We start from the raw sequence: 56,506 nt of genomic DNA, 5'->3' as shown, positions 1-56,506 counted from the left end.
CGTCGCGGCCGGGCTCGCGGTGCTGCTCGCGCTCGCGGCGTGCTCCGGGCCGACGGGGGCGGACGACCTGCAGCTCACCCCGGCCGAGGCCGAGACGACGGACGAGGGCTCCTCGGGAGCACCGGCGGCGCCGGTCGAGTGCACCGACCCGCTCGCGTCGTACGCGCCCGAGGGTGCGCTGCCGGGACCGGGCGCGCTGCCCGGCGGCAGCACGATGGCCGCGATCCGCGACCGCGGCACCCTCGTCGTCGGCGTCTCGGCCGACACCCTGCTCATGGGCGCGCGCAACCCGCTGTCGGGCGAGATCGAGGGCTTCGACATCGGCGTGCTCCACGAGATCTCGCGCGCGATCTTCGGCGACCCGGACCGTCTGCAGTTCCGCGTCATCACGTCGGGCCAGCGTCTCGAGGTGCTGGAGAACGGCGACGTCGACCTCGTCGCGCGCGCGTTCACGATCAACTGCGAGCGCTGGGAGTCCATCGCGTTCTCCGCGGAGTACTACCACGCGGGCCAGAAGGTGCTCGTGTCGCGCGACTCGACCGCGGGCGGCATCGCCGACCTGGAGGGCCAGCGCGTGTGCGCGCCCGAGGGCACGACGACGCTCACGCGCCTCGAGGAGTTCTCCGGCATCGAGCCGGTGCCGGCGACGACGCACACCCAGTGCCTCGTGCTCTTCCAGCAGGGCAAGGTCGACGCCATCACCGGCGACGACACGATCCTCGCGGGCTTCGCGGCGCAGGACCCCTACGCCAAGGTCGTCGGGGAGGCGATCAGCGACGAGCCGTACGGCATCGGCGTCCCCGCGGCGAACGTCGACATGGTGCGGTTCGTCAACGGCGTGCTCGAGCAGATGAAGTCGGACGGGCGCTGGACCGCGCTCTACGACGAGTGGCTCGGCGTGCTCGGCCCCGCCCCGACCCCGCCGGCCGCGGTGTACGGTCGCACTTCGTGAGCCGCACCGCAGCACCCGAGGCGCCCGGGAGGCTCGGCGAGGCGATCCCCGCCGCGGACCTCCTGGCGTACCTCGCCGCGCTCGAGACGTGGCTCGACGAGCGTCGCACCGAGCTCGACCGCCTCGACGCGGCCGCGCAGGCGGCGGCCACGCCCGACGCGTACACCGCCGACCTCGTGCTCGCGCTGTCGATGTGGCAGGCGATCCGTTCGCGCGCGGACGAGATCCGCCCGGTGTGGGACTCGGGCCGCGCGGACGACATCGCGCGCGAGAAGATCTCGCGGCTCGTCTGGGGCCGGCTCGACTCGGGCTCGGGGGCCGCGCTGGTCTCGCTCGTCGAGGCCGTCAAGCTGTGCGACGCGCTCGTCGTCCAGCTGCGCACGCGCCTGTCGTTCGACCCGCACACCGCCGACCATGTCGCGCGCCTGCGCGGCGTGCGCGCCGAGCTCGTGCGCTGCGAGGACCTCGCGGGCTCCGACGCCGACGCGCGTGGCCGCGTGCAGACCCTGCGCGGGCGGCTCGACCACCTCGTCGCCCAGGCGGCCCGCGGCGCCGACGTGTCGGGGCCGCTCGCCGAGCTCGAGGCCCAGGTGGCGCGAGCCGAGCGCGACCTCATCGTCGCGTCCTCCCAGCGCCGCGAGCTGCGTCGTGACCGGACCCGCGCCGACGAGCAGCGCGCCGCGCTCGAGGCCCGCGAGCCTGCGCTGCGCGAGCTCGTGGCGCGCTGCCGACGCGAGATCGCCCACCCGCCGCGGCTCGCCGTGCCCGACGTCTCCCGCCTCGGCCCCGTGCCCGACTCACGCTTCGAGCTGGACGCCTACACGGCGCGGCTCGCGACGGTGGCCCGCGCGGTCGAGACCGTCGCGGACGCCTACACCAAGCCGCTGCGCGAACGGGCCGAGCTCCGCTACAGCCTCGAGAAGCTCGCGGCGAAGGCCCGGGCGAACGGCCGCTCGGCCTCCCCCACCGTGCGCTCCGGCCTCGTCGAGGCCCGCGACGCCGTCGAGGCCGCGCCGTGCGACGTGACGCTCGCCCGCTTCCTCGTCGAGCAGTACCAGTTCCTCACCCGCGACCTGCCCACCTCGGAAGGAGCGTCGTCGTGACGACCACCGCGACCGTCCCGTGCTCGGAGCCCGGCTGCCCGGGCACGATCGAGGACGGCTACTGCAACGTGTGCGGCGCGCCCGCAGGCGGCTCTGCAGGCGCCTCGCCCGCCCCGGCGTCCACCGCGGCCCCGGCTCCCGGCTCCGCGGCGGCCGCCTCCCCGTCGGCGATGCTCGGCACGGGCTTCGTCGAGGGCCGGCCGGGAACCGCCTCGCGCGCCGGAGCCGACCCCGACGCCGAGCGCTCGACCCGTACGGGCCGCACGAGCTCGAGCCGCCTCGCCACGGCGGCGCTCGGCTCCGCGCGCACCGCGGCGACGGGGACGAAGGCGACGCGGCGCGTCGGGACGTCGTCGACGCGTCTGCGCGGCCACCGGCTCGGCGCCGGGCTGACCACGGTGCCCTCGGCACCGGTCACCGACCCGCTGCAGGCCGTCATGGCCGTGCCCGAGGTCGCGGAGCGCAAGCGGTACTGCCCCGCGTGCGGGGAGAAGGTCGGCCGCGGGCGCGACGGCCAGCCCGGCCGGACGTCGGGGTTCTGCCCGCACTGCGGCAACCGGTTCGACTTCACGCCGCAGCTCCGCCCGGGCGACCTCGTCGGCGGGCAGTACGAGGTCGTCGGCTGCCTCGCGCACGGCGGTCTCGGCTGGATCTACCTCGCGCGCGACCAGAACGTGTCCGGCCGGTGGGTGGTGCTCAAGGGCCTGCTCAACTCGGGCGACCCCGACGCCTACGCCGCGGCCATCTCCGAGCGCCAGTTCCTCGCCGAGGTCGAGCACCCGCTCATCGTGGAGATCTACAACTTCGCGATGCACGAGGGCGCGGGCTACACCGTCATGGAGTACGTCGGCGGCAAGTCGCTCAAGGAGATCCTCCAGGACCGGCGCGATGCGAAGGGCGGGGCGATCGACCCGCTCCCCGTCGACCAGGCCCTCGCCTACGTGCTCGAGGTCCTGCCGGCGTTCGCCTACCTGCACGACCACGACCTGCTGTTCTGCGACTTCAAGCCCGAGAACGTCATCCAGCAGGGCGACGGGGTCAAGCTCATCGACCTCGGCGGCGTGCGCCGCGCGGACGACCTGCAGTCGGCCATCTTCGGCACCGTCGGCTACCAGGCGCCCGAGGTCGCGGAGGTCGGCCCCTCGATCGCCTCCGACATCTACACCATCGGGCGCACGCTGGCCACGCTCGTCCTCGACTTCCGCGGGAACACGACGACGTACGTCGCGTCCTTGCCGCCCGTCGCCGAGACGCCGGTCTTCCAGCAGTACGACTCCTTCTACCGCCTGCTCGCCAAGGCGTGCGCGCTCGACCCGTCGGACCGGTTCGGCACCGTCGACGAGATGCGCGCCCAGCTCGTGGGCGTGCTGCGCGAGGTCGTCGCGACCGACCGCGGGCCGGGCAACGCGGCGCTCCACTCGGCAGCGTCCGTGCTGTTCGAGGCACCCGTGTCGGACGTCGCCGAGCGCCCGCTCGCGTGGGACGAGCTGCCGACGCTGCGCATCGACGAGCACGACCCGATGGCGAGCTGGCTCGCCGGCGTGAACGTCGCGGACCCCGACGCGCTCCTCGCCGCGCTCGCCGACGCGCCCGAGGACACGGTCGAGGTGCGCCTCGCCCGGGCGCGCGCCGCGATCGAGGCCGAGCGGTCCGACGTCGTGCAGGCCACGATCGCGCAGATCCTCACCGACGACCCCTGGGAGTGGCGCGCGGCGTGGCTCGGCGGCCTGGCCGAGCTCGCGCGCGGCGACGCCGTCTCGGCCCGCGCGTCGTTCAACGCCGTCTACGGGCAGGTCCCCGGCGAGCTCGCGCCCAAGCTCGCGCTCGCGACGGCGTGCGAGGTGAGCGGCGAGCCGGACATCGCCGAGTCGCTCTACGTCATCTGCGCGCGCTCCGACGCGAACTACACCGCGCCGTCGGCGTTCGGCCTCATGCGCGTGCGCGAGGGGCGCGGAGACCTCGACGGGGCGCTGCACGCGCTCGACCTCGTGACGTCCACGCGCTCGTCCTACGTGGAGTCGCGCATCCTGCGCGCCCACCTGCTGGCCGAGTCCGGTCGCGGCCTGCCCGCCCTCGCGGACGCGATGGCCAGCGTCCAGACGGTGACCATCGCCCCGCGCGAGCGCGCCGAGCTCGCCGTCGGGGTGCTGCGCTCGGCGCTCGAGACCGTGTCGGCCTCGGGGCCCCAGCCGACGACCCGCATCGCGAACGTCCCCGCGGACGAGCCCGCGCTGCGCGACGCGCTCGAGGGCGCGTACCGCGAGCTCGCGTCGCTCACGGAGTCACGCGACGAGCGGATCACGCTCGTCGACCGAGCGAACGAGGTGCGACGGTGGACGGTCCGATGAGCGACGCCCCGACGACGGCAGGCACGCCCGGCGTGCTCGCGTGCCCGGCGTGCGGCGAGCCGTCGCCCGACGGCGCGCGCTTCTGCGAGGCGTGCGGCACTCCGCTCGCGGTGCTCACCGACCCCGACCCGGAACCTCCGGCGGCCGGCCTCGCACCCGGGCTCCCCGAGGACTCCGCGGGCGTCCCGGCTGCGTCGGACCCGTCGGACGCGGAGGGCGCGGCCCCGGCGGTCCGCCCGTGCGTCAGGTGCGGTGGGCGCGTGGCCGAGGACGGGTACTGCACCGAGTGCGGCGAGCCCGCGGCGTCCGAGCGTGACCACTGGGCCGAGCGGCCCGCGCCCTGGGTCGGGGGCGTGTGCGACCGCGGGGTGCGCCACGTGCGCAACGAGGACGCGATGGCGCTCGCCGCCGGGCCCTCCGCGTCCGACGCGCGCGCCTTCGCGGCGCTCGTCGTGTGCGACGGCGTCTCGTCGGCCCCGGACTCCGACGTCGCGAGCCTCGCGGCAGCCAAGGCGGCGCGCGACGTGCTCGTCGCGGGTGCCCCTGCCGGCACGACCCCCGTCGAGGGCGAGCCGACGGCCCGCATGGGCGTCTGGTCGGCGCGGATCGCCGACGCGTCGCGCGCGGCGCAGGACGCGATCCTCGCGACCGTCGGGGCGATGGCCGACCGCGAGAACCCGCCGTCGTGCACGTTCGTCGCGGCCGTCGTGGACGGCCCGCTCGTCGTGGTGGGCTGGGTCGGCGACTCGCGCGCGTACTGGATCCCCGACGACGGCGAGGCGCACCAGCTCAGCGTCGACGACTCGTGGGCGCAGGAGATGATGGCGCAGGGCATCCCGCGCGCGCAGGCCGAGACCTCGCCCCAGGCGCACGCCATCACGCGCTGGCTCGGCCCGGACGCCCCGGACCCCGTCGCCCGGACGGCCGCCACGCTCCCTGACCGCGCGGGCTGGGTGCTCGTCTGCTCGGACGGGCTCTGGAACTACTGCTCGCCCGCGGCCGACCTCGCCGCCCTGCTCCACGCGACGCAGGGCGACGTCGGGGACGACCCCCAGGAGATCTCCGGGGCGCTCGTCGACTGGGCGAACGCCCAGGGCGGCCGGGACAACATCACCGCGACGCTCGCCCGCTTCCTCCCCTGACCCGACCCCACCCTCGCAGACCCGATAACCTCTCCGGATCACCGCATCACCGAAGGAGCCCCCATGGCCGAGTTCGCCGCCGAGGTCTACCAGAACGAGTTCCTGTCCGAGGGCGCGACGGACGTCCACGCGATCGTCACGGTGACGTGCACCGGGGCGGGCAGCGCGGGCGGCGGCGGTTCGGCGGGCGGGGTCGCCGAGATCATCATGGTCGACACGTCCGGCTCGATGTCGGGCCGCAACATGGAGGCGGCGAAGCACGCGGCGCAGGTCGCGGTCGACCAGATCAACGACGGCACCTGGTTCGCGATCGTCGGCGGCTCGCACGTCGCGAACCGCGCCTTCCCGTACCCGAACGCCCGCATGGCGATGGTGCAGATGGAGCCGGGCGCGCGCGCCGAGGCGAAACGCGCGATCTCGATGATGGCGCCGGGCGGCGGCACGGCGATGAGCACGTGGCTGCGCCTCGCGGACCAGCTCTTCGAGACCGTGCCGCAGGCGACGCAGCGCCACGCGATCCTCCTCACGGACGGCAAGAACGAGTCGGAGCCGCGCGGGAACCTCTCCGCGGCGGTGCGCGACGTGACGGGCCACTTCCAGTGCGACGCCCGCGGCGTGGGGACGCGCTGGCAGGTCGACGAGCTGCGCGAGATCTCGACCGCGCTCCTCGGCACCGTCGACCTCATCGCCGACCCCGGCGAGATCGCCGCCGACTTCGAGAAGCTCATGCAGGCATCGATGGCGCGCGGGGTCGCGTCGGCCGACCTCCGGGTGTGGACCCCGCAGGGCTCCCAGGTGCTGTTCGTCCGGCAGGTCGCGCCGACCGTCGAGGACCTCACGAACCGTCGTGCCGAGGTCAACCCGCTGACCGGCGCCTACCCGACCGGTTCGTGGGGCGACGAGTCGCGCGACTACCACGTGTCCGTGCGCGTCGCGTCGAAGCCGGTCGGCTCGGAGCAGCTCGCGGCACGCGTCCAGCTCGCGGTGAACGGAGAGGTCGTCTCGTCGGGCCTCGTCAAGGCCAAGTGGTCCGACGACGAGTCGCTCACGACGCGCATCAACCCCGAGGTCGCGCACTACACGGGCCAGACCGAGCTCGCTGCCGCGATCCAGGAAGGGCTCGCCGCCAAGGCGTCGGGCGACGAGGCGACGGCCACCGTCAAGCTCGGCCGCGCGGTCCAGCTCGCGCAGCAGACGGGCAACGACGAGGCGACGTCCCGCCTGCGCAAGGTCGTCGAGATCGACGACGAGGAGCACGGGACCGTGCGGCTCAAGCGCAACGCGTCGACCCTCGACGAGATGGCGCTCGACACCGCGTCGACGAAGACCACGCGGGTCCGCCGGTGAGCGCCGTCGTCTGCCCCAACGGGCACCCCTCGCAGTCCACCGACTACTGCGACGTGTGCGGCGAGCCGATGGGGGCCGCTTCGTCGGCCGCCGCGGTCGCGTCGCCGGCGAGCGGCTCGACGCCGTCCCCCGGGGCGGCGACCGCAGCCGCCCCCACGACCTGCCCGAACTGCGACTTCCCGGCGCCGGACGGCGCGCTGTTCTGCGAGAACTGCGGGTACGACTTCACGACGGGGGCGCTGCCCGACCCGGTCGAGCCGCCGTCCGCGCTCTCGCTCGACCCGCCGTCGCGCCCCGCCCCCGCACCCGCGGGTGGTCCCGGCCCGGACCCGGCACCCGGCTCGACGGCCACCCCGCCGTCCGAGCCCGGGGCGTCGGCCGGTTCCGCCGCCACGCCGCCTCCCCTGCCCGCGGCGGGCACGGACCCGGGCGCGACGACCGAACCGGCCGTGGCCGCGCCGTCGGGCAGCGGGCTGCCGACACCGCCCGTCCCGGGGCCGGACCAGTGGGTCGTGGAGATCTGGATCGACCCCGACTGGTACACAGCGCAGCAGCCCGAGGACCCGATGCCCTCTGCGGGGCTGCCCGGCCTGGTGGTCCTGCGCGAGCGCAGCGTGCTCGTCGGGCGCCCCTCGGTGTCGCGCGGCATCCACCCGCAGGTCGACTGCGGCGCCGACACCGGCGTGTCACGACGGCACTGCCAGCTCAGCACGGACGGCCAGCGCTGGTGGGTCGAGGACCTGCAGTCGTCGAACGGGACGTACGTGAGCCCGGCCGGCGAGGCCGTCCCGACGGACCCGATCCCCGCCGGCCAGCGGCGTGAGCTGGCCGACGGGGACCGGATCTACCTCGGGGCGTGGACGCGCCTCGTCGTGCGCAAGGCGCTCCCGGGCGAGGTCTGAGCGGGCTCAGCCCTCGACCGTGCGGCGCTCGGCGTCGGACGCGCTCTGCTCCTGGCCGTGCGCAGCCTCCGCCGTGATCTGCGTCGCGCCGCCGCCCGCGCGGTGCGCGACCTCGATCCGGCGGGGCCGGGCCTCCTCGGCCACGGGGATCGTCAGGGACAGGACCCCGTCCTCGTAGGACGCCGAGATGCTGTCGAGCGCCAGGCCCCGGCCGACCGTGAGCTGCCGCGCGTACGTGCCGGACGAACGCTCGCGCGCCAGCCACTGGACGTCCGGGTCGGTGCGCGCGCTGCGCTCGGCGCGGATCGTCAGGGTGCGGTCCTCGACGGAGACGTCGATGGTGCCCGGGTCCACGCCGGGGAGGTCCATCGTCAGGACGTAGTGGTCCCCCGCGCGGAACAGGTCGATGGGCATCCAGCTCGACGACGCCGACGCGCGCGCGCCGGACGCGAGCTGCCCGACCAGGCGGTCCATCGCGTCGAAGGTGCTCGTGAACGGGTCGATCATCGCAGCCACACCTCTCACCTCCTCGTCGGTCGACCCCGGACCGTCCGGGGCCGGTCGGTGCTCCCACGAAGCAGGCGCCTCGCGGGGCGGCTACACCACCTGTTCTAGCACTCTCCGCCGTCGAGTGCCAAGACCCCGCGGGGACGTGGGACGAGGCTGCGGCAACCCCGTTGTGGGGATCCACCGACGACGTCCCGTCCCGGACGCACCCGTGTGGAGGAACCCTCCAACGGCTTGTGCGATCCGTGCACGGACGGGCGTTCCCCTGGTCCCTGCCGCCGTCGGCGTCCGCCTCCCTGCCCCGGGAGAGTGGACGTGCCACCGCGCACGCCGGAGGCACGTCCCGAGCACAGGAGCCGCCATGACCGACTCAGCGCCCGCCCGCCCCGCGCCCACCGCCAGCCCCGCGACGACCGCCACCGACGGCGCGCCCGCCGTGCCCCCGCGGACCCGCTTCGTGCTCGACGCCGCGGACGCCGCACGGATCGCGACGTTCGCCGCGCTCCTCGCCGTTCTCGGGATGCCCGGGTCGGTCCCGCTCTTCGGCAACGCGGTTCCGATCACGCTCCAGACCCTCGGCGTGATGCTCGCCGGGGCGATCCTCGGCGCGTGGCGCGGCACGCTCGCCGTCGCGACCTTCCTCGCGCTCGCGGCGGCCGGGCTCCCGGTCCTCGCGGGCGGACGCGGCGGCCTCGGGACGTTCGTGGGCCCGTCCGCCGGGTACCTGTTCGGGTTCCTCGCGGGCGCGGCGGTCGTCGGTTGGCTCGTCGACCGGCTGCGGCGGGTGACGTTCCTGGGCGTGCTGGTCGCGTGCCTCGTGGGCGGCGTCGCGGTCGTCTACGCGTTCGGCGTCCCGGTGCAGTCCGTCGTCACGGGCGTGCCGCTCGCGACGACGGCGCAGCTCTCGCTCGCGTTCCTGCCGGGGGACGTCCTCAAGGCCGTCGCCGCGGCGGCGATCACCGTCGGGGTGGTGCGCGCGTACCCCGCCGCTCGCACCTCGGGCCGCTCCGCGGCCGACCGGCGCGCCCGCTCCTGACACCTGGGAGAGTGTCCGCGTGCCCGTCGCCCACCAGGTCCTGACGCACGCCGCCGACCCGGCGACGCGCGACCGCCTCGCCCTGCGCACGCCCGAGAGGTCGCGCACGTACGCGGCGCTCGCCGCCGACGTGCGCGCGGGCGCGACGCACCTCGCCGCGACGGGCACGCGGCCCGGCGACCTGGTCGCCGTGTCGCTGCCGGACCCGCTGGACCTGCTCACGGCCGTGCTTGCGGCCGACCACCTCGGGGCGACGCCGCTCGTGTGCGACCCGGCCTGGCCCCGCGCGCACCGCGCCGAGGTGCTGCGCACGCTCGCGCCGCGCACGTTCGTCGAGGTCCCGCTGCCGCGCGGGACCGGCGGAGCGGCTCCGACCAGCGGGAGGGGCGCCTCGGTGGACATCGCGACGGGCACCGCGACGGGACCCGCCCCGCAGGGGGGCGCGGGTCGCGAGGCTGCGCGTGAGGTTGCCCACGGGGCAGCGCACGAGGCAGCGCCCGACGATCTCGCGTGGGCCGGCTTCTCGTCGGGCAGCACCGGCCGGCCGCGCGCGGTCGTGCGCACGCGCGCGTCCTGGGCCGGGTCGTTCGACGACGTCACGCGGCTCGTCGGACTGCGCGCGAGCGACACGGTGCTCGTCCCGGGGCCGCTCGCGTCGTCGCTGTACTGCTTCGCCGCGGTGCACACCCTCGCGGCCGGCGCGTGCGCCTACCTCACGCGCACGCCGGCCGCGACGACGACGGCGCTCGCGAGCTGCGACGTCGTGCACCTCGTGCCCCAGGTCCTCGACGACGTGCTCGACGCCGTCACGGCGGGGGCGCCGTCCCGGCTGCGGCGCGCGGTCGTCGGCGGTGCGTCGCTCTCCCCGACGGCACGGGCCCGCGCTGCCCGGCACGGGATCGCGGTGCTCGCGTACTACGGCGCGGTCGAGCTGTCGTTCGTCGCGTACGACCCGGACGGCACCGGTCTGCGCGCGTTCCCCGGCGTCGACCTCGACGTGCGGCCCGTCCCGGCCGCGAGCGTCGGGGAGGTCTGGGTGCGCTCGCCGTGGGTCTCAGGCGGCTACCTCGCCCGTGCCACCGGCCCGCTGCGGCGCGACGGCGCGTGGTGCACCGTCGGCGACCTCGCCGACCCGCTCGACGTCCCGGCGGCGCGGCTCGTGCTGCGCGGTCGCGGCGACGGCGCGATCCTCACCGGTGGTGCGACGGTCGTGCCCGAGGACGTCGAGGTCGTGCTGCGCGCCGTGCCGGGGGTGCGGGACGTCGTCGTGCTCGGGACCGCGCACCGCCGGTTCGGGGCCGTCGTGACGGCCGTCGTGGAGGGCGACGACCGGCCAGGGCTGCGCGCGCACCTCGAGCGCGTCGCCCGCTCGGCGCTCGCGCCCGCCCAACGACCGCGCCGCTGGTACGGCACGCGCGCGCTGCCCCGCACGCCGTCGGGCAAGCCGGCGCGCGGCGCGCTGAGCGAGGCCCTGGGCGGGACCGACCCCGCGGGCGCCGGGCTGGAGCCGCTGCGATGAGCCCGGGGCTCCCGGGGGCGACGGCGCCCGTCGTCGTGGCCGCGCGCCGCACGTGGATCGGCACGGCGGGGCACGGGCACCGGGCGCTGACCGAGGTCGACCTCGCTGCCGCGGTGCTCGGCGCGACGCTGGGCGACGCACGGTCCCTCGGCACCGAGGCTCCCGTCGCGGACGTCGTGCTCGGCTCCTGCACCGGACCCGGCGGCAACGTCGCGCGCGTCGCCGCGCTCGCCGCCGGTGCCGGGGTCGCCGTCCCGGGGCTCACCGTCGACCGGCAGTGCGCGTCCGGGCTCGCCGCCGTGCTCCTGGCCACGCAGCAGGTGCGCGCGGGCGAGGCGGGCCTCGTCCTCGCGGGCGGGACCGAGAGCGCGTCGCGGGCCCCCGCGCGCGCCCACCGCACGCCGTGGGGCGACGTCGGCTACGCGCGCGCGGCGTTCGCGCCGACGCCGTGGGCGGACCCGGGCATGGGAGCCGCCGCCGACGAGCTCGCACGTCAGCGCGGCGTGACGCGCGAGCGCCAGGAGGCGTACGCGTCGCGCAGCCACGCGCGCGCGCTCTCGGCGCACGCGGCCGGGCGGTTCCACGCGGAGTCCGTCCGAGTCGGGGCCGCGGGGTCCGCGCTCGGCCGGGACGAGCGCGCGCGCCGCCTCGACCCGACGGTCCTCGCGCGCCTCTCCCCCGCGTTCTCACCCGCCGGCACCGTCACGGCGGCGACGGCGAGCCCGGTGAGCGACGGCGCGGCGGTCGTCGCGGTCGTGCCCGAGTCGGTGCGGCTGAGGCTCGGCGCGCCGGGGCTGCGGGTCGTCGCGTCGGCGACCGTCGGCTGCGACCCGGCGCTGCCGGGCTGGGGGCCTGTCCCCGCGGTCCGGGCCGTGCTCGACCGTGCCGGTGCGCGCCTCGACGACGTCGCGGCGGTCGAGGTCGTCGAGGCGTTCGCCGCGCAGGTCCTCGCGGTCACCGACGCGCTCGGCCTGGACCCCCTCGCGGCCGGTTCGCGCGACGACGCCCGGGTGTGCGCGGACGGCGGGGCGCTCGCGCTCGGGCACCCGTGGGGCGCGAGCGGCGCGGTCAGCGTCGTGCGGCTGTTCTCCCGGCTCGTCCGAGCCGGCGCGCCGGCGGGGACGCTCGGGCTGGCGACCGCGGCCGTCGGGGGCGGACAGGGCGTCGCGGTGCTGGTCGAGGTCGTGCGATGAGCCGCGATGCGGGCGGAGGGAGATGGTGGCGGCGCTCGCCGGTGACCGACGACGTCGACCACGGTTGCGTGGTGCGCCTCGAGGACGTGCACGTGCGCCTGGGAGAGCGCGACGTGCTGCGCGGCGTCGACCTCGAGCTGCGCGAGCACCGGGTCGGGATCGTCGGGGCGAACGGCTCGGGCAAGAGCACGCTCGCACGGCTCCTCAACGGCCTCGTGCTGCCGACCGCGGGCCGGGTCCTCGTCGACGGCCTCGACACGCGCCGCGACGGCCCCGCGGTCCGGCGGCGGGTCGGGTTCGTGTTCACCGACCCCGACGCCCAGATCGTCATGCCGACGGTCGCCGAGGATGTCGCGTACTCCCTGCGGCACGTGCCCGCGGGCGAGCGCGCCGCCGTCGTGCACGACGCGCTCGCCGCGCGCGGGCTGGCCGACCACGCCGACCACCCGGCGCACCTCCTCTCGGGCGGGCAGAAGCAGCTCCTCGCGCTCACGTCGGTGCTAGCCGCCGGCCCGCGCCTCGTCGTCGCCGACGAGCCGACGACCCTCCTCGACCTGCGCAACACGCGCCGCTTCGCCGCGGAGCTGGCGTCGCTCCCCCAGCAGGTCGTCCTCGTCTCGCACGACCTGTCGCTCATGGACGCGACGGACCGCGTCCTCGTGGTCGACGGCGGTCGGGTCGTCGCGGACGACGAGCCGGCGGCCGCCGTCGCGCACTACCGCCGGCTGGTCGAGGACGGCGTCCGGTGACGCCGGGCGCGTTCCGGCCCGGCGACTCGGTGCTGCACCGCACGCCGGCCGGGGCCAAGCTCGTCGGCCTCGCGATCATCTCCGCCGTGGTGCTCCTGCTCTCGACCCCGGTCGCGGTCGGCGTCGTCGTGCTCGTGGTCGCGGCGCTCTACCTGCTCGCGGGCGTGGGGTGGCGAGCCGCATGGCAGCAGGTGCGGCCGCTGCGACTCGTCGTGCCGGTGCTGCTCGCGGTGCAGTGGCTCACGGTCGGGCCGGGGCCGGCGCTGGCGGTGACGACGCGGCTCGTCGCGCTCGTCGCGCTCGCCGGCCTCGTGCTGCTCACGACCCGCACCACCGCCGTCCTGGCGGCGATCGAGCGAGGCCTGCAGCCGCTGCGCCACGTGGGGGTCGACGTCGAACGCGTCGCCCTGGTCCTGTCGCTCGCCGTGCGCTGCGTGCCCGTGGTCGCGGCGCTCGCGCAGCGCGTGCGCGACGCGTGCCGCGCGCGGGGCCGCGATCACGACGTGCGCGCGTACGCCGTCCCGCTCGTCGTCGGCGCGCTGCGCCAGGCCGACGCCCTCGGCGACGCGCTGCGCGCCCGCGGCCTCGACGACTGACACCAATCGTGCCGAGGTAGAGGCGCGGTCTGCCGAGGTAGAGCCCTGGTCATGACCAGGGCTCTACCTCGGCAGACCATGGCTCTACCTCGGCGGGGTGGCGGCGCGATGGCCGCGGAGCGAGACGGCGGCGGCGGCGAGGATGCCGACGACCGTCGCGGCGAGGAGCACGCGGTAGTCGACGACGCCCAGGAGCGCCGCACCGACCACGGTGAGGACCAGCTGCGGGACGTTGACGAGCAGGAGGCTCGCCGCGGACACGCGGCCCTGGAGGGTGGAGGGCGTGCGCAGCTGACGCTCGGTGACGAACCCGACGATCGACCACGTGGCGCCGAGCCCGACGGCGCCCAGCCCGAGGACGATCGCGACGACGCTGTGCCCCGTCGTCGGCACGACCCCGACGGCGAGGACGAGCAGGCCCAGGGCGACCACGCGCTGCGCGCCCCACCGCGCGATGAGCCTGCTCGCCGTGAGCCCCGCGACGATCGCGGTGAACGCCTGCACCGACGAGATGGGCCCCAGGAGGGCGGGCGGCAGCCCGAGCCCGTTCTCGATGATCGCCAGGCTGACAGCGTTGAGCAGCCCGACGCCGGCGAACGCGACGAGCATGGCCACGGTGAGCACGCCGAGCGGCGCGGTGCGCCCCAGGTGGCGGAAGCCCGCCAGCATCTCGGCCAGGTAGGGCTCGCGCTCGGCAGCCGGTGTCGGCGGCGTCTCGACGAGCCGGACGCGACCCATCACCGCCGCGGCGACGGCGAACGCGACCGAGGCCGCGACCACCAGCGGCCACGCGCCGGCAAGAGCGTAGGCACCTGCGCCGACGACCGGCATGAGGAGACGGAAGACCTGGTCGATCGTCGTGAGCCGACCGTTCGCGGGGGCGATCGCCTCGTCCGGGAGCATGTCCCGGACCAGGCCCGCCTGCGCCGCGGCGGTCGCGAACCCGACGCCCGAGTAGACCACGGTCACGACGAACACGAGCCAGACCTGCTCGGGGCCGCGGACCGCGAGGAGGGCCAGGAGGCTGAGCGCGCCGACGAGGTACGTCACGACGAGCATCCGACGCCGGGACACCCGGTCCGCGAGCTGACCGAGGAACGGTGACGTGAGCGCGGGCAGGCCGAGCGCCGCGAACACCAGCCCGGCGGCGCCGCCCGAGCCCGTGAGGTCCTTGACCCACACGGCGAGGATGATCGCCAGGACCGAGTCGGCGAAGTTCGTGAACGCCCAGGCGACCGACAGGAGCCGGAACGGGCGCGCGCGCAAGGCCGTGCGGGGGTCCGTCGCGGGCAGCGTGCCACCCGACGTGACGCCGACGTCACCGGGAGCTGCCGGGACGACGGCGGTCGGCTCGGGGGGCGCGCTCATCGGGGGTCCTCCGGGCGGTCGGCGTTGACGACGGAGAAAAGGCGTGCGCGACGTGCGCCCGGGGGGCGGAGCGACGGGTCGTCCCAACGCCCTCTGAAGCGGTCGGTGAGCGCCTCGACCTCGCGGGCGAGCGCGTCGAGCTCCGCACGTGTCGCGTAGAACGACGCCCCGGTCATCGTCGAGGCGAGGAGCCACTGCGGGTCGTCGGCGGGGGCACCGGCGATCCACGCGCGCAGGCGCGCGGCTTCCTGGTCGAGCATGAGGCTCGCGACCGCGCCCGCGGCGTGCAGCGACTCCGGGACGTCGGGGTCGAACCTCGTCTGCCGCCCTCGCCCGACGGAGCGCCACGGCCGCTCCTTGCCGCGCCGCTCCGCGGGCTCGACGTACCCGTACTTGGCGAGCATGCGCAGGTGGAAGGAGCAGCTCGCGACGGATTCGCCCGTGGCCTCGGCGCAGCGCGTCGCGGTGACCTCACCCTCGTCGTCGAGCAGCGCGAGGATCCGCAGCCGCAGCGGGTGGGCCAGGGCCCGGATGCTCGCAGGGTCGGTCGCGACGACCTGTCCGGGCTCGGCCCGCGGACCACGCGGGACGGGGTGCGACGACGCAGCGGGGCCGGGCGCAGCGGGGCCGCCCGGGTCGGCGGCGCGAGGGTCGGTCGGCGTGCTCATGCCGGACAGGCTAGTTCACGAAAGATATCTTGCGCAATACTTCTTTAGCGTTGATCGACGGCGGTCCCCCGGGCCGCCGGGTCGGGCGCCGCGCGGTCGTGGAGCCGGTTCACCACGACCACGACGCCCAGCACCGCGACCGCGAGGGAGAGCCCCGCGAGGACGTCGGTGAGGAAGTGGTAACCGAGGTACAGCCGGCTCAGCGCGACGGTCCCGACGACCAGCACGGACGCCGCCAGCCACACCACGACCACGCGCGCGTCGTGGTGCCGGTGCCACACGAGGTACCCGCCGACGAGCACGAGCGTGGCGGCGCCGATCGTGTGGCCGGACGGGAACGAGAACGACCGCTCGACGCCCGCCACGACCATCGACGCGTCCGGCGGGCGCGGCCGCGCGATCACCGCCTTGAGCACGGTCGAGACGAGCGTCGAGAGGACCATCGCGCCAGCGAGCAGGCCCGGTTCCCACCACGTGCCGGTGCGCCGCGCCCACACCACGCATCCGACCGCGACGAGCACGGGCAGGACGTAGGGGCCGAACAGCGTCGTGACAACCGTGAGGACCGCCGTCGCGAACGGCGTGCGGTGCGCGACCAACCAGTCGAGCAACGGCTCGTCGAGCAGCCACAGCTCGTCCTGGTCACGGACGGCGTCGAGCAGCAGCAGGAACCCCAGGGCGCCGGCGACGACGAGGACGACTCCGGGCCACACGCTCGCGAGGACCGAGCGAGGCGTCGCCACCTCTTGCCCGCCCTCCCCCGCGCCCCTCGGTGGCCCGCCCGTCGTCCGCCGGCGCGCGCCCGGCCCCTCGCCCTCCATCCCCGGAGGCTATGCACGGTGGGCCGACGGCGCAGGGTGACCGCCCGACGTCGGCGACCCCCGGGCGCAGCCCGCGGACGCTCGTGGCGAAATAACGGTGCGCCCCACGGGGCTCACGTGGTTGTGTGAGCACACACCGCGGTGACGTCCGTCCGGTCCGTACCGGGCGGTGGAGGGTCCGGCCAGACCCAGCGTTCCAGCGTCACGAGAGCAGAACCATGCATCCCTTGATCACGTACGACGTGGCGGCCCTCAGCCGTCGCGAGCAGCTGCAGGAGCAGACCCTGCGCCGAGAGCAGCTGCGCCGCACCACGACCCGCGTCCCGGTGCACACCCGGCAGGCCCGCCTGCCGCGTCGCACCGCATGACGCGCACCGACCGCTCGCCCCGAGGACCCTCCTCGTCAGGCGGCGGCTCACCTCGCCGAAGGCCTCGGACGTCCGGACCCACGTGGACCGGACGACCGGGGCCTTCGTCGTGCGGGTGCCCACCGGTCCCGCTGGTCGCCACGACTAGGCTGTGCGCGTGAGCCCTGTGAACGCCAACGAACGCATCGTGTGGATCGACTGCGAGATGACCGGTCTCGACCTCGGCGCCGACGCCCTGGTCGAGGTCGCCGCCGTCGTGACCGACTCCGAGCTCAACGTGCTCGGCGAGGGGGTCGACGTCCTCGTCCGGCCGCCCGCTGCCGCGCTGGAGCAGATGGGCGACTTCGTCCGCGAGATGCACACGACCTCCGGGCTCCTCGACGAGCTCGACGGCGGCCTCACGCTCGCCGAGGCCGAGCAGCGCGTCCTCGAGTACGTGCGCGCCTGGGTCCCCGAGGCCGGGCGGGCGCCGCTCGCAGGCAACTCGGTCGGCACCGACAAGGGCTTCCTCGACCGTGACATGCCCGCCCTCATGGGCCACCTGCACTACCGCATCATCGACGTGTCGTCGGTCAAGGAGCTCTCACGCCGGTGGTACCCGCGTGCGTACTTCTCCTCCCCCGAGAAGCACGGCGGCCACCGCGCGCTCGCCGACATCCTCGAGAGCATCGACGAGCTGCGCTACTACCGCGAGGCGGTGTTCGTGCCGCAGCCGGGACCGGACTCGAAGACCGCGAAGGCCATCGCGGAGAACGTCGTCGCGACGAGCGTCACGCGCGGCCGGACCCGCCCCGCGGATGTGGCGGTCGACGCCGCCCGCACGGCCGACGACGCGTCGGTGGCCACCGTCACAGGCACGACGGAGCCCTGAGCCGAGAAAGCCGTGCGGGAGCACCCCGCGGACCGGGTACACTTTTCGACGGCCGGTGATCCGCCTTCCGGCCGATGGTGGGTATAGCTCAGCTGGTAGAGCACCTGGTTGTGGTCCAGGGGGTCGCGGGTTCAAGTCCCGTTACTCACCCCGAACGAACGAGGCCCGGGCCTCGGCCGAGGAGACTCCTCGGTCGAGAGTCGGGCCTCGTTCGCATCTGCGGCGTCCGGAGTCCTCGTCGAACCGGTCCGCCGTCCGGCGCACCGTCACGCGCGCTCGCGCGCCGCCGCGACCCACCCCTGCGGCGCGACCTCCGGGAGGCCGGACAGGGCGAAGAGGCGGACGTCGAAGAAGGCGACGACGTGGGAGATCCCCGTCGGGGCGACCGTGAGCACCTGCAGGCTGAAGGCGCGGTGCGTGCCGTGCTCGTCGGGCAGGTAGAGCCCGAAGGCCGGCTGCCCGTTGGCCGCAGCGGGGACGAGCAGGTGGTCGCCAGGCCGCCGTGCGGGGCTCTGCGCGGCGACCATCCGCCCGATCGTGTCGGCACCCTCGAACCAGGCCGGATAGGGAGGCATCTCCCAGACCGCGTCGGAGGTCAGCGCCGCGACGAGGCCGTCGACGTCGAGGGCGTGCATCGACGTGACGTAGCGGTCGAGGATCCCGCGCTCCTCGGGCGAGCCCGGTTCTGCGAGCTCGCGCTCATCGGGCCGCACCCGGGCGATCCTGGCGCGCGCACGCTGCAGCAGGCTGTTCACCGCGGCGGGGGTGACGCCGAGCATCCCGGCGACCTCGGCGGCGCTGAACGCCAGCACCTCGCGCAGCACGAGGACGGCGCGTTCGCGGGGAGGCAGGAGCTGGAGCGCGGCGACGAAGGCCAGCCGCACGCTCTGGCGCCGCGCGACGGTGGCGAGCGGGTCGTCGGCACCGCCGGAGCCTTCCCCGAGGACGGCGTCGGGGAGAGGCTCCAGCCAGGGCAGCTCGGGCCGTTCGTCCAGCCGGGCGGCGGGGTCGTGAGCGGGGCCGCCGAGCCCGGTGGGGAGCGCTCGGCGCCCGCGGTTCTCGAGGGAGCGCAGGCAGGCGTTGGTCGCGATCCGGTACAGCCACGTCCGGATCGACGACCGTTCCTCGAAGCGCGCGTAGCCACGCCAGGCGTTCAGGTAGGTCTCCTGGACGGCGTCCTCGGCGTCGTGGATCGAGCCGAGCATCCGATAGCCGTGGGCGAGCAGCTCGGGCCGGTACGGCCGCGTCCGGCGTTCGAAGTCGTCGTCTGCCTCCCTCACGTCAGCGCGCTCCTGCCCGCGCGTCGCGGAGCAGGACCCCCGCCAGCACCGCACCCAGTGCCGCCACGCCGGCCAGGGCCAGCAGGGCGAGCTCGAACCCCTCGGTCAGCGCGGAGACCGACGGCGGACCGGCGGAGCGCCGTGTGGCGTAGCCCACGGCGATCGCCGAGGCGAGCGCGGCACCCGTCGTCGTCCCGATAGCGAACGACGTCTCCTCCAGGCCCGCCGCCAGCCCGGCGTCGCGCTCGCCGGCCCCGGCCAGCGCGGCGATCTGGCCCGCGACGAAGGCCGCACCCAGGCCGGCCCCGAAGACCGTGAGCCCCGGCAGCAGGTCCACCGGCACACCCGCCGGCGAGAGCCGGCTCAGCAGCACGCAGGCGACCGCGAGCAGGCTCAGCCCGGCGGTGGCCACGAGCCGGAACCCCGAGCGGGTGACCAGGTGCTGCCCGACCATCACCGCGAGCACGGAGGCGACGGTCATGGTCGCCGTCGTCAGCCCGAACTGGATCGCGGAGAACCCCAGGACCTGCTGCGCGAAGAGGGTCACGACGATCAGGAGCCCGTCGACCGCGATGCCCGCGACCACGACCACGAGGTTGCCACCGGTCCGGGTGCGCGAGGCGAGGATCCGCAGGGGCACCAGGGGCGCCGGGCTGCGGCGCTCGACGACGACGAACGCCACTGCCGACACCACGGCACCCGCACCGAGCGCCAGCACGGCGAGGTCCGGCCCTTCCTCGGCGACCCGGAACAGCGCCAGGAGCACGAGCGTCAGCGCGGCGGTGATCGTGACCGCACCCGCGACGTCCGGCCGCCGTCTCCCGTGCGCAGCGCCCTCGGGCAGCAGCACCGGGCAGAGCGACAGCACCGCCAGGCAGACGGGGACGTTCGTGAGGAAGATCCACGCCCATCCCGGCCCGTCGGTCAGCACACCACCCAGCAGGAGCCCGGCCGACGCGCCGACCCCGCCGAGCCCTCCCCAGATCCCCAGAGCCCTGTGGCGATCGGGGCCGTCGGGGAAGACGTTCATGAGGATGGACAGCCCCGCCGGCGTCATCACCGCCGCGCCGATCCCCTGGAGCACGCGGGCGGCGATCAGCACCTCGCTCGACCAGGCCAGGCCGCACACCACCGACGACACGGCGAACACCCCCACCGCGGCCATGAACACCATCCGCCGACCCAGGAGGTCGGCCAGCCGCCCGCCCAGCAGCAGCAGGCCACCGATCGCCACCCCGTAGGCCGTGACCACCCACTGCACCTCGGCAGGCGCGAAGCCGAGGTCGACGGCGATCTCCGGGAGCGCCGCGTACACGCTCGTCGAGTCGAGCACCCCCATGAACATCGCCATGCACACCACGGCCAGCGCCCACCACCGCCGCGTCACCGTCCTCGGGTGCTCCACATCCAGCATCTCTCCTCCTCCGCAGCCCGTCGGCACGCCGGGACCCTCGTGGTGCGTCGGCGCTCAGGGGGTAGATACCTGCCGGCACGCCGACTCATCGGTACGTGGCGGATGGACGCGAATCGACCTCTTCGCGCGAAACGCACGCACCGGTGCGAGTGCGACGTGTCGGTGGTTCGTCGTACGGTCTGGGGGACGCACGGCATTGCGCTTGCCAGGCCGGACGCGGTCGTGGTCGGGTAGGAGGCCGGTTCACCGACTGTCGGGAGGCAGCGCCGCATGATCGAGTTCCGATCGGTCACCAAGACGTACCCGGACGGCACGGTCGCGGTCGCGGACTTCGACCTCGTGATCCCGCCCCACCGCACGACCGTCCTCGTCGGGTCGTCGGGCAGCGGCAAGACGACGCTCCTTCGCATGATCAACCGCATGGTCGAGCCCACCTCGGGAACGATCGAGATCGACGGCAGCTCCATCCTCGACCGCGACCCGGTGCAGCTCCGCCGGAGCATCGGGTACGTCCTGCAGAACGGTGGGCTCCTGCCGCACCACAAGGTCGTCGACAACGTCGCGACGGTGCTCCGGCTCGAAGGCACGCCGAGGCGTCAGGCGCGGGACCGTGTTCTCGAGCTGCTCGACACGGTCGGCCTCGACCGGGCGCTCGCCGACCGCTACCCGAGCCAGCTCTCCGGTGGCCAGCAGCAACGCGTCGGCGTGGCGCGCGCGCTCGCCGCCGACCCGAACATCCTGCTCATGGACGAGCCGTTCGGCGCCGTCGACCCGATCGTGCGCGCCGAGCTCCAGACGGAGACGATCCGGCTGCAGCAGGAGCTCGAGAAGACGGTCGTGTTCGTCACGCACGACGTCGACGAGGCGTTCCTCCTCGGCGACCAGGTCGTGATCCTCGAGCAAGGCGCGCAGGTCGCCCAGATCGGGTCGCCGGGCGAGATCATCGAGAACCCGGCGAACGAGTTCGTCGCGAGCTTCATCGGTGCCGAGCGCGGCGCCCGCGCGCTGCACACCAAGCGCACGGACCACGGGACCGTGCTGGTCGACGCCGCGGGCCGCACCCAGGGGGTCCTGGTCGACGACCCCGTCGAGGGCGGCGCATGACCTGGGTACTCGACAACCTCGACCTCATCGGCCGGCTCACGGTCGAGCACCTGCGCCAGTGCGTGCTGCCGATCGTGCTCGGGCTCGTCGTGTCGATCCCGGCGGGCTGGCTCGCCTTCCGGTTCCGGCTCACGCGCGGGCTCGTGCTCACGCTCGTGGGCCTGCTCTACACGATCCCGTCGCTCGCGCTCTTCGCCCTGCTCCCCCCGCTCCTGGGCATCAGCTTCCTGTCCGAGGTGAACCTGGTCGTCGCCCTGACGATCTACGCCGTCGCGATCATGACGCGGTTCGTCGCCGATGCGCTCGCGTCGGTCGACCCGACGGTCCGCCAGGCCGCCCTCGCCGTCGGCTACGGCCCGTGGCGCCGCTTCTGGCAGGTCGACCTCCCCCTCGCGGGGCCGGTGGTCCTCGCCGGCCTGCGGGTCACGGCCGTGTCGACCATCTCGCTCGCCACCGTCGGCATCCTCATCGGCATCGACAACCTCGGCTACCTCTTCACGAACGGCTACCAGCGCCAGATCGTCGCGGAGATCCTCGCGGGCGTCGTCGCCGTGGTCGTCATCGCGCTGGTCGTCGACTGGCTGCTCGTGCTCGCCGGCCGGGTGCTGCTGCCCTGGACCCGGAAGGTGCGCGCATGAACCTCTTCTCCGACGCGATCGCGTGGATCTTCTCGCCGGACCGGCAGACCGGCGCTCTTCCCCTGTCCGAGGCGATCTGGACCCACCTGGCGTTCACGTTCGTCTCCGTGCTGATCGCCGCCGCGATCGCCGTCCCCGCCGGATGGCTCATCGGCCACACCGGCCGGGGCCGGGAGGTCGCGGTCGCCCTGTCCGGCGCCGCACGCGCCGTCCCGTCGTTCGGGCTGGTCCTCCTCCTCGTCCTGGTCTTCGGCGTCACCCACAAGGTCGCCGCGTCGACGACGGCGTTCGTCCTCCTCGCGATCCCGCCCATCCTCGCGGGTGCGTACGCCGGCATCGAGGCCGTGGAGCGGCGCGTGGTCGACGGCGCGAGGTCGGTGGGCATGACCTCCCGCCAGGTGCTCTTCCAGGCAGAGGTCCCGCTCGGCCTCCCGCTCCTCATCGGCGGCCTGCGCTCCGCGACGCTCCAGGTCGTCGCGACCGTCACGCTCGCGGGCTACGTCGGGAACTGGGGGCTCGGCTTCTACATCGTCCAGGGCATCCAGGTCCGCGACTTCTCGCAGATCCTCGGCGCCGCGCTCGTGATCGTCGTGCTGGCCGTCGTCCTCGACGCGCTGTTCGCGATCCTCCAGCGGATCGTCGTCCCGCGCGGGGTGACGGCCGGTCGCCCGCAGGAGGACGCACCGTCCCGACGGCGACGCCGTCGGGCACCCGAACCGACCACCGCCTGACCACGCGGCGACCACGGAACCGTACCGCCGCAGCACACCTCCGCCCCACCCCGAACCTCCCGGACCACGGGACGGCCCTCAGAAAGGCAGACACATGCGCACCACACGACGCACCGCCGCCCTCGTCGCCGCGGCGGCGACCGCCGTCCTGACGCTCAGCGCCTGCGGCGGCGGGTCCGACCCGCTCGACGAGGACACCACCACGTCCGACGGCGGCGCCTCCTCCGACACGATCGTCATCGGGTCGCAGGCCTACTACTCGAACGAGATCATCGCCGAGATCTACGCGCAGGCGCTCGAGGCCGAGGGCTTCACCGTCGAGCGGAACTTCTCGATCGGCCAGCGCGACGCCTACATGCCCGCGCTCGAGAGCGGCGAGGTCCACCTCTTCCCCGAGTACACGGGCAACCTCCTGCAGTTCTTCGACCCGGAGACCACGGCGACGTCCCCCGAGGACGTGTACGCCGCGCTCCAGGAAGCCCTGCCCGAGGGCCTCACGGTCCTGGAGCAGTCGACCGCGACGGACCAGGACTCCTACAACGTGACCGAGGCCTTCGCCACGGACAACGACCTCACGAGCCTCGCCGACCTCGCCGGCATGGACGTGCCGCTCACGGTCGGCGGCCCGGCCGAGCTCGAGCAGCGCCCGTACGGCCCGCAGGGGCTCAAGGACGTCTACGGCGTCGACGTGTCGTTCGTCGCCACCGGCGACACGACCGTCCAAGACCTCGTGGCCGGCACGGTGAACGTCGCGAACGTCTTCAGCGCCGACCCGCGCATCCAGACGGAGAACCTCGTCACCCTCGAGGACCCCGAGGGCATGTTCCTCGCCTCGAACGTCGTGCCGCTCGTGAACGCGGACATCGCCGACGAGATCGCGGACGTCATCAACCCGGTCAGCGCGGCCCTCACGCCCGAGGGTCTGGTCGCCCTCAACGTCGAGTCGACGGTCGACCAGCGCTCGCCCGAGGACATCGCCGCCGACTGGCTCGCGGAGAACGACCTCGCCTGACGCCGGAGCTCCGGCTCCGGTCGCGCGGGTCGTCCCGAGCGACCGGAGCCAGGAGAGCCGCGGCGCTCAGCCCTCCGTGGCGCGCTGTGCGCCGACCACTGCGGACGTGCCGAGGTCGCTCTTGGGCAGGGGGTTGCCCGTGGCGACGGCGTCCGACCAGGTGGCGGTGTCGGCGACCGCGGCGAAGTTCGAGGCGAGCAGCGTCAGCAGCGTGGTGTGCACCGTCTTCGCGTCCGCGAACCCGGCGTCGTTCGCGATGTTGATCGCCCCGGTCGCGTCCGAGAGCACCTCGGCGGCCAGGCCGTGCGTCTCGGCCTCGGCGGCAGAGGCGAGGATGCAGTTGTTGGTCATGTAGCCGACGAGGGTCACGGTGTCGACCTCGCGCTCGCGGAGCCAGTCGAGCAGGTCCGTCCCGGCGAAGACCGTGCCGTACTGCTTCACGACCGACTTCCACGCGTCCGTCCGGCGGCTCTCGACCTCGAGGTGCAGCCGGAAGCCGGGAGCGCCGGGGTCGAACACCGGAGCGCCCTCGCCCGCCGTGTGCTGGACCGCGGCGACCGGGATGCCTGCCGCAGCGGCGGCGTCGATCGCCGCAGCGATCCGGGGCAACGACTCGGTGTGCGGCGGGAACTGGATCTCGAGGGGCCCGCCGAAGTAGTCCTGCTGGACGTCGACGAGGACGAGGGCGCGGCGCGGTGCGGTCATGTCTGCGTGCTCCTGGGTTCGGGGGACGTCGCCTCCGGGGCGACTCGTCGATCCTTCCCCGACAGGGCCGCCCGCCGCCATTGGCACATGTGCATCGTTACGATGGATTCGTGCCAGATCCTGGATCGCCCCTGCGGATCGCCGTCTACGCCTTCGACGGCGTCACGATGTTCCACCTCTCCGTCCCGCAGATGGTCTTCGACGAGGTGTCGCGGCAAGGGCTCGCGTCCTGGGAGACGGTGCTCTTCTCCGACCGCGCCGGGTCGGTCCGCACGGCCGAGGGCTACCGGGTCGGCGGGGTACGGGGCCCCGCCGCCGCCACGGACGCCGACGTCGTCGTCATCCCGTCCTGGTTCGAGGACGGGCGGCCCGCCGGGACGGCGCTGCGGCGCACGCTCACCAGGGCGCACGCCCGGGGCGCGACCGTCGCGGGGCTGTGCCTCGGCGCGGTCGCCGTCGCCGACGCGGGCCTGCTGTCCGGCCGCGAGGCCGTGACGCACTGGCAGGCCGTCGACATGCTCGCGAGTCGCCACCCCGACGTCGCCCTCGACGCGTCCGTCCTCTACATCGACCACGGCGACGTGCTCACCTCCGCCGGGACCGCCTCGGCGATCGACGCGTGCCTGCACCTCGTCCGCCGCCGGCTCGGCGCGGCCGCGGCCAACCAGGTGGCGCGCCAGCTCGTGGTGGCGCCGCACCGCGAGGGCGGGCAGGCCCAGTTCATCGAGCGCCCGCTGCCCGCGCAGGGGTCCGACGACCCGGTCTCCCGCGTCGTCGCCTGGACGCTCCAGCACCTGGACGAGGACCTGACCGTCGACCGGCTCGCCGCGAGGGCGCACCTGAGCACGCGCACGTTCGTCCGCGCGTTCCGTGCCGCCACCGGCACGACTCCCGCGGCCTGGGTCCGCTCCCGCCGGCTCGACGAGGCGCGCCGGCTGCTCGAGTCGACGGACCTGCCGGTCGACAAGGTCGCCGCGACGTGCGGCTTCGGCAGCGCCGTGACGCTGCGGCAGGGCTTCGCCGCGGCGTTCGGCACGTCGCCCTCGGAGTACCGCCGCCGCTTCGACGCACGGGCGGCGTCGACCTGACACCGCGGGAGTCCCGCCGGCTCACCACGCCGCGGACCGCGTACGCAAGGTGGCCCTGCGACGCTCGGCCGCCCCGCCGTCGTCGGCCCTGGGCCGTCGGCCGTCAGCCGGCGACGCGTGCGGCGATCGCGTCGGCGAAGCGGTCGAGCGAGCCCGGGGCGAGCGCCAGGAAGAGCGAGGGCTCGGTGAGCTCGAGCTCGATGACGACGACGCCGCCGGCGTTGCCGGTGACGACGTCGACGCGTGCGTAGAGGAAGCTCGACACGTCCCCGCCGACCGAGCCGGCGGCGACGGCGAGCGCCCGACGCGCGACCTCGAGCTGCTCCTCGGTCGCCGTGAACGGGCTCATCTCCTCCTGCTGGTACAGCCCGCGCGTGGGCCGGTGCGGGCCGGTGAGCAGCGCGTTCTTGCGCACGGCGTGCGAGAGCTCGCCGTCGACGAACACGAGGCCGGTCTCCCCCGCGGTGTCGACGCTCGTGACGTAGGGCTGGACCATGACCTCGCGTCCGGACGCCAGGAGGTTCTTCGCGTGCTGGATCGCGAGCCCGCGCGAGTGCGCCTCACCCGCCTGGTAGCGCCCCGTGTCCTTCGCGCCCGCGCTCACGACGGGCTTGATGACGAAGTCGCCCTGGGCGGGCAGACGCGTGTGGATAGCGCGTGACGAGAGGTTGCGCTCCGGGTCGAGCCACAGCGTCGGGATGACGGGGATCCCGGCGGTCTCGAGCTCGCGCAGGTAGCCCTTGTCCGTGTTCCAGCGCAGGATCGGCTCGGCGTTGAGGATGCGCGGGACGCGTGCCGCCCACGCGACGAACTCGTCCCGGCGCGCCGAGTAGTCCCACGTGGAGCGCACCACGACGGCGTCGAACGCGGCCCAGTCCACGTCCGGGTCGTCCCAGACGGCGGGCTCGGCGGCGACGCCGCGGGCCGCGAGCGCACCCACGAGCGGCGCGTCGTCGGGGTCGAGGTTCGGCAGCACGGAGCAGGTCGCGAGGGCGACGCGCGGGGCGGTGTTCTCGGTCGTCACGCGACGAAGCCTAGGCGATGCCGGGCCTCAGAGCCCGTACTCCTCGAGGAACCGCAGCCAGACCTCGCTCACCGTCGGGTACGAGGGCACCGCGTGCCACAGGCGCCGCAGCGGGACCTCGCCGACGACCGCGATCGTCGCGGCGTGCAGCATCTCCGCGGCGTCCGGCCCGACGAACGTCGCACCCACGACGACCTCGCGCGCCGCGTCGACGACGAGCTGCGCAGTCCCGGCGTAGTCCTCGGCGCGCACGGAGGCGCCTGCGACGCCTCCCAGGTCGTACCGCACGACGCGCACGTCGATCCCCGCGTCTCGGGCGGAGGCCTCGGTGTGCCCGACCGCCGCGACCTCGGGCCGCGTGAAGACGACCTGCGGTGACGCGACGGCGTCGGCGCTCGCCGCGAAACGGGTCCACGGCTCGGGGGCGGCACCGACGGCGGGCGGCCGCGCGCCCGCGGTCGGGGCGTCCGGGGTGTCCGCGTCGCCGAAGCGCGCCGCGACGACGTCGCCCGCGACGCGGCCCTGGTACTTGCCCTGGTGGGTCGTCGCCACGCGCCCGGTCACGTCACCGCAGGCGTAGAGCCAGCCGGCTCCCCCGTCCTCGGCCGGCGTGTGCCCCTGGACCAGCATCGTGTCGTCGACGTCGAGCGAGCGGCCCGGCGCGAGCCCGACCGCGTCGACGCCCAGGTCCTGCGTGCGCGGCGCGCGCCCGGTCGCGACGAGCACGCGGGCCGCGGTCACGGGCGCCAGGTCCGGTCCGTCCGACGCGTCGTCGCCCGACGACGCACCACCCGACCCGTGCGAGCCCGCCGCTCCGAGCACGAGGCGTGCCCCGCCGTCGGGCAGGGCCTCGACGGACTCGGCAGCGACGCCGATCCGCACGTCCACGCCGAGCTCGCGCAGCGACGCGGCGACCGCCTCGCCGGCCCACGGCTCGGTCCGCCCGAGCAGGCCACCGCGCGAGAGCACGGTGACGCGCGACCCCAGGTCCGCGAAGGCGACCGCCATCTCCGTCGCGACGACGCCCCCGCCGACGATCGCGAGCGACTCGGGGACCTCCTCGACCGCGGTCGCCTCGCGGCTCGTCCACGGGTTCACGTCCGCAAGGCCGGGGACGTCGGGGAGGACCGGGACGCTGCCGCTCGCGACGATCACCGCGTGGCGTGCCTCGAGCCGGCGAGCACGCGGGAGGCCGTCAGGGTCGGCGTCGGACTCCTCGGCGACGACCTCGACGAGCCGCGGCCCGACGATCCGGCCGAGCCCGCGCACGAGCGTGATGCCCGCGCCCTCGAGCCACGAGACCTGGCCCGCGTCGTCCCAGTCGGAGACCATGGCGTCGCGACGCGCGAGGACCGCCGCCACGTCGAGGTCCTGGTCCACGGTGACCCCCGGGACGCCCTGCGCCTCCGCGCGGACGGCGCCGGGCCGCAGCAGCGTCTTGGAGGGCATGCACGCCCAGTACGAGCACTCGCCGCCCACGAGCTCGGCCTCCACGAGCGCGACGCTCAGACCGGTGCGTCCGGCGCGGTCGGCGGCGTTCTCGCCGACGGCACCACCGCCGATCACGATCACGTCGTAGGTCTCGGTCTCGGTCGTGGTGTCGCCCTGGGTGCTGGTCGTCATGGGCCCATCCTTGCCTCGACTCCCCTCGTCCGCGCGCCCGTGTCGCACCCGGGCCCGACACGTGCCGGTCCCCGGACCGGCGTCAGGCCACGCGCGCCTCGTCGAGGCGGGCGAGGACGTGGTCCACCGTCTCGGCGACCGTCCACCCGGAAGTGTCCAGGTGGAGGCCGCCGGGCGTCTCGCGTGCGGCGGCGGCGAACTCCTCCGGGGTCCAGTCCCCGTACCCCTGCTTGTGCCGGGCGGCGTCGCGCGCCGCGAGCGCCGCGGCGTCGGGCGTGAGCACGATGGCGTAGCACGGGCGGGTGCGCACGCGCGCCGTGAAGCGCTCGAGGTCGGGCCCGAGCAGGATGTCCTGGACGACCGCGGTGATCCCGGCGGCGGCGTAGGTGTCCGCCACCTGCGCCGCGAGCGCGTGCCGCAGGTCGATCTGGGCGCGCGCCTCGCGCGAGAGCGGCGGGTCCATCGACGCCTGCCCGCTCACGACGAACCGCCGGAACATGTCGCCACGCACGTGCGCGGCGAGCGGGAAGGAGCGCGCCAGGGCGTCCGCGACGGTCGACTTGCCCGCCGCCATGGCCCCGGTGACGACGATCACGGCGGCCGGCGGGACGGCGGCCGTGGGGGAACCGGTCGGGGACGTCTGCGAGCCTGAGGGCATGGCGCGACGGTACGTCGTGGGTCGCGCTGCGAGCGACGGATTTCGCGCTGCTCCGGACGTTGCGGCGCCCCTGGTCCGGAAGGGAGGACCAGGGGCGCCACGGGTGCGAGCCGGGACCGCCGGTCTAGTGGACGACGGCTTTCTCCGACCCGGCGCCCGTGAGGGAGCGCACCTCCATCTCGGCGAACTTCTCCGGGTGCGGCTTCTCTTTGCTGAGCAGCGTCCCGACGATGCCCAGCAGGAACGCGAGTGGGATGGAGACGATGCCCGGGTTGCTCAGCGGGAAGATCGCGAAGTCGACGTCGGTGTTCTTGATCATCGAAAGGCTCAAGCCCGTCACCGGGTCGACCTTGCCGGACACGACCGGCGAGAACGCGATGAGCACGACGCACGAGATGAGCCCGCCGTACATGCTCCACAGCGCCCCGGACGTGTTGAACCGCTTCCAGAACAGCGAGTAGAGGATGGTCGGCAGGTTGGCGCTCGCGGCGACGGCGAACGCGAGCGCGACGAGGAACGCGACGTTCTGCCCCTGGGCGAAGATGCCGCCGAGGATCGCGAGGATGCCGATGACGACGACGGTGATGCGCGCGACCTTGACCTCGCCGTCGGGCTTGACCTCGCCCTTCTTGATGACGTTGGCGTAGATGTCGTGCGCGAAGCTCGCCGCCGCGGTGATCGTCAGCCCCGCGACCACGGCGAGGATCGTCGCGAACGCGACGGCGGAGATGAAGCCGAGCAGGATCTCGCCGCCGAGGGCGAACGCGAGCAGCGGCGCGGCCGAGTTCACGCCGCCCGGTGCGGCGCTGATGACCTCCGGTCCGACCAGCGCTCCGGCGCCGTAGCCGAGGACGAGCGTGAACAGGTAGAAGATGCCGATGAGCCAGATCGCCCACACGACCGAGCGGCGGGCCTCCTTGGCCGAGGGCACCGTGTAGAAGCGCATGAGGACGTGCGGCAGGCCCGCTGTCCCGAGCACGAGCGCGAGCGCGAGCGAGAGGAAGTCGAGCTTCGTCGTCTCCGTGGCGCCGTACTGCTTGCCGGGCTCGATGAGCGCCTCGCCGCCCGGGCCGGCCTTGTCGATCGCGCCCTGGAGCAGGTCGGACAGGTTGAACCCGAACTTCGCGAGCACCCAGACCGTCATGACGGCCGCGCCCGCGATGAGCAGCACCGCCTTGATGATCTGCACCCACGTGGTGCCCTTCATGCCGCCGACGAGGACGTAGAGGATCATCAGCGCGCCCACGACCGCGACGACGAGACTCTGCCCGGCCGTCGTGTCGATACCGAGCAGGAGCGCCACGAGGCCGCCGGCGCCGGCCATCTGGGCGAGCAGGTAGAAGAACACGACGGCGAGCGTCGCGATCGCCGCCGCCATGCGCACGGGGCGTTGCTTGAGGCGGAACGACAGCACGTCGGCCATCGTGAACTTGCCGGTGTTGCGCAGGAGCTCGGCGACGAGCAGGAGCGCGACGAGCCACGCGACGAGGAAGCCGATCGAGTAGAGGAAGCCGTCGTAGCCGTTGATCGCGATGGCGCCGCAGATCCCCAGGAAGCTCGCGGCCGACAGGTAGTCGCCCGCGATCGCGGTGCCGTTCTGCGGACCGGTGAAGGACCGTCCGCCGGCGTAGTAGTCCGCCGCGGACTTGTTCTGCCGCGAGGCCCGCAGCACGATGACGAGCGTCACGGCGACGAACACGCCGAAGATCGCGATGTTGACGACCGGGTTGCCGATGTCGGTGGCCTCCGCGGCCAGGATGTGCGCGCTCACAGCTCGTCCTCCTCGATCTCCCGGCGCAGCGCGTCGGCCGCGGCGTCGAAGCGCCTGTTCGCCCAGCGGGCGTAGATCATGGTGATGGCGAACGTGGACACGAACTGCCCGAGGCCGAGCAGCAGCGCGACGGTGATGTTGCCCCAGACCCTGGTGCTCATGAAGTCGTGCGCGTAGTTCGCCAGCAGGACGTACAGGAAGTACCAGACGAGGAACAGCGCGGTCATCGGGAAGACGAAGTTGCGGAACCGTCTGCGCAGGTCCTGGAACTCCGGTGAGCGCTGGACTCGCTGGTAGTCGGTCTCCTCGGCAGGTCCCGTTCCGGGTACGGCCGATACGTCGGTCATGACGCCTCCGTTGGCTCATGGAGGGCTCTCGCGTGCGTGCGGCGCGACCGCACGCCACGCTGCGTGCCCGGGGCGACGTTTCACCCCCGGCACAATGTGCCGTAGATCACTTGTGTCCGCAAGGGCCGTCGACGGCGTGGCCGAGAGTCAGGCGCGGACGTACTCCAGGTCGGTGATGACGCGCCCGGCCACCTCGCCCTTGCGCTCGAACCCGGTCATCACCCTGCCCTCGAACCGCGGGGCGACACCTCCCGGCCCGTGGACGTTGCGCAGCCCCGGCGCCGCGTCGAGCACCTCGAGCATCTGGGCCGCGTACTCGGACCAGTCGGTGGCGAGGCGCAGGATCCCGCCGGGGCGGTCGCCGTCGTCCCCTTCGCCGGGGGCACGCAGCACGCGCTCGACGAGCGCCGCGAACGACGGCGTCACGAGCCTCCGCTTGTGGTGGCGCGACTTGTGCCACGGGTCGGGGAAGAACACCCAGAGCTCGTCGACGCTGCTCGCGGGCAGCGTCGTGGCGAGGAGCTCGGCGGCGTTCGCCTGGACGAGACGCAGGTTCGTCAGGTCGCGCTGGGACGCGCGCAGCACCGTCTGCGCGAGGCCGGGTGTGTACACCTCGACGGCGAGGAAGTCCGTCCGGCGTTCGCGCTCCGCCGCCGCCACGACGGCCTCGCCCTGCCCGGAGCCGATCTCGACGACGACGCGGGCGTCGCGCCCGAAGGTCGCCGCGACGTCGAGCACGTACGCCGGGTCGACCGACGTGCGCGCGACGTCGCGCGGCACGTCGACGACGTAGCGGTCGCGGTACGCGTCCCACGCCCGCTGCTGCCGGGTGCCGAGGCGCCCGCTGCGCCGCACGAACGACACGGGCTGCGTGCGGTACCGCGGAGGGTCGGCCGGCGTGGGAACGGCGTCGTCGAGGGTCGAAGGGGTGGGCTCGGGCACCGCACCAGGCTACGCGGCGCCTCGACGCAGTAGTGCCCAGGCACTGCTCCGGCGAGAGGTGAGAAGTGGCCCCCGGATCCGCCCCAGGATCCACGGGCCACTTCTCACTTCTCGTGCCGAGGCGGCGTCACATGCCGCACCGGGCGGTCACCGGCGGCCGCCGGTGGTTCAGCCGCACGAGACCGCGTCGTACGCGGCGTCGGCCTCGAAGGTCCGCCCGTCGCCGCTCGCGGTCACGTGCGCGGACCCGGCCGCGGCGTCCGCGGCACGCACCGCGAATGCCTGGTACGCCGAGGCACCCGGCTGCACGCCGGTGACGGTGCGCTCGCCGAACGGCGTGCTCAGCGTGACGTCGGCGGGAACCGTGTCGTCGTTCGTCGCCCGGACGGCCACGAACGCCTTGCCCGCCAGGCACTGCGCGCGGGCCGTCGTCGTCACGACGAGGCCGTCGGGCGCGGGCGCCGTCGTGAACGACCGCACCGGGGAGACCGCCCGGCCGCCGTCGCCGCTCGTCGCCGTGACCGACCAGGCGTAGCGCGTGCCCGGCTCGAGCCCGTCCCACGTCACGGTCGCGACCTCGCCCGACGGCACGGTCGCGGACCCGATCTCCTCGGCCTGCGCGAACAGCGACACGGCATCGGTCGCGAGCGTCGTGGTGCGGCTCGTGAGGTCGACGGGGACCGTGAAGTCGTCCTCACGGCCGTCGTAGCGCAGCTCGTCGTCGTACTCGGTGGCGCCGAAGTTCTCGAGCCACGGCGAGTAGGTGTCGACGATCATCTCGGACCGGTCGACGTCGAACTGGAGCAGGCGGAAGAAGCTCGCCCCGAGGCGCAGCCCCTGCTCCGGCGTGTAGCCGCCGATCTCGGTGAGCCCGGCCTCCTCGGCCGTGACCTCGTAGAACTGGTAGTCCGCGAGGAGCTCCACGACGCCGCTGCCCTCGGTGCCGACGTCCTGCCGGACGTTGATGCCCACGCCGTGCCGGTGGCCGGCCAGGACGAGGAACACGTTGGGGTTGGGCTCGACGACCTTGGCGTGCACGAGGCGGCCGTCGGGCGTCGAGATCGGCGAGCTGCGCCCGTCGGGCTGCGTGCTCGGCACGAGGTAGTCGTGCGTGAGGACGATCGCGTTGCGGTCGGCGAACTGCTCCACCACGCCGTCCGCCCACGCGGCCTCCTCGTCCGTCACCCCGTACGAGAGGTAGACGGCGACGAAGTCGAGCCCGCCGGCGGTGAACAGGTCGTAGTGGTTCTGGTTGTCGCCCTCGCGCCACGGTCCGCCGTAGGACGCGTCCTGCCAGTCGGCGGAGAGCGCCTCGTAGCGGCCTGGGCCGTAGAACTCGTTGAAGAGCGCCCCCGGGCCGTTGTCCTGACCCGTGAGGTTGTCGTGGTTGCCCGCGAGCACGCCGTTGGGGATGCCCGCGTCGTCGATGATCTTCTGCGCCGCCGAGGAGAACTCGTACTCCCCGCGGATCTGCGCGGCCATCGCGTCGTCCGCGGGGACGCGCGTGTAGTTCTCGTTGACGTCGCCCGTGTGGGCCATGTAGGCGATGCGCCGCTCCTCGGCGTTGTCCACGACCCACTGCGCGACGTCCGTGTAGGCCTTGCCCCACACGGCGCGCTCCTCGGGCGTCTCCTGCTCGACGGCGCCCTCCGACAGGTACTGCGTGTCGGTGAGGTGCACGAGCGAGAAGTCGTACGCGCCGGTCGGCGCGAAGTCGGTCTCCTCGCGCGAGCCGCCCGCACCGATGTCGTCGGTGAAGGGGTCGGTTCCCGTGACCAGGACGTGCACGGCGCCCTCGACCGCGTGCTCCTCGCCGAGCACCGCGCTGAGCTGCGTGGCGCCCTCGGCCGCGCCTCGCGCGGACGCGAGCGGCTCCCACGCGGAGCCGTCCCACACGTGGAGCGTCGCGAGGCGCTGCGGGTCGACGACGCCGTCCCAGCGCACGACCTGTCCCTCGACGTCGGCCTCGGCCGCGATCTCGAACCGCTGGAACGCGACGTCGCGCGTCGCCGGCGAGTCGAGCGTCGCGTCGTCGCCGGGCACGAGCGCGTCGACGGGTGCCGCCTGCTCGCCCTCGACGTGCAGCGTCGTCGGGACGCCCGTGGTCTCGCCCTGGGCCGCGACGACCGGCGAGGCGGTCTCCGCGCGCGAGAACGTCGCGGTCACGTCGCCCCCGCCCGGCACCGCGACGCGTGCGCCGAGCTCGACGGAGCCCTCGACGCCGGTCGTCCCGGCGGCAGGCGTGAGGTCGGTCGGGACGTCGGGGATACCGAGGCTCGTGAACGCCACCTCGTGCGTGCTCTCGTTGCCGAGCACGTCGGTCGCCGTGACGACGAGCGCGTGCTCGCCCGGCGCTAGCCCCGGGCCGACCGGGGAACCCGCCTCGAGAGCCTGCCCGGCGAGCATGACGTGCGGGCCGTCGAGGACGCCCGACGCGTCGTCGAGCTCGACCGCGAGGGTCGTCGCGACGTCGAGCACGTCGCCCGCGGCCGGGGTGCTCGAGGCGATCGCAGGACCGGTGTTGTCGGTCGTCACGGTGCGCAGGGCGGACGCGCCGGACGCCGTCGCGGAGGTGATGACGTGCTCGCCGTCGGCGAGCGTCGCGGTGTCGACGTCGGCGCGCAGGCCCGGCGCGGGCGCGTCGGCGGCCGGTGCGACGTCGAACGCGAGGTCGACCTCGCGCGGCTTCGTCGTGCTCGAGCCGCAGTTCCCGTCGCCCAGCGCGTACGACGGCGCGAGGCCGACCGGGGTCGCCGTGGCGTGGCTCGGCTCCAGGCCGATGCCCGAGATCTCGAAGTCGTCCCGGTTGTCGCCGCACGAGCCGGGGTACGTCCCGGTGACGAACCGCACGGTGTTGCGGCCGGGCACGAGGTAGGCGTTCGGCAGGTCGAGCCGCACGGTCTCGCTCACGTAGTCGCGGTCGACGAGGTCGATGCGCTGGTCGTTGACGAGCAGGTGGTTGACGTAGCGCGCCTCGATCGAGTTCGAGCCCACGGTGAAGACGAAGGTCGAGGACCCGGCACCGAGTGTCGTGGTGGTGGCCAGCGGCGCGCCGTCGATCTCGATGCCCGACGGCGCCTCGCCGCCCTCGGGCGGCGTCGCGAGGACGGTCTGCGGGCCGTTGAGCAGCGCACCGTCGGCGGGGGCGATCGCGGGCGCGCCCGGCGCCGAGTTGTTCACCGTGACGGCGTTCGACGCGGTCAGGCCGGCCGCGGTCGTCGCGCTGAGGGTGTGCGCGCCGTTCTCGAGGGTCGTGGTGTCGAGCTCGGCGGTCAGGCCCGTCGTGGCGGCGGGGTCCTGCGCGAGGTCGAACGACAGGCTGGCGCTCTGGATGCGCCCCGTGTTCGTGCCGCACGAGCCGTCGCCGAACGAGTACGAGAAGCTGTTCGCCGCGCCGTCGGCCACCTCGCCCAGCAGCTCCAGCGAGACCTCGGTGAGGTCGAAGTCGTCGTAGTTCGTGCCGCACGACGTCGCGATCGTCCCGACGACGAACCGCACGTCGTTCGTGCCCTGCACGAGCCAGTCCGCGGGGACGTCGAGCGCCACGCGCTCGGAGACCATGTCGCGGTCGAGGTCGATCCGCTCGCCGTTGACGAGCACGTGGCTGCCGTAGCGCGCCTCGATCGAGTTGCTGCCGACGTCGAAGAGGAGCCGCGCGGTCGCGGGCGTCGGGCTCGCGGCGAGCGGGCTGCCGTCGACCGCGAGCTCGGCGATCGCGTCGCCGGACAGGACCGGCTGCGCCGTGACCGTGACCGTGCCGTCGACGTACGTCCCGTTCGTCGGGTGGAGCATCGGCGTGCCGCTCGGCTCCTCGAGGCCCTGGCTCGTCGTCGCGGTGCCGGCCGCGAGGCCGGGCAGGGGGCCCTCGACCGCCGCTGACGCAGCCGGGACGACCACCCCCGCGACCAGTCCGGCAGCGAGCGCGGCGGCGAGCGTGCGCCGTCTTCTTCGGTTCCGGGGCGTGTGCACGATGGCGTCCATCGGCGTGTCCTTTCGTCGTCGACAGGGCGAGGGCGAGGGCGCGCCGGTGACGTCCACGAACCGTCTTCCGGGGCGACCGCACCCGTACCGGACCATTCCGGGCACAGGTGAACTGTCGGGCGAGTCGCCGCGAACGGGAGCCGAACGCCCGGCGACGTTCCGGTGCGCCGGGGACGACGAAGGCCGCCCACCCCGGAGGTTGGACGGCCTGGTCACGAAGGGTGCGCCATCAGGGACTCGAACCCCGAACCCGCTGATTAAGAGTCAGCTGCTCTGCCAATTGAGCTAATGGCGCGCGAGAGAAAACACTAGCAGCCGCCTGGGCACCGGGAAAATCCGTACCGCCGGTGCCGCTGTGACGTCCGCGACAGCGCCGCCGAGGTGCCGTCGAGGGACGTCGCGGACCCTGCCGTCACAGATAGAGACCGGTCGGCCCGCTCTCCTCGACCGCCTGCGAGACGGCGTGCACGTCCCGCTCACGCAGGAGCACGAGGTCCTTGCCGCCGAGCTCGACCTCCGCCCGCTCGTCCGGGTCGAACAGCACGCGGTCGCCGACGGCGACCTGGCGCACGTGCTCACCTGCGGCGACGACCACGGCCCAGGCGAGCCGCTTGGGGCCGACCGCCGTCGCCGGGATGACGAGTCCCGCCGAGCTCTGGCGCTCGCTCGCGTCGACCTCCGGGTCGACGAGCAGGCGGTCGTGGAGCATCCGGACGGGCAGGTCGCGCGCGCCGGTCCGGGCCGCCCGAGGCGCTGCGGGCCCGGCGGAGGCGGGGGACGGTGCGGTCGAGGGGGCGGACGTCGTCTTGCTCACAGCCACCACGCTACCCGCGTCGCGAACCCTCACCTACCCTCGGAACGACACCCGGCCGGACCGAAGGAGATCCATGTCCACGCGCCTCACCGTCGGCGACACCGCTCCCGACTTCACCCTGCCCGCCGCCGACGGCAGCACCGTCACGCTCTCCGACCTGCGCGGCAAGCACGTCGTCGTCTACTTCTACCCCGCGGCCGGGACCCCCGGCTGCACGACCGAGGCGTGCGACTTCCGCGACAGCCTGGCGTCGCTCCAGGGCGCGGGGTACACGGTGGTGGGCGTCTCCCCCGACCCCGTCGACAAGATCGCGGCGTTCGTCGAGGCCGAGCACCTCACGTTCCCGCTCGTCTCGGACGAGGACCGCTCGACCCTCGAGGCGTACGGCGCCTGGGGCGAGAAGAAGCTGTACGGCAAGACCGTCGTCGGCGTCATCCGCTCGACGGTCGTCGTCGATCCCGACGGCACGGTCGAGCTCGCGCAGTACAACGTCAAGGCGACGGGCCACGTCGCCAAGCTGCGCCGGGACCTGGGCATCGACCCGAAGTAGACGCTCCCCGAACGATGCACCTGCGGCCGGGAGCTGCACTCCGACGTGCAGCTCCCGGCCGCAGGTGCCTCGTTCGCCCCCGTAGACTGACCTCCGCGCGCGAGTGGCGTAACTGGCAGCCGCGCCAGGTTTAGGTCCTGGTGTCCTCGGACGTGCGGGTTCGAGTCCCGCCTCGCGCACCATAGACGGCCTACTGCAAACATCACGGGCAAGTACGCCCGCCAGCAGGTCGTCTACGGTAGACAGCGCGGAGCCACCCTTCGGGGTGGCTCGCTTCGTTTGGGGGCGTGGCGCACGAACGCGCGTCGAGCCGCAGCTTGCCCATTCCCGCCTGCCGCGTGCGCCTGGAAGCCGTCTTGCGCTGCAAGGAGCGCGGCCAGAGGCTCGCGGACTTCATGGCGCGTCACCTCGTCGTTGTCCACGTAGACCGCCTTGAAGACCGCCTGGTTGAGCCGCCGCCGCACTTCTGTCGTTCGCGCCCGCGTACATGCTCTGTGGATCCTCGAGTAACCGCAGTTGCGCATCCAAGACGCGAGCGCCCTCGCTGAGTGAGACCGACCAGGGCGGCAAGGACTTGTTCGCAGTAGCGCAGGTATCGACGACCCGTTCCGATAGTGCATCCCTACCTCCCGCTGCGAGCCCGCCACCGCTTGGCGATGACCGCGCCCCCTGACATTCGCATGCGCCACTCGGCCATCTCGACGCTGACATCGAACTGACCGGCGATGGTCTCCGGCGAACGGCCGTACATCGCCGCACGCTTGGCCGCTTCAGGCGGTATCAGTAGCGCCCCGGCGAGTTCGGCCGCCTCCTGTTCCTGCACCTTCCCCGCCCCAGTGCACCCGCCGTCCTCGTCGAGCCACGTCGTGCCGAGCACGTGCTCGGCAACGATGTGTGCCACCTCGTGGGCAAGGTTCGAGCGCACTCGAACCGGCGAGTGGGCAGGATTGAACACGATGATTTGCCCGGTCCCGCTCCGTATCAGCCCTGCAGACCACAGATGCGGCGCGAACCGAGTGAAGTGGGCTACTGCGACCTCGCTTGCACCGACAGCTGCCGCCGAGACGATCGGGATGCTGTACTCCTCCGACCACCGGTCGAAGTCGAAGGGGGATTGGCCGTCCAGATCGAGTTCGGAACGCACTTCGCTCGCGAGCCTCTGCAGCGCGGCCTTGGATGCTGCTGCCATGCAGTCATCCGTCCGCCGACTGGCGGGCACGTACGTGCCGCAGCGTCGCGGAAAAGATCTCCTCGAGGTACCTCTTGTCGTCATCTGCGAGGTCTCGCCGAGCACGAAGTAGCGCGCTCACCTCGCTGGCGAGCTCCGGCGGAGGAGCACCGCCCTGGCCGCGCGTGGTCGCTGAAGCAGCTGGATCGACGAGAAATTCGTCGGCAGACATGTTCAGCCAGCGCGTGATCTTCGCGTACGAAGGCAGGTCAGGCTGCTGACCGTTACGAAGTCGAGACAGGAGCGCCGGGCTGACGCCTATCTCTCCGGCGGCTTGGCGCCAGGTGCCCCCCTGGGCTGTGATCCTTGCCTCCAGGACACGTGCCAACTGCTCGACGTTCACCGTTCGACTCATGGCTCCAGTGTCTCCACGACTCGAGCGTATCAGTAGCGACACGCGGTTGCGCCACCGAACCGAGACAGTTACGGTACAGATACGGCGTTGCAACAGCGCAACCCCCGGATGTATGGAGGAATTTGATGGCCACCAACACGGGCAAGAGTCACCGGCGAGGGGCGGTAACTGGCCGGTCCCAGACCTACAACCCGCGGACCAAGTCGTTCGTGAAGCGGGACTCTGGGACAGGCCGGTTCATGGACGGCAAGAGCGATGGGCGTCCGTTCAAGGGCGTCAGGAAGGAGAGCTGATCATGGCTCGCAAGCGATACGACGTGGTCTACCAGTCCGTCTCGGACAAGTGGAACGTGACGCACCAGCAGACCACGCTCTCGACGCACTTCACCAAGGAGGCGGCCGTCAGCGCCGGCGTCGACGTGGCGAAGCGCAACGCGCCGAGCCAGTTGTTCATCCACCGCAAGGACGGCACGATCGAGGACGAGCGCACCTACGGCGACGACCTCTACCCGCCGCGCGGGTGACGCGTCGACAGCCAGTCGGGCGGGCTGCCCACGTTCTTTAGCAGCCCGCCCGCCAGATCTCTGAGGCACGGAGGAGTCTCCCAATCCGGGCCAATGAGAGTTCGAGACTGGCTCGTCGATAGTGGTCGGCGCGGCGTTGTGGCGTAGGCGGTGTCCGGGAGCTCGGCCGGCGGGACGAGCCCGCCGAGCCCGTCACACCACCTGCCGCACCTCAACCCGGCGACCCCGGTCCTTCGCCGCCGCCTTGAGTATTGCCTCAGCCGCTCACAGCGCCGATAAGATTGCAGTGTCTCTGCAGGGATCCGCACCACGCGCGCCCTGTCGCGCACCTCTCGCGCCGTCCCGCGTGGGCGCGCGCCCGGCCCCCGGTACACCACCTCTCCCTGACTCGCCGCTCATGGCGGTTCCCCTTGGCATCGTCGAGAGAACGCTCTATCGTGTCCGTGGGAGCGCTTCCACTGGTTCCCTCGGTCGGCAGAGCCGCCGACCGGACGAGCGCGGGACGACGAGGTACCGCGCGTGACCCACCGAGGTGAGACGTCGTGCCCGACGACACAGCACGCACACCCTTGTCCGCACCACACCGCCCGGACGGCGTCCCCGCGCGGGGGCCCGGCCGCCGTCGGCCCCGAAGACGCCGACTCGCGGCGGGAGCCCTCGCCGCCGTGCTGGCGGCGAGCGGCCTCGTGGCCGTCCAGTCGACCGCGGCCGCGGCGGACGTGATCGACGTCGGCTCGGGCAGCTACACCACGGTCCCCCCGGGGCCGACGCCGAGCGGCTGCGCGGCGATCAACGACGACGCGCGCGCCTTCGTCACCGAGGACGCGCCGAGCACCCCGCTCCCGACGAACGACTGGTGGTCCTCGCTCGCCTTCAAGCGTCTCGACTGCCAGTGGAGCGCGCCGCTGCACGCCCACCCGGCGTCGTACCAGCCGGACGCCGCGGGCATGGGCATCTCGTACACCACCACCCCGACGATCTCGGGGAGCGGCGCCGGGGTCTCGGAGTACCACTTCCCGTACCACGAGGACCTGCACGCCGGTGTCACCGGGCTCGAGGCGCCCGACGTCGACGTCGACGACTGGACCGACTGGACCGTCTCGCCCCGCTGGGACGACGGCACGCAGACCCTGCGCGCGACCATCGGGCACGGCCTGCCGTTCGCCTGGTTCGAGGCGACCGGCGGCGACGCGGTGCTCACCGCGAGCGACGGGGCCGACGTCTGGCTGGACGACGGCGCACGCCTGGGCCTGGAGGTGAACGGGCACGACTACGTCGCGTTCGCGCCGCCCGGCGCGGACTGGACCCGCTCGGGCGACTCGTTCACCGCTCCCCTCGGCGGCGAGGGGTTCTTCTCGGTCGCCGTCCTGCCCGACGTCGACCCCGCCGCACGCTCCGGCCTCGCCGACACCTTCGCGGGCGCCGCCTACTCCCCCGTCACCGGCACGACGGCGGACTACAGCTACGACGAGACGACGTCGCAGGTCACCACGACCTACGCGCTCGAGACGACGCCGTGGGCCGGCACCGGCGAGCCCGCCGGCACGGTCGCGGCCCTGTACCCCCACCAGGCGGTGCACCTCGCGGGCACCGCTCCGGCGTCCGAGCCGCTGGACGCGACCTACACGTCGGCCCGCGGGGACCTGACGGTGCTCGCGGGCATCGACTCGTTCACCACGGTCGACACGTTCCGCGGCGTGCTGACCGAGGTCCCCGCGGTCGCGACGGGAGTCGAGGGCAGCGCCGACCGCGCGCAGCTCGAGGCGTACCTCGACCAGGTCGCGGCGAACCCGCTCGACCAGCGCGGCAACGACACGTACTGGACGGGCAAGGCGCTCGGCCGCGCGACGCGCATCGCCGAGATCGCCGACCAGCTCGGGCGCACGGCGCAGCGCGACGCCGCCCTTGCCCAGGTCCGCACGCTCCTCACAGACTGGTTCACCGCGACGCCTGGCAAGGCCGAGCGGGTGTTCGCGTACGACGAGGACTGGGGCACGCTCATCGGCTATCCCGCGTCGTACGGGTCGGACCAGGAGCTCAACGACCACCACTTCCACTACGGCTACTACGTGGCCGCGGCGGCGACGCTCGCGCGGTTCGACCCGCAGTGGGCGCAGGACTACGGCCCGATGGTCGACCTGCTCGTCAGCGACGCCAACGGCTACGACCGCACCGAGACCCGGTTCCCCTACCTGCGCGACTTCGACGTCTACGCGGGTCACGACTGGGCGTCCGGCCACGGCGCGTTCGCCGCGGGCAACAACCAGGAGTCGTCGTCGGAGGGCATGAACTTCGCGGGCGCCCTGGTCCAGTGGGGCGAGGCGACCGGGAACACGGAAGCGCGCGACGCCGGAATCTTCCTGTACACGACGCAGGCGGCCGCGATCCAGGCGTACTGGCTCGACGCCGACGGCACGACCTTCCCCGAGGGGTTCGACCACGAGACGGTCGGCATGGTGTGGGGTGACGGCGGTGCGTACGCCACGTGGTTCACGGCCGACCCGGCAAAGATCCAGGGCATCAACTATCTGCCGATCACGGGCTCGCACCTGTACCTGGGGTACCGCCCGGAGCGGGTCCGGGAGGTGTACGGGCACCTCGAGACGGTCGCGGGCGGGCCGCCCGGCTCGTGGCAGGACATCGTGTGGAGCTTCCTCGCCCTCGGCGACGGCGAGGCCGCGCTCGACAAGGTCCGCGGCGGCTACCCGACGCCCGAGGAGGGCGAGTCGCGTGCGCACACGTTCCACTGGGTCGCGAACCTCGCCGCGCTGGGCACGGTCGACACCACGGTGTCGGCCGACCATCCGCTCGCCGCGACGTTCACGAAGGACGGCGCGCGCACCTACGTGGCGTCGAACGTCACCGCCGAGGACCTGACGGTCACGTTCTCCGACGGGACGACGCTCGACGTCGCGGCGGGCACCACCGCGACCACGGGAGCGCACACGTGGAGCGGGGGCGGCGCCGTCGGCGGACCGGGCCCCGACCCGGACCCGGACCCGGACCCGGATCCCGACCCGGACCCGGGCGACTTCGCGTCGACGCTGCACCTGGCCGCGGACGGGACCCTCACGACGACGCCCGGCGCGGCGGGGACCGTGCAGCTCGCGTCCGCCGGCGGCCAGAACCGGGACGGCACGCCGCACGAGCCCGCGACGTTCCTCGCGACGGACGTCACGGCGTCCTACGACGGCGGCGCGACCGCGTTCGCACTGCCCGTGGACGCGGGGACGACCGTCGGTCTCGCGGTGCGGGCCCGCGTGAGCTACGACCTCACGGGCGACGGGACCTGGGACCGCACGGAGACGTACGGATACTTCGCGACGGACCCGGTCCCGGGCCCGGAGTCGTACACGAACGTCAACCGGCCGGTCACCGCGACCGGGGTCCTCGGCGACCTCGACGGCGGCACGGTCAGGCTCGAGGTGTGGAGCGTCCTCGGCTCGGGGCTCCCGACGCTCACGACGGGTCCGGCCGCGACCCTCACGGTCCCGCTCCAGCCCGAGGACCCGGGGCCGACGGCGCTCGCCGTGACCACGACGAGCGAGACACGGTGCCTGGCCGGCAAGGCGTACGTCGCGGTCCGCGCGACGAACGGCGACACCGTCCCGGTGGACGTCACGCTCGAGACCCCGTTCGGCACGAGGACCGTGGCAAGCGTCCAGCCGGGCGCCTCGGCCTACCAGTCGTTCGCGGTGCGCGCACCGCAGGTCACGGCCGGAACGGCACGCACCGCCGCGACCGGCGACGGCCGCGCAGCGGCGAGCGAGACCGCGTTCACCGCACTCGACTGCGCCTGAGACGCAGAAGGCTCCGCCCGACCGGACCGGTCGGGCGGAGCCTGTGCGTCACGTCCCCTGCGCGATGGTGACACGGAGGACGAGGCCGGGCGCAGGGAGGGCGCGCGCGGTCGTGGTGGGTCTGGCGGGAGGCCGCGAGGAACGAGCGGCCGGATGGTAGACCGCGCGCGCCCTCCCGGAGCCCGGCCGGTGGTGCGCGAACCGCCCGGAGCCCGGCCGGACCCGGCCGGTCGTGCGCGAGACGCCCGGAAGCGGTCAGGCGTCCTGAGCTGGCGACCCGTCGTTCGCGGAGGCGATCTGACGGCGCACGTCCTCCATGTCGAGCCCCTTCACGGCGTCGACGACCTGCTTGAGCGCGGGCGCGGGGAGCGCACCGGGCTGGGAGAAGACGAGGATGCCCTCGCGGAACGCCATGAGCGTCGGGATGGACGTGATGTTCGCCGCGGCGGCGAGCGAGCGCTCGGCCTCGGTGTCGATCTTGGCGTGCACGACGTCGGGGTTCTCCTCCGACGACTTCTCGAACACGGGCGCGAACATCTTGCACGGTCCGCACCAGTCGGCCCAGAAGTCGACCAGGACGATGTCGTTGTCGGTGATCGTCTGCTCGAACGTGGTCTCGGTGAGTGCCTGCGTGGCCATGGGGGATCCTCCAGGACGGTTGGGGTCTGCCTGGTGCAGCAACCAGCCTGCCCGGGGTATTCCCCGCCCGCACCCGCGACCATCGCAACTCCGCGCACCGCCTGCCCCTACGCTGACCCTGTGACGAACGCCACCGCGCCCAGGCTCTCGCGCCGGACGATCGCCGGCTACGCCGCCGGCTCGGTCGGTACCGGCGGCTTCGGCACCCTGCCGGGCCTCGTGCTCCTCGTGTACCTGACGGACTCCCTCGCCGTCCCGGCCGCCGTCGCGGGCCTCATCGTCACCGGCGCGAAGGTGTGGGACGTGCTCGTCGACCCCTTCATCGGCTACGGGTCGGACCGCGACCTCGCGCGCACGGGCTCGCGCCGCCGCTTCATGACGATCGGCGCGCTGACGATCCCGGTGTTCTTCGCGCTGACCTTCGCCGCACCCGCCGCCGCGGGCCCGACGGCGGCGGCGCTCTGGGTCCTCGTCGCGTTCCTGCTCGCGGCGACGTCGTTCTCGCTCTTCCAGGTCCCGTACATCGCCCTGCCCGCGGAGCTCGACGCGACGTACGACGGGCGCACGCGGCTGCTCGCGTGGCGCGTCGCGGCGCTGGCCTTCGCCATCCTGCTGTTCGGTGCGGGCGGCCCCGCCCTGCGCGGCGGCGGCGACTCGGCGTCGGGCTACCTCGTCATGGGTGTCGTGTCCGGCGTCGTCATCGGTGCGGGCATGCTCGTCGCGTCGCGTGTGGCCCCGCGCTCGACACCGCCGCGCCCGCTCGAGGGCCTGGCTGCGGCCCGGAACGGTCCGACGGCGGAGCCCGGCCCCACGGCGGCGCGCGCCTGGCTCGTCGCCGTGGGTGAGGCCCTCGACGCCCTGCGCAGGTCGCGGCCGTTCCGCACGCTGCTCGCGGCGTTCGTCCTCCAGGCCGTCGCGACGGGCCTCATGCTCGCGGGCGCTGCGTACGTCGCGCGGTACGTCCTGCGGGACGAGGCGGCCGTGAGCTACCTCTTCGCCGCGCTCATCGCGCCGGCGCTGCTGTGCATGCCGCTCTGGACCCGGCTCGCGAGGCGCGGCGGCAAGGAGCGGGGGTTCGTCGTCGCGACCGTGCTGTTCGCCGTCGCGGCGCTCGGCATGCTGCCGCTCCTGTGGGCGCCGGGCCCCTGGGTCTACGTCCCGACGGCGCTCGCGGGCATCGCCTACGCCGGGATGCAGGCGCTGCCGCTCGCGATGCTGCCCGACGTCATCGCGCACGACGCGCGCACCCACGGCGCAGGGCGCGGCGGCGCGTTCAGCGGCGTGTGGACGGCGGGCGAGACGACCGGCATGGCGCTCGGGGCTGCGGCGCTCTCGGCCGTGCTCGGGGTCACGGGCTACGTCTCGACGCGGGCCGGCGAGACCGTCGCCCAGCCCGCGAGCGCCGTCGACGGGATCGCGCTCTCCTTCTCGGTCGTCCCGGCCCTCCTGGTGCTCGTGAGCCTGGTCCCGCTCGTCCGGTACGGTCTGCGCAGGGGGGACATCGACGACCCAGCACCGGAGCAGCCACGTGACCACCCCACCCCGACCGACCGAGTCCGCGACTGACCGGACCCCGGGCGACTCGCACCCCGGCGCCGCGCACGGCGCCGCGGTCCCGCTGCGCACCGACGGGATCCTCGAGCGGCTCGCGCAGCTCCGGGCGGCGGACGCGCCGACCCACGGCGGCCACGTGCTGTCGTACGTCTACGACCCGGGCCTCGCGGAGCTCGACGAGCTGGCCGCCGCGGCGGCTCGCGCGGTGCAGTCCGTCAACGGCCTGGACCCGACGACGTTCACCTCGGTCGCGGTCATGGAGCGCGAGCTCGTCGCCTTCGCGCGCGACATGCTGCGCGGCCCGTCGGACGGACCGGACGCCGTCGTCGGCACCGTGACCTCGGGCGGCACGGAGAGCTGTGTCCTCGCCGTGAAGACGGCGCGCGACGTCTTCCGCGCCGCGAACCCCGGCGTCCGGCCGCGGGTCGTGGCGCCCGTGAGCGTGCACGCCGCGTTCCGCAAGGCCGCGCAGTACCTCGACGTGGACCTCACGCTCGTCCCGGTCGAGCCCGCGACGGGCCTCCCCTCGCCCGGCGCGCTCGTCGCCGCGATCGACGGCGGCCCTGGCCTCGGCTCCGGACGCGCCACCGAGGTGGCGCTCGTCGTCGTCTCCGCGCCGTCGTACCCGCACGGGGTCGTCGACCCGGTGGCCGAGGTCGCGGCGGCGGCGCACGAGCGCGGCGTGCCGGTCCACGTCGACGCGTGCGTGGGAGGTTGGATCCTGCCGTTCTGGGAGGCCGCAGGCGGCGACGACGTCCCGGCGTTCGACTTCTCGGTGCCGGGCGTGACGAGCATCTCGGCCGACGTCCACAAGTACGGGTACGCGCCCAAGGGCACGTCGGTCCTGCTCGTGCGCGGGCGCGACCGCCAGCGCCACCAGTTCTTCGCGACGACCGGCTGGCCCGGGTACCCGGTCGTCAACGCGACCGCGTCCGGGTCACGCTCGGCCGCCCCGCTCGCCGCGGCCTGGGCCGTGAGCCAAGCGCTCGGCACGGACGGGTACACCGCGCTCACCGCGCGCTGCGTCCGCGCGACCCGCGCGCTGCACGAGGCGGTCGACACGATCGAAGGGCTGCGCGTCGTCGGCCGGCCCGTGGGGCCGCTGATCGCCGTGGCGACGGACGAGTCGGTGACCTCCGAGCGCCGCGTCGACCCGCACGTCTGGGCGGACGCCGTGCGCACGCGCGGCTGGGTGCTGCAGCCGCAGCCCGGCCTCGTGCAGGACGACGGCACGTGCCTGCCCCACACCACCCACCTCACCGTGACACCGGTCACGGAGGCCGGCCTGGCGGAGCTCGTCCCCGCGCTCGTCGCAGGCGCCGACGAGGTGCGGGGCACGTCTCGTCCCGACGTCTCCGACGTCCTGGGCTCGCTCACGGCCGCGCTCGGCACCGCGACGTCCGACGCCCCGGCGGCCCCGACGTCGGAGGAGGTGTGGGACGCGTTGCGCACCGCTCTCTCCGCCGACGGCGGCGGCACCGAGGCGGCGGGTGTCGTCCTGCCCGACCGGCTCGCGCCGCTCATGGCTCTCATGGGGGCCCTGCCCCCGCGCGTCGCCGAGCGGGCGCTCGTCGAGATCGTCGCGCGCGTCTCGGAGCCTGTCGTGGCGACGCTCGACGGGCCACCCGCCCAGCCGCTCCCTGGCGACCTGGACAGGTCGTGAACTCGCTCCCGCCCACGCCACGGGGTAGAACAGTCGCGTGACCGACACCGCCGACTTCCCGCCCGACGACTCCTCGCACGAGAACCCGCGACCCGCCGGGTGGCTCAGCGCCGAGGAGATCGCGGTCGCGCGCGCCCAGCTCCCGCTCGTCTACGTCGACGCCGTCCCTGTGCGCGTCGACGACTCGGGGGACGTCGTCGCGGTCGGGCTGCTCCTGCGCGTCACGCCCGAGGGGATGATGACCCGGGCGCTCGTGTCCGGGCGCGTGATGTTCCACGAGCGGATCCGCGACGCGCTCCTGCGGCACATCGAGAAGGACCTCGGGCCGGTCGCGCTCCCCCAGGTCCCCGCGTCGCCGCAGCCCTTCACCGTCGCCGAGTACTTCCCGATCCCGGGCATCACGTCCTACCACGACCCGCGGCAGCACGCGGTGTCGCTCGCGTACGTCGTGCCGGTCAACGGCGACTGCCGACCGCAGCAGAACGCGCTCGAGCTCGCGTGGCTCACGCCCGAGCAGGCGTGCAGCGACGAGGTCCAGCTCGAGATGCGCGGCGGCCAGGGCGTGCTCCTACGCCAGGCGATGGCGCACGTCGGCCGACTGCCGTGAGCGGTCCGTCCGAGGCGCCGGCCCCCGTGGGCGGGCGGACGGCCGTGCCCGACGGCGATGCTCCGGCTCCGTCGGGCGGTGCGCCGCTGCTCGTGGCACGGGTGCTGCACGCGCTCGTCGCGCTCACCGCGCTGACCGGCGTCGTCATGGAGCTCGTGATCGCGGTCATCGACGGCCCGGGAACCGCGCCGGACCAGACCGAGCGCCTCGTGCGGCTGTTCAGCTACTTCACCATCCAGTCGAACCTGCTGATCGGGGTCGTGTCGGTCCTCCTCGTGCTGCGACCGGAGCGCGACGGACGCGTCTTCCGGGTGCTGCGCCTCGACGCCCTGCTGTGCATCGCCGTCACCGGCATCGTCTACAACACCGTGCTGCGCGGCCTGGGCGAGCTCAGCGCCGCAGGCGAGGTGTCCAACACCCTGCTGCACCTGCTCGCCCCGCTGCTCGCCGTCGCGGCCTGGGGGCTCGTCGGGCCCCGGCCGCGCGTCGACGCCGTCACCGTGTGGTGGTCCGTCGCCTACCCGCTCGCATGGATCGCCTACACGTTCGTGCGGGGCGCCGTCGTCGGCTGGTACCCCTACCCGTTCCTCGACGTGGGCGAGCTCGGTCTCTCGCGCGCGCTCGTCAACACCGCCGTCGTCGCGGTCGTCTTCCTCGCGCTCGCGTGGCTCGTGCGCCTCGTCGACGCGCGGCTGCGCCCCGCACCCTGAGGCGCAGGACGACCGGCCGACCGGCGCGGGAGCCGTAGTGATCGGGGCGGTCAGCCCGTGAGCTCGAGACGGGGCCAGTCCTCGAGATCCTCACGCATCCGTCGGTCGTGCGTCGCGACGACGACCGCCGCGGGCGTCACGCGCAGCGCCTGCGTCAGCTCGTCGACGAGGTCGATCGAGAGATGGTTCGTCGGCTCGTCGAGGATCAGCACGTGCGGGGCGGCGAGCAGCGCCCGCGCGAGGTCGAACCGGCGCCGCTGCCCCGCGGACAGCTCGCGCAGCGGCCGCTCCAGGTCCTCCTCCGTGAGCAGCCCGAGGAAGGCGACGGGGACGAGGTGGTCCGGATCGAGCCGCCCCGCGTCGAGCAGCTCGAGGGCCTCGCGCGCGTACTCGTCGAACCCGGTACGGTCCTCGGCGCCCGGCGGCAGCGACGGGCCCTCCTGGTCGACGACGCCCAGCCGGAGCCCCTCGACCGCGGACCGGGCACCCCGGTCGAGCAGGAGCTGCCCGGCCAGGGCCGCGAGGAACGTCGACTTGCCGCTCCCGTTCGGCCCGGTGACGAGCAGCCGTCCCGAGGGCGGGATCGCGACGCGCGTGCCGGGCAGGTCGAGGCGCGCGGCGTCGTCAGGCGCGCCGGACACGCCTCGCCCGGACGAGCCCGCGGGCCGACCGACGCGCGGACTGCGCAGCTCGACGACCGGGTCGCCCGGGTCCCACCCGGGCGCCATCGCGGGCAGCTCGGGGAACACGAGCTCGAGCGGCGGGACCGGCACCTCGACCGCCTCGGCCTCGAGCTGCTGGAGCCGGCGGTCCGCGGCCTTGACGTGGACGCGCGCGCGGGTCGCGCGCCGGTGCTTCTGGCTGCCCTTCGGGGGGCGCCACTCGTCCGACAGCCCCTCGTACGAGGCGTCGAGCACGGCCGCGAGCTTCTCGGCCCGCTTCTGCTCGGCGCGGAAGCGCTGACGCCAGCGGTGCAGCGCCTGGTTCTTCGCGAACCGGTACGACAGGTAGCCGGGCTGGCCGTACAGCACAGGCTTGCCGTCCATCGACGGGTCGAGGTCGAGGATCTCGGTCGCGACGTCGTCGAGCAGCTGACGGTCATGGGTGACCATCACCACACCACCGCGCCAGGCGACGAGCTCGCCGGTGAGGAAGTCGATCCCGCCCGTGTCGAGGTGGTTGGTCGGCTCGTCGAGCAGGAGCAGGTCCGCACGCTCCGCGAGGCGGCACGCGAGGCGCACCCGGTAGCGCTCGCCGACCGACAGTGTCGCGAGCTCGCGGTCCCGGTCGCGGCACGCCCCGAGGCGGGACAGCGCGACGTCGACACGGCGGTCCGCGTCCCACACCGCGAGGTGCTCTGCGCGCGCGAGGATCTCGGTGAGCTCCGCGAGGTCGCCGGCCTCGTGGTCGAAGTCCCGCGCCGCCGCCTCGAGCTCCGCCGTGACCGCGCGCAGCCCGCTCAACGTCGCCGTGACGAGCGACCCGACGGTCTGTCCGGGCACGACCACGAGCTCCTGCTCGACGAGCGCGAGGGAACCGGCGCTGCGGACCTCGCCGCGGCTCGGGACGAGGTCGCCCGACAGCACGTGCAGGAGCGTCGACTTGCCCGTGCCGTTCTCCCCCACCACCCCGAGCCGGGTGCCCGCCGCTACCCGGACGCCCACACCGTCGAGGACGGGGCGCCCGGGGTAGGCGAAGGCGAGGTCGTCGGCGGCAAGGTGCACGGGCACAACCCTAGGGGGCGCCAGGCCCCTGCGAGATCGACCCCTCTGTCGCGAGATCGACCTCCCGAGGGTCGATCTCGCCCGTCCGGGTCGATCTCGCGGGCGGGTACCGTCGTGGTCATGAGCGCTCCCGCCACCGACCGCGCACGCCCCGCGCGCGTCGTCCTCGCCGCCCTGGCCGACGTCGCGTGCGTCCTCGCGCTCGCGAGCGGCGGACTCGCGACGCACGCCGCCGACGAGGGCATGGCCCGGCTGTTCGTCGTGGCCTGGCCGTTCGCGGCCGGCACCGCGATCGGCTGGCTCGTGACGCGGGCGTGGCGTCGCCCCTGGCGCCTGTGGCCCGCCGGCGTCGTCGTGTGGGGCTGCACGTGGGCGCTCGGCGTGCTGCTGCGGGTGCTCACCGGCCAGGGTGTGGCTCCCGCCTTCCAGCTCGTGGCCTTCGGCTTCCTCGCGCTCACGATGCTCGGCTGGCGCGGCGTGGTCGCGCTCGTCGGCGTGCTGCGTCCCGCGGACCGCCGACGGAGGGAGGCCGAGCTCGCGGGCCGCGCGCCGCGCGACCCCGACGGTCCTACCTCGGCGTGAGCGCCGCGACGATCTCGGGGGCGAGGGCTCGGAACGCCTTGCCGCGGTGGCTGATCGCGTTCTTCTCCGCCGGGGTCAGCTCCGCGGCGGAGCGCGACCCCGCCCCTCCCGGCTGGTCGTCGGGAAGCAGGATCGGGTCGTAGCCGAACCCGTTCTCCCCGCGTGGCGCCGTGAGCAGCGTCCCGTGCATCGCGCCGGTGCGCACGACCTCGCGACCGTCCGGGGTGACGAGGGCGGCCGCGCACACGAAGCCGGCGCCGCGGTGCTCCGGCCGCACGTCGCCGAGCTGGGCGAGCAGCAGCTCGAGGTTCGCGACGTCGTCGCCGTGGCGCCCGGCCCAGCGCGCCGAGAAGATGCCAGGCGCGCCGCCCAGCACGTCGACGGCGAGACCGGAGTCGTCCGCGACCGCGGGCAGACCGGTGGCCGCCACCAGCGCGCGGGCCTTGATGAGGGCGTTCTCGGCGAACGTGACGCCATCCTCGACGGGCTCGGGCGCGCCGACGTCGCCCGCCCCGACGATGGCAGCCGGCCCGAGCTCCAGGCCAGGCTTTGCGTCGAGCTCGGCGGCGAGGATCGCGCGCAGCTCGGCGATCTTGCCGCGGTTGTGGGTCGCGAGGACGAGCCGCGCGCCGTCGGGCACGACGACGCCCGAGACCTCGGGCGAGCGGCTGGCGGACGCCGCGGCCCCGTCGGCCGTGCTCACCGTGCGTCGCCCGCGAGCGCCGCGCGCTGGATCGCCGTGAGGTCGGCGGTCCCGGCGACGGCGAGGTCGAGGAGCGCATCGAGCTCGGCGCGGTCGAACGGCGCGTGCTCGGCGGTGCCCTGCACCTCGACGAACGTGCCCGAGCCGGTGACGACGACGTTCATGTCCGTCTCGGCGCGCACGTCCTCGACGTACGGGAGGTCGAGCATCGGGACGCCGTCGATGATGCCGACGCTCACCGCGGCGACCGAGTCGGTGAGCACGGGCTTCCCGCCCTTGATGTGTCCGTGCCGCTGGCCCCACGCGACGGCGTCCGCGAGCGCGACGTAGGCGCCGGTGATCGCGGCGGTCCGCGTGCCGCCGTCGGCCTGGAGCACGTCGCAGTCGAGGACGATCGTGTTCTCGCCGAGCGCGGAGACGTCGATGATCGCGCGCAGAGACCGGCCGATGAGGCGCGAGATCTCGTGCGTGCGCCCGCCGATCTTGCCCTTCACGGACTCGCGCTGGCTGCGCTCGTTGGTCGCGCGCGGCAGCATCGCGTACTCGGCGGTGACCCAGCCCTCGCCCGACCCCTTGCGCCAGCGCGGCACGCCCTCCGTGAACGACGCCGCGCACAGCACGCGCGTGCGGCCGAACTCGACGAGCACGCTCCCCTCTGCCTGGTCGAGCCAGTTGCGGGTGATCGTCACGGGGCGGAGCTGGTCGGGCGTGCGGCCGTCGACGCGCACGACGGGCGCGGGCGTAGCCGTGGAAGAGGTGGGGATGGTCATGCCGCCACCCTACCGACCACCTCGCCGGCTGAGCGCGCGCCGCTGAGTGCATGAAATAGTCGCGCCGGGGACCGTCGACCGCGACTATTTCATGCACTCAGCGTCAGAGGTCGAAGACCGCGCCCGTCGTGGCGACGTCGACCGGGCCGGCGTACGCCCCGCGGGCCTCGGCGCGCGAGCGCTCCGGGTCGTTCCACGCCGGGAGGTGCGTGAGCACCAGACGGCGCGCGCGGGCCGTCGTCGCGATCTCGCCCGCGCGCCGGCCCGTGAGGTGGATGCCGCGCTCGACGGCGTCGTCGCGACCCTCGTGGAACGCCGCCTCCGAGAGCAGCAGGTCGGCGTCGCGCGCGAGCTCGACGACGCCGTCGCACGCGTCCGTGTCGCCCGTGTAGGCGAGGACGGCGGTCTCCCCCGGGCGCAGTGACGACGGCCCCGTGACGCGCACCCCGTACGCCTCGACGGGGTGGAAGACGCGGTACGGCTCGAGCGTCAGCGGCCCGACGCGCACCGGGGAGCCCGGCTCCCAGACCCGCACGTCGAGCTCCTCGCGCAGCCCGTCGCCCGGCTCGGCGCCGTAGGCCGCCTCGATCCGTTGCGCGCCGTCGGACGGCCCGAGCACGGGCAGCCGGCTCGGCACACCCGTGCGCGCCGACCCGCGCACGGGGTGGTAGCGCAGGTACACGTACAGGCCGCACACGTCGACGAAGTGGTCAGGGTGCAGGTGCGACAGCGCGACCGCGTCGAGGTCGAGCGGCTCGACGAACTGCTGGAGCGCCCCGAACGCCCCGTTGCCGAGGTCCAGGACGACGTTCCAGTCGCGCGCCTCGAACCCTGCGGCCGCCGCCTCGGCGGCCGGGACCTGCACGAGGTACGACGACGCGGGCGACCCCGGGCCGGCGAAGGACCCCGAGCACCCGACCGTGACGAGGCGCATCAGGCGGCCTCCACGGAGAGGACCTCGGGGCCGAGGAACCGCCGCGCGAGGTGCTCGAACGGCTCGGTGCTGCCCGTGGCGAGGAAGCGGTGACGTGGCGGCCCGGCGTCGCGCGAGCGCTCGAGGTCGTGCGCGACGAGCGTCCGGTAGACGTCCTTGGCGGTCTCCTCGGCGCTCGAGACGAGGGTGACCTCCTCGCCCATGACGTAGGAGATCGCGCCGGTGAGCAACGGGTAGTGCGTGCAGCCGAGCACGAGCGTGTCGACGCCCGCGGCCTTGACCGGGTCGAGGTAGCGGTGCGCGACGTCGAGCACCTCCGGCCCCGACGTGACGCCCTGCTCGACGAGCGGCACGAACTCCGGGCAGGCCTGGGTCGTGAGGGTCAGCCCGGGCGTCACGGCGAAGGCGTCCTCGTAGGACCGGGACGTGATCGTCGCGCGCGTCCCGATGACGCCGATGCGGCCGGACCTGGTCGCCGCGACCGCGCGGCGTGCGGCCGGCAGGATCACCTCCACGACCGGGAGGCCGTGGCGCTGCGTGTACCGCTCGCGCGCGTCGCGCAGCACGGCCGACGACGCCGAGTTGCACGCGATGACGAGCATCTTCACGCCGTCGTCGACGAGCTGGTCCATGATCGCGAGCGCCATCGCGCGCACGGCCGCGAGCGGCTTGGGTCCGTACGGGCCGTTGGCCGTGTCCCCGAGGTACAGGAGGGACTCGTTCGGAAGCTGGTCGAGGATCGAGCGGGCCACCGTGAGCCCGCCCACGCCCGAGTCGAAGATCCCGATGGGAGCGTCGTTCACCCGCCCGAGCCTACTGGCGCCCTCGCGCCGGGGCCGCACCGAACCGCGCTCCCCCGCTGTGGCAGCGCCCACAGGCCGGCGAGTCCGGCCCGACGGCGGACGGCGGGTTCAGGAGCGTGGGTGACCGCGGCCTGCCCGCAGGTCTGCGAGCATCCCGTCGACGAGCGACTCCTGCAGCAGGCCCGTGAGGAGGAAGACGCTGACGAGGAACCGGCGCGCGGCCGAGCCGTCGTCGGGCTCTTCCGGACCGTCGTCCCCCTCGGCGTCGAGCTCGTCGTACAGCCCTTCCACCTGGGCATCGGTCCGCAGGTCGAGCCGGTCCGCGAGCACGAGCCGCACGTCCGTGAGCGCGGCGGCGACGGCGTGCGCCTCCTCGCGTCCGACGACGAAGGGGGCCGCGGTGGCCGGCTCGCCGTCCACGAGCATCTGGCCGAGCAGGACGAGGCGGTCGACCTTCTGGGCCGCGAGGTCGTCCTGCGTGAACCGGCGGAACTCCGCGGCGACGCCCGCGTCGTCGGACGCGTCGGGCAGCAGACGGCGCACCGCGGGGTCGAACGGAGCCGTGACGTGCGGCGCGTCGTGGGGCCCGTCGCCCGCGGGTACCGGCGGCACCGGGCCGGTCCACCCCGGCGGCGACCACGCGCCGTCGGACGGGCCGCCCGGCCCGGCGGGCTCGCCGAGCCTGTCGGGGACCTGGTCCTGCAGCATCTGCGCGACGTCGCCCGCGAGCTGCGCGAGCACGATCCGCTCGGGCGGCTCGAGCTCCGCGACGTACCCGTCCGCCTCGCTCCGGAACGGTCTCACTGCTCGCCGTCCTTCTGCATCGTCGCCCACAGCCCGAACGAGTGCATCGCCTGCACGTCGACCTCCATCCGTTCACGGTCTCCCGTCGACACGACCGCCCGGCCGTCGTGGTGGACCTGCAGCATGAGCTCGTTCGCACGGGCGGAGGAGTACCCGAAGTACGACTCGAACACGTAGGCCACGTAGTTCATGAGGTTCACCGGGTCGTTCCAGACGAGGGTGACCCACGGGCGGTCCGGCTCGACGAGGCTCTCGGTGCGCGTCGCCTCCTCGGGGACGGTCACGGACGCCCGTGCCGCCGGGGCACGGGTGAAGATCGGCTGAGCACTCACGCCACCACTGTATTCGGGGGCCCTGCCGTGCTCGCGGCCCTGTCAGGCCCCGAGCGCCCGGTCGCTGCCCTACCGTGTTCCGCATGAGCCTCGTCGAACCGGGCAGCGACGCCCCTCCCGCCGCCGACAGCGCTGCCGCACAGCGCCGGCCACACCAGCCGACCTACCTCCCGACCGCGTCGACGGCGCTCCTCACGGACCGCTACGAGCTGACGATGCTGCAGGCCGCGCTCGCCGACGGCACCGCGCACCGCCACTGCCTCTTCGAGGTGTTCACCCGGCGTCTCCCCGCCGGACGGCGGTACGGCGTGCTCGCCGGCACGGGACGCGTGCTCGAGGCGCTGTCGTCGTTCCGGTTCTCCGCGCACGAGCTCGACTGGCTGCACGCGGAGTCCGTCGTCGACGACCGCACGCTCGATTTCCTCGCGGGCTACCGGTTCACCGGGTCGATCACCGGATTCGCGGAGGGCGAGGTGTTCTTCCCCCAGTCCCCGGTCATGACGGTCGAGGGCACGTTCGCCGAAGCGGTCGTCCTCGAGACCCTCGTGCTGTCGATCCTCAACTACGACTCCGCCGTCGCGTCCGCGGCCTCGCGCATGACGAGCGCCGCCGTCGAGCGGCCGTGCCTCGAGATGGGCGCCCGGCGTGCGCACGAGCAGGCGGCGGTCGCAGCCGCGCGGGCCGCCGTCGTCGGTGGGTTCGCCGCGACCTCCAACCTCGAGGCAGGCCGCCGCTACGGCCTGCCGACCATCGGCACCGCCGCGCACGCGTTCACGCTCCTGCACGATGACGAGGAGTCTGCCTTCGCGTCGCAGGTCGCCTCCCTGGGGCCGGGCACCACGTTGCTCGTCGACACCTACGACGTGCGCAAGGGCGTCCAGAACGCGGTCCGCGCCGCCGGCGGTGGACTCGGCGCGGTGCGGCTCGACTCGGGGGACCTCGGCGTGCTCGCCGTCGAGGTGCGGCGGCAGCTCGACTCCCTCGGCGCGCACGACACCCAGATCGTCGTGACCTCCGACCTCGACGAGTACGCGATCGCCTCTCTCGCCGCCGCGCCCGTCGACACCTACGGCGTCGGGACGTCGCTCGTCACCGGCTCCGGTGCCCCGACGTGCGGCATGGTCTACAAGCTCGTCGCCCGCGCCGACTCCTCCGGCGTGCTCCAGCCCGTCGCGAAGGCGTCAACCGCCAAGACGAGCACCGGGGGTCGCAAGGTCGCCGCCCGACGCTACGGCGACGACGGCCGCGCCGTCGAGGAGGTCGTCGTCACCGGTCACGACGCCGCGCTCCGGACCTGGGACCCCGACGGCGACGCCCGCCTCCTGCAGGTGCCGCTCGTCGTCGACGGCGCGGTCGACTCGCGCTGGGTGGGGTCGTACGGCGTGCAGAACGCCGCGAACCGGCACCGCGAGGCGCGCGCGGAGCTGCCCCGCGGCGCACGACGGCTGTCCGCAGGCGACCCTGCCATCCCGACCGTCGTCGAGCACCTCGCCTGACGCCGCGGGTCGCCGGCCGAGGCAGAACTCCGGTCGGTCGAGGTAGAACCGTGGTTCGCCGAGGTAGAGCCGTGGTTCCTTGTCGGACGGCGGTGGTCGCCCTGGGT

General features: G+C 74.0%; 52 protein-coding genes and 3 tRNA genes (1 of these 55 cut by a window edge). 29 read left to right on the top strand and 26 right to left on the bottom strand.

Features of this window, described 5'->3' with window-relative positions; all coding sequences use genetic code 11:
- The 6 genes from AC4H2H_RS14240 to AC4H2H_RS14215 all read left to right on the top strand — a co-directional run.
- Positions 1-952, top strand: the 3' portion of a protein-coding gene (locus AC4H2H_RS14240) for a glutamate ABC transporter substrate-binding protein (RefSeq protein ID WP_494371466.1). 71 nt of this gene lie to the left of the window's left edge; 952 of the gene's 1,023 nt are visible here — the last part of the coding sequence; the start codon falls outside the window, past its left edge; its stop codon occupies positions 950-952.
- Complete coding sequence (locus AC4H2H_RS14235) at positions 949-2,055, top strand: hypothetical protein (protein ID WP_494371465.1); 1,107 nt, start codon at positions 949-951, stop codon at positions 2,053-2,055. The genes AC4H2H_RS14240 and AC4H2H_RS14235 overlap by 4 nt, the downstream gene beginning before the upstream one ends.
- Entirely contained in the window at positions 2,052-4,403 is a 2,352-nt protein-coding gene (locus tag AC4H2H_RS14230; protein WP_494371464.1) for a serine/threonine-protein kinase, read from the top strand. Before AC4H2H_RS14235 ends, AC4H2H_RS14230 begins: the two co-directional genes overlap by 4 nt.
- The gene (locus AC4H2H_RS14225; RefSeq protein WP_494371463.1) at positions 4,400-5,545 is read left to right on the top strand and encodes a PP2C family protein-serine/threonine phosphatase; all 1,146 of its coding nucleotides are present in this window, start codon (positions 4,400-4,402) and stop codon (positions 5,543-5,545) included. The genes AC4H2H_RS14230 and AC4H2H_RS14225 overlap by 4 nt, the downstream gene beginning before the upstream one ends.
- Positions 5,546-5,608: 63 nt before the next feature.
- Entirely contained in the window at positions 5,609-6,892 is a 1,284-nt protein-coding gene (locus tag AC4H2H_RS14220) for a VWA domain-containing protein (protein WP_494371462.1), read from the top strand.
- A complete protein-coding gene (locus AC4H2H_RS14215; RefSeq protein ID WP_494371461.1) occupies positions 6,889-7,794 on the top strand; it encodes an FHA domain-containing protein in 906 nt (301 codons plus the stop codon). The genes AC4H2H_RS14220 and AC4H2H_RS14215 overlap by 4 nt, the downstream gene beginning before the upstream one ends.
- 6 nt (positions 7,795-7,800) lie before the next feature.
- On the opposite strand, the gene AC4H2H_RS14210 is transcribed toward AC4H2H_RS14215, so the two are convergent.
- Positions 7,801-8,310: an Hsp20/alpha crystallin family protein gene (locus AC4H2H_RS14210; protein WP_494371460.1), complete on the bottom strand. Its 510-nt coding sequence runs from the start codon at positions 8,308-8,310 to the stop codon at positions 7,801-7,803.
- Between the two features lie 352 nt (positions 8,311-8,662).
- Between AC4H2H_RS14210 and AC4H2H_RS14205 the strand changes: the two genes are divergently transcribed.
- From AC4H2H_RS14205 to AC4H2H_RS14185, 5 genes are read left to right on the top strand one after another with little or no spacing between them, the layout of a single operon-like run.
- Positions 8,663-9,337, top strand: a complete 675-nt coding sequence (locus AC4H2H_RS14205) for a biotin transporter BioY (RefSeq protein ID WP_494371459.1) — start codon at positions 8,663-8,665, stop codon at positions 9,335-9,337.
- 19 nt (positions 9,338-9,356) lie between these two features.
- Complete coding sequence (locus AC4H2H_RS14200; RefSeq protein ID WP_494371458.1) at positions 9,357-10,856, top strand: class I adenylate-forming enzyme family protein; 1,500 nt, start codon at positions 9,357-9,359, stop codon at positions 10,854-10,856.
- Positions 10,853-12,049, top strand: a complete 1,197-nt coding sequence (locus AC4H2H_RS14195) for a thiolase family protein (RefSeq protein ID WP_494371457.1) — start codon at positions 10,853-10,855, stop codon at positions 12,047-12,049. The genes AC4H2H_RS14200 and AC4H2H_RS14195 overlap by 4 nt, the downstream gene beginning before the upstream one ends.
- Positions 12,046-12,798 (top strand): energy-coupling factor ABC transporter ATP-binding protein, encoded by a 753-nt coding sequence (locus tag AC4H2H_RS14190; protein ID WP_494371456.1) that lies wholly within the window; start codon positions 12,046-12,048, stop codon positions 12,796-12,798. The genes AC4H2H_RS14195 and AC4H2H_RS14190 overlap by 4 nt, the downstream gene beginning before the upstream one ends.
- Positions 12,795-13,394 carry an energy-coupling factor transporter transmembrane component T family protein gene (locus AC4H2H_RS14185; RefSeq protein WP_494371455.1) on the top strand — a complete coding sequence of 200 codons (600 nt, stop codon included), beginning with the start codon at positions 12,795-12,797 and terminating at the stop codon, positions 13,392-13,394. Before AC4H2H_RS14190 ends, AC4H2H_RS14185 begins: the two co-directional genes overlap by 4 nt.
- Before the next feature lie 84 nt (positions 13,395-13,478).
- Here AC4H2H_RS14185 and AC4H2H_RS14180 read toward each other — a convergent pair whose 3' ends face one another.
- Genes AC4H2H_RS14180 through AC4H2H_RS14170 form a run of 3 tightly spaced genes read right to left on the bottom strand, consistent with a single transcriptional unit; the run spans position 13,479 to position 16,251 of the window.
- A complete protein-coding gene (locus AC4H2H_RS14180) occupies positions 13,479-14,762 on the bottom strand; it encodes an MFS transporter (protein ID WP_494371454.1) in 1,284 nt (427 codons plus the stop codon).
- Entirely contained in the window at positions 14,759-15,430 is a 672-nt protein-coding gene (locus AC4H2H_RS14175) for an ArsR/SmtB family transcription factor (protein ID WP_494371453.1), read from the bottom strand. The genes AC4H2H_RS14180 and AC4H2H_RS14175 overlap by 4 nt, the downstream gene beginning before the upstream one ends.
- Positions 15,431-15,474: 44 nt before the next feature.
- A complete protein-coding gene (locus AC4H2H_RS14170) occupies positions 15,475-16,251 on the bottom strand; it encodes a phosphatase PAP2 family protein (RefSeq protein WP_494371452.1) in 777 nt (258 codons plus the stop codon).
- Positions 16,252-16,478: 227 nt separating this feature from the next.
- Between AC4H2H_RS14170 and AC4H2H_RS14165 the strand changes: the two genes are divergently transcribed.
- The 3 genes from AC4H2H_RS14165 (at position 16,479) to AC4H2H_RS14155 (ending at position 17,640) form a co-directional block, all read left to right on the top strand.
- The gene (locus AC4H2H_RS14165) at positions 16,479-16,619 is read left to right on the top strand and encodes a hypothetical protein (RefSeq protein WP_483776322.1); all 141 of its coding nucleotides are present in this window, start codon (positions 16,479-16,481) and stop codon (positions 16,617-16,619) included.
- 205 nt (positions 16,620-16,824) lie between these two features.
- On the top strand, positions 16,825-17,490 hold the full coding sequence (orn, locus tag AC4H2H_RS14160) for an oligoribonuclease (RefSeq protein WP_494371488.1): 666 nt from the start codon (positions 16,825-16,827) through the stop codon (positions 17,488-17,490).
- Positions 17,491-17,567: 77 nt separating this feature from the next.
- A tRNA-His gene (locus AC4H2H_RS14155) sits at positions 17,568-17,640 on the top strand.
- Between the two features lie 116 nt (positions 17,641-17,756).
- On the opposite strand, the gene AC4H2H_RS14150 is transcribed toward AC4H2H_RS14155, so the two are convergent.
- Together AC4H2H_RS14150 and AC4H2H_RS14145 are read right to left on the bottom strand one after the other, a co-directional pair.
- On the bottom strand, positions 17,757-18,770 hold the full coding sequence (locus tag AC4H2H_RS14150; RefSeq protein ID WP_494371451.1) for a sigma-70 family RNA polymerase sigma factor: 1,014 nt from the start codon (positions 18,768-18,770) through the stop codon (positions 17,757-17,759).
- 1 nt (position 18,771) lies between these two features.
- Positions 18,772-20,184 carry an MFS transporter gene (locus AC4H2H_RS14145; RefSeq protein ID WP_494371450.1) on the bottom strand — a complete coding sequence of 471 codons (1,413 nt, stop codon included), beginning with the start codon at positions 20,182-20,184 and terminating at the stop codon, positions 18,772-18,774.
- A gap of 270 nt (positions 20,185-20,454) precedes the next feature.
- Between AC4H2H_RS14145 and AC4H2H_RS14140 the strand changes: the two genes are divergently transcribed.
- The 4 genes from AC4H2H_RS14140 (at position 20,455) to AC4H2H_RS14125 (ending at position 23,669) form a co-directional block, all read left to right on the top strand.
- A complete protein-coding gene (locus tag AC4H2H_RS14140; protein WP_494371449.1) occupies positions 20,455-21,288 on the top strand; it encodes an ABC transporter ATP-binding protein in 834 nt (277 codons plus the stop codon).
- Entirely contained in the window at positions 21,285-21,926 is a 642-nt protein-coding gene (locus tag AC4H2H_RS14135) for an ABC transporter permease (RefSeq protein WP_494371448.1), read from the top strand. Before AC4H2H_RS14140 ends, AC4H2H_RS14135 begins: the two co-directional genes overlap by 4 nt.
- Positions 21,923-22,657: an ABC transporter permease gene (locus AC4H2H_RS14130; protein WP_494371447.1), complete on the top strand. Its 735-nt coding sequence runs from the start codon at positions 21,923-21,925 to the stop codon at positions 22,655-22,657. Before AC4H2H_RS14135 ends, AC4H2H_RS14130 begins: the two co-directional genes overlap by 4 nt.
- A 94-nt stretch (positions 22,658-22,751) precedes the next feature.
- Entirely contained in the window at positions 22,752-23,669 is a 918-nt protein-coding gene (locus AC4H2H_RS14125) for an ABC transporter substrate-binding protein (protein WP_494371446.1), read from the top strand.
- A 66-nt stretch (positions 23,670-23,735) separates the two neighbouring features.
- Here AC4H2H_RS14125 and AC4H2H_RS14120 read toward each other — a convergent pair whose 3' ends face one another.
- Positions 23,736-24,374: an isochorismatase family protein gene (locus AC4H2H_RS14120; protein ID WP_494371445.1), complete on the bottom strand. Its 639-nt coding sequence runs from the start codon at positions 24,372-24,374 to the stop codon at positions 23,736-23,738.
- A 110-nt stretch (positions 24,375-24,484) separates the two neighbouring features.
- Between AC4H2H_RS14120 and AC4H2H_RS14115 the strand changes: the two genes are divergently transcribed.
- Positions 24,485-25,462, top strand: a complete 978-nt coding sequence (locus tag AC4H2H_RS14115; protein ID WP_494371444.1) for a GlxA family transcriptional regulator — start codon at positions 24,485-24,487, stop codon at positions 25,460-25,462.
- A gap of 103 nt (positions 25,463-25,565) precedes the next feature.
- On the opposite strand, the gene AC4H2H_RS14110 is transcribed toward AC4H2H_RS14115, so the two are convergent.
- The 9 genes from AC4H2H_RS14110 to AC4H2H_RS14070 all read right to left on the bottom strand — a co-directional run bounded on the left by AC4H2H_RS14110 (position 25,566) and on the right by AC4H2H_RS14070 (position 36,517).
- Complete coding sequence (locus tag AC4H2H_RS14110) at positions 25,566-26,486, bottom strand: ATP-grasp domain-containing protein (protein WP_494371443.1); 921 nt, start codon at positions 26,484-26,486, stop codon at positions 25,566-25,568.
- A 27-nt stretch (positions 26,487-26,513) separates the two neighbouring features.
- Positions 26,514-28,109: a dihydrolipoyl dehydrogenase family protein gene (locus AC4H2H_RS14105; RefSeq protein ID WP_494371442.1), complete on the bottom strand. Its 1,596-nt coding sequence runs from the start codon at positions 28,107-28,109 to the stop codon at positions 26,514-26,516.
- 82 nt (positions 28,110-28,191) lie between these two features.
- Positions 28,192-28,767, bottom strand: a complete 576-nt coding sequence (locus tag AC4H2H_RS14100) for an AAA family ATPase (RefSeq protein WP_494371441.1) — start codon at positions 28,765-28,767, stop codon at positions 28,192-28,194.
- A 124-nt stretch (positions 28,768-28,891) separates the two neighbouring features.
- The gene (locus tag AC4H2H_RS14095) at positions 28,892-30,538 is read right to left on the bottom strand and encodes a monocarboxylic acid transporter (protein ID WP_494371440.1); all 1,647 of its coding nucleotides are present in this window, start codon (positions 30,536-30,538) and stop codon (positions 28,892-28,894) included.
- A complete protein-coding gene (locus tag AC4H2H_RS14090; protein ID WP_494371439.1) occupies positions 30,535-30,885 on the bottom strand; it encodes a DUF485 domain-containing protein in 351 nt (116 codons plus the stop codon). The genes AC4H2H_RS14095 and AC4H2H_RS14090 overlap by 4 nt, the downstream gene beginning before the upstream one ends.
- A gap of 147 nt (positions 30,886-31,032) precedes the next feature.
- A complete protein-coding gene (gene trmB, locus AC4H2H_RS14085; RefSeq protein ID WP_494371438.1) occupies positions 31,033-31,827 on the bottom strand; it encodes a tRNA (guanosine(46)-N7)-methyltransferase TrmB in 795 nt (264 codons plus the stop codon).
- Between the two features lie 168 nt (positions 31,828-31,995).
- A complete protein-coding gene (locus tag AC4H2H_RS14080; RefSeq protein ID WP_494371437.1) occupies positions 31,996-35,808 on the bottom strand; it encodes a hypothetical protein in 3,813 nt (1,270 codons plus the stop codon).
- A 222-nt stretch (positions 35,809-36,030) separates the two neighbouring features.
- A tRNA-Lys gene (locus AC4H2H_RS14075) sits at positions 36,031-36,103 on the bottom strand.
- A gap of 117 nt (positions 36,104-36,220) precedes the next feature.
- Positions 36,221-36,517 carry a GroES family chaperonin gene (locus tag AC4H2H_RS14070; RefSeq protein ID WP_494371487.1) on the bottom strand — a complete coding sequence of 99 codons (297 nt, stop codon included), beginning with the start codon at positions 36,515-36,517 and terminating at the stop codon, positions 36,221-36,223.
- Between the two features lie 178 nt (positions 36,518-36,695).
- Between AC4H2H_RS14070 and bcp the strand changes: the two genes are divergently transcribed.
- A complete protein-coding gene (gene bcp, locus AC4H2H_RS14065) occupies positions 36,696-37,172 on the top strand; it encodes a thioredoxin-dependent thiol peroxidase (protein WP_494371436.1) in 477 nt (158 codons plus the stop codon).
- A gap of 97 nt (positions 37,173-37,269) precedes the next feature.
- Positions 37,270-37,354: transfer RNA gene (locus tag AC4H2H_RS14060), tRNA-Leu, on the top strand.
- Between the two features lie 440 nt (positions 37,355-37,794).
- Here AC4H2H_RS14060 and AC4H2H_RS14055 read toward each other — a convergent pair.
- Positions 37,795-38,361, bottom strand: a complete 567-nt coding sequence (locus tag AC4H2H_RS14055; protein WP_494371435.1) for an ImmA/IrrE family metallo-endopeptidase — start codon at positions 38,359-38,361, stop codon at positions 37,795-37,797.
- A 4-nt stretch (positions 38,362-38,365) separates the two neighbouring features.
- The gene (locus AC4H2H_RS14050; RefSeq protein ID WP_494371434.1) at positions 38,366-38,755 is read right to left on the bottom strand and encodes a helix-turn-helix domain-containing protein; all 390 of its coding nucleotides are present in this window, start codon (positions 38,753-38,755) and stop codon (positions 38,366-38,368) included.
- 295 nt (positions 38,756-39,050) lie between these two features.
- Between AC4H2H_RS14050 and AC4H2H_RS14045 the strand changes: the two genes are divergently transcribed.
- Both AC4H2H_RS14045 and AC4H2H_RS14040 read left to right on the top strand, forming a co-directional pair.
- On the top strand, positions 39,051-39,278 hold the full coding sequence (locus tag AC4H2H_RS14045) for a DUF2188 domain-containing protein (RefSeq protein WP_494371433.1): 228 nt from the start codon (positions 39,051-39,053) through the stop codon (positions 39,276-39,278).
- 542 nt (positions 39,279-39,820) lie between these two features.
- The gene (locus tag AC4H2H_RS14040; protein ID WP_494371432.1) at positions 39,821-43,078 is read left to right on the top strand and encodes a glycosyl hydrolase; all 3,258 of its coding nucleotides are present in this window, start codon (positions 39,821-39,823) and stop codon (positions 43,076-43,078) included.
- Positions 43,079-43,333: 255 nt separating this feature from the next.
- On the opposite strand, the gene trxA is transcribed toward AC4H2H_RS14040, so the two are convergent.
- Entirely contained in the window at positions 43,334-43,717 is a 384-nt protein-coding gene (gene trxA / locus AC4H2H_RS14035; RefSeq protein ID WP_494371431.1) for a thioredoxin, read from the bottom strand.
- Between the two features lie 120 nt (positions 43,718-43,837).
- Here trxA and AC4H2H_RS14030 point away from each other — a divergent pair, with 120 nt between their 5' ends.
- The 4 genes from AC4H2H_RS14030 to AC4H2H_RS14015 are packed head-to-tail and all read left to right on the top strand — an operon-like array spanning position 43,838 to position 48,251.
- The gene (locus tag AC4H2H_RS14030) at positions 43,838-45,283 is read left to right on the top strand and encodes an MFS transporter (RefSeq protein WP_494371430.1); all 1,446 of its coding nucleotides are present in this window, start codon (positions 43,838-43,840) and stop codon (positions 45,281-45,283) included.
- Positions 45,246-46,934, top strand: a complete 1,689-nt coding sequence (locus tag AC4H2H_RS14025; RefSeq protein WP_494371429.1) for a pyridoxal phosphate-dependent decarboxylase family protein — start codon at positions 45,246-45,248, stop codon at positions 46,932-46,934. Before AC4H2H_RS14030 ends, AC4H2H_RS14025 begins: the two co-directional genes overlap by 38 nt.
- A 37-nt stretch (positions 46,935-46,971) precedes the next feature.
- Positions 46,972-47,541 (top strand): NUDIX hydrolase family protein, encoded by a 570-nt coding sequence (locus AC4H2H_RS14020; protein WP_494371428.1) that lies wholly within the window; start codon positions 46,972-46,974, stop codon positions 47,539-47,541.
- Positions 47,538-48,251: a Pr6Pr family membrane protein gene (locus AC4H2H_RS14015; protein ID WP_494371427.1), complete on the top strand. Its 714-nt coding sequence runs from the start codon at positions 47,538-47,540 to the stop codon at positions 48,249-48,251. Before AC4H2H_RS14020 ends, AC4H2H_RS14015 begins: the two co-directional genes overlap by 4 nt.
- Before the next feature lie 50 nt (positions 48,252-48,301).
- Here the strand turns inward: AC4H2H_RS14015 and AC4H2H_RS14010 are convergent, their stop codons facing one another.
- Positions 48,302-49,975, bottom strand: coding sequence for an ABC-F family ATP-binding cassette domain-containing protein (locus tag AC4H2H_RS14010; protein WP_494371426.1), 1,674 nt, complete (start codon positions 49,973-49,975; stop codon positions 48,302-48,304).
- Between the two features lie 120 nt (positions 49,976-50,095).
- Here AC4H2H_RS14010 and AC4H2H_RS14005 point away from each other — a divergent pair, with 120 nt between their 5' ends.
- A complete protein-coding gene (locus AC4H2H_RS14005) occupies positions 50,096-50,557 on the top strand; it encodes a DUF3054 domain-containing protein (protein WP_494371425.1) in 462 nt (153 codons plus the stop codon).
- On the opposite strand, the gene rdgB is transcribed toward AC4H2H_RS14005, so the two are convergent.
- The 6 genes from rdgB to clpS all read right to left on the bottom strand — a co-directional run bounded on the left by rdgB (position 50,544) and on the right by clpS (position 54,855).
- Positions 50,544-51,197 (bottom strand): RdgB/HAM1 family non-canonical purine NTP pyrophosphatase, encoded by a 654-nt coding sequence (rdgB, locus tag AC4H2H_RS14000; protein WP_494371486.1) that lies wholly within the window; start codon positions 51,195-51,197, stop codon positions 50,544-50,546. The two genes, AC4H2H_RS14005 and rdgB, sit on opposite strands and share 14 nt — an antisense overlap.
- Positions 51,198-51,256: 59 nt before the next feature.
- Positions 51,257-52,030 carry a ribonuclease PH gene (rph, locus tag AC4H2H_RS13995; RefSeq protein WP_494371424.1) on the bottom strand — a complete coding sequence of 258 codons (774 nt, stop codon included), beginning with the start codon at positions 52,028-52,030 and terminating at the stop codon, positions 51,257-51,259.
- A gap of 103 nt (positions 52,031-52,133) precedes the next feature.
- Complete coding sequence (locus tag AC4H2H_RS13990) at positions 52,134-52,964, bottom strand: MBL fold metallo-hydrolase (protein ID WP_494371423.1); 831 nt, start codon at positions 52,962-52,964, stop codon at positions 52,134-52,136.
- Positions 52,964-53,767: a glutamate racemase gene (murI, locus tag AC4H2H_RS13985; protein WP_494371422.1), complete on the bottom strand. Its 804-nt coding sequence runs from the start codon at positions 53,765-53,767 to the stop codon at positions 52,964-52,966. The genes AC4H2H_RS13990 and murI overlap by 1 nt, the downstream gene beginning before the upstream one ends.
- Positions 53,768-53,875: 108 nt before the next feature.
- On the bottom strand, positions 53,876-54,571 hold the full coding sequence (locus AC4H2H_RS13980; protein ID WP_494371421.1) for a DUF2017 family protein: 696 nt from the start codon (positions 54,569-54,571) through the stop codon (positions 53,876-53,878).
- Entirely contained in the window at positions 54,568-54,855 is a 288-nt protein-coding gene (clpS, locus tag AC4H2H_RS13975; protein WP_494371485.1) for an ATP-dependent Clp protease adapter ClpS, read from the bottom strand. Before clpS ends, AC4H2H_RS13980 begins: the two co-directional genes overlap by 4 nt.
- A 131-nt stretch (positions 54,856-54,986) precedes the next feature.
- Here clpS and AC4H2H_RS13970 point away from each other — a divergent pair, with 131 nt between their 5' ends.
- Positions 54,987-56,399: a nicotinate phosphoribosyltransferase gene (locus tag AC4H2H_RS13970; protein WP_494371420.1), complete on the top strand. Its 1,413-nt coding sequence runs from the start codon at positions 54,987-54,989 to the stop codon at positions 56,397-56,399.
- Positions 56,400-56,506 lie beyond the last annotated feature (107 nt).

It is taken from the genome of Cellulosimicrobium sp. BMG9.22 (assembly GCF_059159975.1).
Note: the sequence above shows the minus strand (reverse complement) of the source record. Positions and strands in the feature narration are given on the sequence as shown.

Coding starts and splice junctions, on each gene's coding strand:
- AC4H2H_RS14225 (WP_494371463.1), top strand. CDS start 4,400: ATGAGCGACGCCCCGACGACGGCAGGCACGCCCGGCGTGCTCGCGTGC.
- AC4H2H_RS14220 (WP_494371462.1), top strand. CDS start 5,609: ATGGCCGAGTTCGCCGCCGAGGTCTACCAGAACGAGTTCCTGTCCGAG.
- AC4H2H_RS14205 (WP_494371459.1), top strand. CDS start 8,663: ATGACCGACTCAGCGCCCGCCCGCCCCGCGCCCACCGCCAGCCCCGCG.
- AC4H2H_RS14195 (WP_494371457.1), top strand. CDS start 10,853: ATGAGCCCGGGGCTCCCGGGGGCGACGGCGCCCGTCGTCGTGGCCGCG.
- AC4H2H_RS14190 (WP_494371456.1), top strand. CDS start 12,046: ATGAGCCGCGATGCGGGCGGAGGGAGATGGTGGCGGCGCTCGCCGGTG.
- AC4H2H_RS14180 (WP_494371454.1), bottom strand. CDS start 14,762: ATGAGCGCGCCCCCCGAGCCGACCGCCGTCGTCCCGGCAGCTCCCGGT.
- AC4H2H_RS14175 (WP_494371453.1), bottom strand. CDS start 15,430: ATGAGCACGCCGACCGACCCTCGCGCCGCCGACCCGGGCGGCCCCGCT.
- AC4H2H_RS14170 (WP_494371452.1), bottom strand. CDS start 16,251: ATGGAGGGCGAGGGGCCGGGCGCGCGCCGGCGGACGACGGGCGGGCCA.
- orn (WP_494371488.1), top strand. CDS start 16,825: ATGACCGGTCTCGACCTCGGCGCCGACGCCCTGGTCGAGGTCGCCGCC.
- AC4H2H_RS14145 (WP_494371450.1), bottom strand. CDS start 20,184: ATGCTGGATGTGGAGCACCCGAGGACGGTGACGCGGCGGTGGTGGGCG.
- AC4H2H_RS14140 (WP_494371449.1), top strand. CDS start 20,455: ATGATCGAGTTCCGATCGGTCACCAAGACGTACCCGGACGGCACGGTC.
- AC4H2H_RS14135 (WP_494371448.1), top strand. CDS start 21,285: ATGACCTGGGTACTCGACAACCTCGACCTCATCGGCCGGCTCACGGTC.
- AC4H2H_RS14130 (WP_494371447.1), top strand. CDS start 21,923: ATGAACCTCTTCTCCGACGCGATCGCGTGGATCTTCTCGCCGGACCGG.
- AC4H2H_RS14125 (WP_494371446.1), top strand. CDS start 22,752: ATGCGCACCACACGACGCACCGCCGCCCTCGTCGCCGCGGCGGCGACC.
- AC4H2H_RS14120 (WP_494371445.1), bottom strand. CDS start 24,374: ATGACCGCACCGCGCCGCGCCCTCGTCCTCGTCGACGTCCAGCAGGAC.
- AC4H2H_RS14105 (WP_494371442.1), bottom strand. CDS start 28,109: ATGACGACCAGCACCCAGGGCGACACCACGACCGAGACCGAGACCTAC.
- AC4H2H_RS14100 (WP_494371441.1), bottom strand. CDS start 28,767: ATGCCCTCAGGCTCGCAGACGTCCCCGACCGGTTCCCCCACGGCCGCC.
- AC4H2H_RS14090 (WP_494371439.1), bottom strand. CDS start 30,885: ATGACCGACGTATCGGCCGTACCCGGAACGGGACCTGCCGAGGAGACC.
- AC4H2H_RS14080 (WP_494371437.1), bottom strand. CDS start 35,808: ATGGACGCCATCGTGCACACGCCCCGGAACCGAAGAAGACGGCGCACG.
- AC4H2H_RS14070 (WP_494371487.1), bottom strand. CDS start 36,517: ATGCTCCACGACCGCCTGCTCGTCGACCCGGAGGTCGACGCGAGCGAG.
- bcp (WP_494371436.1), top strand. CDS start 36,696: ATGTCCACGCGCCTCACCGTCGGCGACACCGCTCCCGACTTCACCCTG.
- AC4H2H_RS14055 (WP_494371435.1), bottom strand. CDS start 38,361: ATGGCAGCAGCATCCAAGGCCGCGCTGCAGAGGCTCGCGAGCGAAGTG.
- AC4H2H_RS14050 (WP_494371434.1), bottom strand. CDS start 38,755: ATGAGTCGAACGGTGAACGTCGAGCAGTTGGCACGTGTCCTGGAGGCA.
- AC4H2H_RS14045 (WP_494371433.1), top strand. CDS start 39,051: ATGGCTCGCAAGCGATACGACGTGGTCTACCAGTCCGTCTCGGACAAG.
- trxA (WP_494371431.1), bottom strand. CDS start 43,717: ATGGCCACGCAGGCACTCACCGAGACCACGTTCGAGCAGACGATCACC.
- AC4H2H_RS14005 (WP_494371425.1), top strand. CDS start 50,096: ATGAGCGCTCCCGCCACCGACCGCGCACGCCCCGCGCGCGTCGTCCTC.
- rph (WP_494371424.1), bottom strand. CDS start 52,030: ATGACCATCCCCACCTCTTCCACGGCTACGCCCGCGCCCGTCGTGCGC.
- AC4H2H_RS13990 (WP_494371423.1), bottom strand. CDS start 52,964: ATGCGCCTCGTCACGGTCGGGTGCTCGGGGTCCTTCGCCGGCCCGGGG.
- AC4H2H_RS13970 (WP_494371420.1), top strand. CDS start 54,987: ATGAGCCTCGTCGAACCGGGCAGCGACGCCCCTCCCGCCGCCGACAGC.